The sequence below is a fragment of the Cupriavidus sp. L7L genome, assembly GCF_004353535.1.
In the GTDB taxonomy this organism is placed as follows: domain Bacteria; phylum Pseudomonadota; class Gammaproteobacteria; order Burkholderiales; family Burkholderiaceae; genus Cupriavidus; species Cupriavidus oxalaticus_A.
The window spans coordinates 400,963-457,055 of sequence record NZ_SMNY01000003.1; the positions used below are offsets into that span (position 1 = coordinate 400,963).

General features: G+C 61.6%; 57 protein-coding genes and 3 pseudogenes (2 of these 60 only partly in view). 31 read left to right on the top strand and 29 right to left on the bottom strand.

Going from position 1 to position 56,093, the window contains the following annotated elements:
• The 6 genes from E1J61_RS03860 to E1J61_RS03885 all read left to right on the top strand — a co-directional run.
• On the top strand, positions 1-748 hold the 3' portion of the coding sequence (locus E1J61_RS03860) for a dihydrolipoamide acetyltransferase family protein (protein WP_133092806.1). 368 nt of this gene lie to the left of the window's left edge; the window shows 748 of its 1,116 coding nt (coding positions 369-1,116); its start codon lies off the left edge, out of view; the stop codon is at positions 746-748.
• Complete coding sequence (locus tag E1J61_RS03865) at positions 745-993, top strand: acyl carrier protein (protein WP_133092807.1); 249 nt, start codon at positions 745-747, stop codon at positions 991-993. Before E1J61_RS03860 ends, E1J61_RS03865 begins: the two co-directional genes overlap by 4 nt.
• Before the next feature lie 183 nt (positions 994-1,176).
• Positions 1,177-1,365 (top strand): hypothetical protein, encoded by a 189-nt coding sequence (locus E1J61_RS03870; protein ID WP_133092808.1) that lies wholly within the window; start codon positions 1,177-1,179, stop codon positions 1,363-1,365.
• On the top strand, positions 1,358-4,192 hold the full coding sequence (locus tag E1J61_RS03875; protein ID WP_133092809.1) for an AMP-binding protein: 2,835 nt from the start codon (positions 1,358-1,360) through the stop codon (positions 4,190-4,192). The genes E1J61_RS03870 and E1J61_RS03875 overlap by 8 nt, the downstream gene beginning before the upstream one ends.
• 288 nt (positions 4,193-4,480) lie before the next feature.
• Entirely contained in the window at positions 4,481-4,903 is a 423-nt protein-coding gene (locus tag E1J61_RS03880; RefSeq protein ID WP_133092993.1) for an Hsp20/alpha crystallin family protein, read from the top strand.
• Between the two features lie 283 nt (positions 4,904-5,186).
• Positions 5,187-5,834 (top strand): BON domain-containing protein, encoded by a 648-nt coding sequence (locus E1J61_RS03885; protein ID WP_133092810.1) that lies wholly within the window; start codon positions 5,187-5,189, stop codon positions 5,832-5,834.
• Positions 5,835-6,252: 418 nt separating this feature from the next.
• Here the strand turns inward: E1J61_RS03885 and E1J61_RS03890 are convergent, their stop codons facing one another.
• The 6 genes from E1J61_RS03890 to E1J61_RS03915 form a co-directional block, all read right to left on the bottom strand.
• The gene (locus tag E1J61_RS03890; RefSeq protein ID WP_243736762.1) at positions 6,253-6,480 is read right to left on the bottom strand and encodes a hypothetical protein; all 228 of its coding nucleotides are present in this window, start codon (positions 6,478-6,480) and stop codon (positions 6,253-6,255) included.
• A gap of 301 nt (positions 6,481-6,781) precedes the next feature.
• On the bottom strand, positions 6,782-7,897 hold the full coding sequence (ald, locus tag E1J61_RS03895) for an alanine dehydrogenase (RefSeq protein ID WP_133092811.1): 1,116 nt from the start codon (positions 7,895-7,897) through the stop codon (positions 6,782-6,784).
• Between the two features lie 194 nt (positions 7,898-8,091).
• On the bottom strand, positions 8,092-9,831 hold the full coding sequence (locus E1J61_RS03900; RefSeq protein ID WP_133092812.1) for a PAS domain-containing sensor histidine kinase: 1,740 nt from the start codon (positions 9,829-9,831) through the stop codon (positions 8,092-8,094).
• A 136-nt stretch (positions 9,832-9,967) separates the two neighbouring features.
• Positions 9,968-10,900: a 1-phosphofructokinase family hexose kinase gene (locus E1J61_RS03905; RefSeq protein ID WP_133092813.1), complete on the bottom strand. Its 933-nt coding sequence runs from the start codon at positions 10,898-10,900 to the stop codon at positions 9,968-9,970.
• Positions 10,901-11,028: 128 nt separating this feature from the next.
• On the bottom strand, positions 11,029-11,409 hold the full coding sequence (locus E1J61_RS03910; protein WP_133092814.1) for a hypothetical protein: 381 nt from the start codon (positions 11,407-11,409) through the stop codon (positions 11,029-11,031).
• Positions 11,410-11,496: 87 nt separating this feature from the next.
• On the bottom strand, positions 11,497-11,937 hold the full coding sequence (locus tag E1J61_RS03915) for a universal stress protein (protein WP_133092815.1): 441 nt from the start codon (positions 11,935-11,937) through the stop codon (positions 11,497-11,499).
• A 366-nt stretch (positions 11,938-12,303) separates the two neighbouring features.
• On the opposite strand from E1J61_RS03915, the gene E1J61_RS03920 reads away from it, so the two are divergent.
• Positions 12,304-14,601 (top strand): heavy metal translocating P-type ATPase, encoded by a 2,298-nt coding sequence (locus E1J61_RS03920; protein ID WP_133092816.1) that lies wholly within the window; start codon positions 12,304-12,306, stop codon positions 14,599-14,601.
• Between the two features lie 51 nt (positions 14,602-14,652).
• Here E1J61_RS03920 and E1J61_RS03925 read toward each other — a convergent pair whose 3' ends face one another.
• Positions 14,653-15,174, bottom strand: coding sequence for a carboxypeptidase-like regulatory domain-containing protein (locus E1J61_RS03925; protein ID WP_243736763.1), 522 nt, complete (start codon positions 15,172-15,174; stop codon positions 14,653-14,655).
• Positions 15,175-15,801: 627 nt separating this feature from the next.
• Here E1J61_RS03925 and E1J61_RS03935 point away from each other — a divergent pair.
• Together E1J61_RS03935 and E1J61_RS03940 are read left to right on the top strand one after the other, a co-directional pair.
• Positions 15,802-16,044, top strand: a complete 243-nt coding sequence (locus E1J61_RS03935) for a hypothetical protein (RefSeq protein ID WP_133092817.1) — start codon at positions 15,802-15,804, stop codon at positions 16,042-16,044.
• Positions 16,045-16,239: 195 nt separating this feature from the next.
• Positions 16,240-16,446, top strand: a complete 207-nt coding sequence (locus E1J61_RS03940) for a DUF3606 domain-containing protein (RefSeq protein ID WP_133092818.1) — start codon at positions 16,240-16,242, stop codon at positions 16,444-16,446.
• A gap of 123 nt (positions 16,447-16,569) precedes the next feature.
• On the opposite strand, the gene E1J61_RS03945 is transcribed toward E1J61_RS03940, so the two are convergent.
• Complete coding sequence (locus E1J61_RS03945) at positions 16,570-16,857, bottom strand: hypothetical protein (protein ID WP_133092819.1); 288 nt, start codon at positions 16,855-16,857, stop codon at positions 16,570-16,572.
• A gap of 4 nt (positions 16,858-16,861) precedes the next feature.
• A complete protein-coding gene (locus E1J61_RS03950; protein ID WP_133092820.1) occupies positions 16,862-17,701 on the bottom strand; it encodes a universal stress protein in 840 nt (279 codons plus the stop codon).
• A gap of 256 nt (positions 17,702-17,957) precedes the next feature.
• Here E1J61_RS03950 and E1J61_RS03955 point away from each other — a divergent pair, with 256 nt between their 5' ends.
• Entirely contained in the window at positions 17,958-18,125 is a 168-nt protein-coding gene (locus E1J61_RS03955) for a hypothetical protein (protein WP_240746046.1), read from the top strand.
• A gap of 208 nt (positions 18,126-18,333) precedes the next feature.
• On the opposite strand, the gene E1J61_RS03960 is transcribed toward E1J61_RS03955, so the two are convergent.
• The 3 genes from E1J61_RS03960 to E1J61_RS03970 all read right to left on the bottom strand — a co-directional run bounded on the left by E1J61_RS03960 (position 18,334) and on the right by E1J61_RS03970 (position 19,997).
• Positions 18,334-18,612 (bottom strand): DUF1488 domain-containing protein, encoded by a 279-nt coding sequence (locus tag E1J61_RS03960; RefSeq protein ID WP_133092822.1) that lies wholly within the window; start codon positions 18,610-18,612, stop codon positions 18,334-18,336.
• A gap of 39 nt (positions 18,613-18,651) precedes the next feature.
• Positions 18,652-19,104, bottom strand: coding sequence for a universal stress protein (locus E1J61_RS03965; RefSeq protein WP_133092823.1), 453 nt, complete (start codon positions 19,102-19,104; stop codon positions 18,652-18,654).
• Between the two features lie 407 nt (positions 19,105-19,511).
• Positions 19,512-19,997, bottom strand: a complete 486-nt coding sequence (locus tag E1J61_RS03970; RefSeq protein ID WP_133092824.1) for a carboxypeptidase regulatory-like domain-containing protein — start codon at positions 19,995-19,997, stop codon at positions 19,512-19,514.
• A 337-nt stretch (positions 19,998-20,334) separates the two neighbouring features.
• On the opposite strand from E1J61_RS03970, the gene E1J61_RS03975 reads away from it, so the two are divergent.
• The gene (locus E1J61_RS03975; RefSeq protein WP_133092825.1) at positions 20,335-20,790 is read left to right on the top strand and encodes a universal stress protein; all 456 of its coding nucleotides are present in this window, start codon (positions 20,335-20,337) and stop codon (positions 20,788-20,790) included.
• Between the two features lie 209 nt (positions 20,791-20,999).
• The gene (locus E1J61_RS38775) at positions 21,000-21,293 is read left to right on the top strand and encodes a hypothetical protein (protein ID WP_165971403.1); all 294 of its coding nucleotides are present in this window, start codon (positions 21,000-21,002) and stop codon (positions 21,291-21,293) included.
• 15 nt (positions 21,294-21,308) lie between these two features.
• Here the strand turns inward: E1J61_RS38775 and E1J61_RS03985 are convergent, their stop codons facing one another.
• Both E1J61_RS03985 and fnr read right to left on the bottom strand, forming a co-directional pair.
• Positions 21,309-22,871, bottom strand: coding sequence for a thymidine phosphorylase family protein (locus E1J61_RS03985; protein ID WP_133092827.1), 1,563 nt, complete (start codon positions 22,869-22,871; stop codon positions 21,309-21,311).
• 24 nt (positions 22,872-22,895) lie between these two features.
• Positions 22,896-23,687 carry a fumarate/nitrate reduction transcriptional regulator Fnr gene (gene fnr / locus E1J61_RS03990; protein WP_133092828.1) on the bottom strand — a complete coding sequence of 264 codons (792 nt, stop codon included), beginning with the start codon at positions 23,685-23,687 and terminating at the stop codon, positions 22,896-22,898.
• Positions 23,688-24,041: 354 nt separating this feature from the next.
• On the opposite strand from fnr, the gene E1J61_RS03995 reads away from it, so the two are divergent.
• The 4 genes from E1J61_RS03995 to E1J61_RS04010 all read left to right on the top strand — a co-directional run bounded on the left by E1J61_RS03995 (position 24,042) and on the right by E1J61_RS04010 (position 28,608).
• Positions 24,042-24,464, top strand: coding sequence for an Hsp20/alpha crystallin family protein (locus tag E1J61_RS03995; protein ID WP_133092829.1), 423 nt, complete (start codon positions 24,042-24,044; stop codon positions 24,462-24,464).
• 25 nt (positions 24,465-24,489) lie between these two features.
• Positions 24,490-24,954, top strand: coding sequence for a cyclic nucleotide-binding/CBS domain-containing protein (locus E1J61_RS04000; RefSeq protein WP_133092830.1), 465 nt, complete (start codon positions 24,490-24,492; stop codon positions 24,952-24,954).
• A gap of 225 nt (positions 24,955-25,179) precedes the next feature.
• On the top strand, positions 25,180-25,833 hold the full coding sequence (locus E1J61_RS04005; RefSeq protein ID WP_133092831.1) for a BON domain-containing protein: 654 nt from the start codon (positions 25,180-25,182) through the stop codon (positions 25,831-25,833).
• 96 nt (positions 25,834-25,929) lie between these two features.
• Positions 25,930-28,608 carry a bifunctional acetate--CoA ligase family protein/GNAT family N-acetyltransferase gene (locus E1J61_RS04010; RefSeq protein ID WP_133092832.1) on the top strand — a complete coding sequence of 893 codons (2,679 nt, stop codon included), beginning with the start codon at positions 25,930-25,932 and terminating at the stop codon, positions 28,606-28,608.
• Between the two features lie 270 nt (positions 28,609-28,878).
• Here the strand turns inward: E1J61_RS04010 and E1J61_RS04015 are convergent, their stop codons facing one another.
• The 3 genes from E1J61_RS04015 to E1J61_RS38090 all read right to left on the bottom strand — a co-directional run bounded on the left by E1J61_RS04015 (position 28,879) and on the right by E1J61_RS38090 (position 29,799).
• On the bottom strand, positions 28,879-29,100 hold the full coding sequence (locus E1J61_RS04015; protein ID WP_133092833.1) for a hypothetical protein: 222 nt from the start codon (positions 29,098-29,100) through the stop codon (positions 28,879-28,881).
• A gap of 48 nt (positions 29,101-29,148) precedes the next feature.
• A complete protein-coding gene (locus E1J61_RS38085; protein ID WP_243736764.1) occupies positions 29,149-29,325 on the bottom strand; it encodes a hypothetical protein in 177 nt (58 codons plus the stop codon).
• A gap of 66 nt (positions 29,326-29,391) precedes the next feature.
• Positions 29,392-29,799, bottom strand: coding sequence for a hypothetical protein (locus tag E1J61_RS38090; RefSeq protein ID WP_243736765.1), 408 nt, complete (start codon positions 29,797-29,799; stop codon positions 29,392-29,394).
• Positions 29,800-30,195: 396 nt separating this feature from the next.
• Between E1J61_RS38090 and E1J61_RS04025 the strand changes: the two genes are divergently transcribed.
• Complete coding sequence (locus E1J61_RS04025) at positions 30,196-30,507, top strand: response regulator transcription factor (RefSeq protein ID WP_133092834.1); 312 nt, start codon at positions 30,196-30,198, stop codon at positions 30,505-30,507.
• A gap of 25 nt (positions 30,508-30,532) precedes the next feature.
• Here E1J61_RS04025 and E1J61_RS04030 read toward each other — a convergent pair whose 3' ends face one another.
• The 4 genes from E1J61_RS04030 to E1J61_RS04045 all read right to left on the bottom strand — a co-directional run bounded on the left by E1J61_RS04030 (position 30,533) and on the right by E1J61_RS04045 (position 34,648).
• The gene (locus E1J61_RS04030; protein ID WP_133092835.1) at positions 30,533-31,180 is read right to left on the bottom strand and encodes a response regulator transcription factor; all 648 of its coding nucleotides are present in this window, start codon (positions 31,178-31,180) and stop codon (positions 30,533-30,535) included.
• A gap of 329 nt (positions 31,181-31,509) precedes the next feature.
• Positions 31,510-32,370, bottom strand: a complete 861-nt coding sequence (locus tag E1J61_RS04035; RefSeq protein WP_133092836.1) for a universal stress protein — start codon at positions 32,368-32,370, stop codon at positions 31,510-31,512.
• 39 nt (positions 32,371-32,409) lie between these two features.
• Entirely contained in the window at positions 32,410-33,768 is a 1,359-nt protein-coding gene (locus E1J61_RS04040; protein WP_133092837.1) for an MBL fold metallo-hydrolase RNA specificity domain-containing protein, read from the bottom strand.
• A 43-nt stretch (positions 33,769-33,811) separates the two neighbouring features.
• Positions 33,812-34,648, bottom strand: a complete 837-nt coding sequence (locus tag E1J61_RS04045) for a universal stress protein (RefSeq protein ID WP_133092838.1) — start codon at positions 34,646-34,648, stop codon at positions 33,812-33,814.
• Between the two features lie 255 nt (positions 34,649-34,903).
• Here E1J61_RS04045 and E1J61_RS38095 point away from each other — a divergent pair.
• Positions 34,904-35,032: pseudogene (locus tag E1J61_RS38095) on the top strand (alcohol dehydrogenase); the annotation flags it as partial.
• Here the strand turns inward: E1J61_RS38095 and E1J61_RS04055 are convergent.
• Complete coding sequence (locus tag E1J61_RS04055; protein ID WP_133092839.1) at positions 35,030-35,467, bottom strand: universal stress protein; 438 nt, start codon at positions 35,465-35,467, stop codon at positions 35,030-35,032. The pseudogene E1J61_RS38095 and the gene E1J61_RS04055 sit on opposite strands and share 3 nt — an antisense overlap.
• A 492-nt stretch (positions 35,468-35,959) precedes the next feature.
• Here E1J61_RS04055 and E1J61_RS04060 point away from each other — a divergent pair, with 492 nt between their 5' ends.
• Positions 35,960-36,397 carry a hypothetical protein gene (locus E1J61_RS04060; RefSeq protein WP_133092840.1) on the top strand — a complete coding sequence of 146 codons (438 nt, stop codon included), beginning with the start codon at positions 35,960-35,962 and terminating at the stop codon, positions 36,395-36,397.
• Positions 36,398-36,796: 399 nt separating this feature from the next.
• Here the strand turns inward: E1J61_RS04060 and E1J61_RS04065 are convergent, their stop codons facing one another.
• The 6 genes from E1J61_RS04065 to E1J61_RS04090 form a co-directional block, all read right to left on the bottom strand.
• Positions 36,797-38,038, bottom strand: coding sequence for a hypothetical protein (locus E1J61_RS04065; protein ID WP_133092841.1), 1,242 nt, complete (start codon positions 38,036-38,038; stop codon positions 36,797-36,799).
• Positions 38,039-38,221: 183 nt separating this feature from the next.
• Complete coding sequence (locus E1J61_RS04070; RefSeq protein ID WP_133092842.1) at positions 38,222-38,797, bottom strand: hypothetical protein; 576 nt, start codon at positions 38,795-38,797, stop codon at positions 38,222-38,224.
• 778 nt (positions 38,798-39,575) lie between these two features.
• Complete coding sequence (locus tag E1J61_RS04075; protein WP_133092843.1) at positions 39,576-40,868, bottom strand: MgtC/SapB family protein; 1,293 nt, start codon at positions 40,866-40,868, stop codon at positions 39,576-39,578.
• Between the two features lie 40 nt (positions 40,869-40,908).
• The gene (locus E1J61_RS04080) at positions 40,909-41,409 is read right to left on the bottom strand and encodes a TPM domain-containing protein (protein WP_133092844.1); all 501 of its coding nucleotides are present in this window, start codon (positions 41,407-41,409) and stop codon (positions 40,909-40,911) included.
• Positions 41,409-42,260: a YgcG family protein gene (locus E1J61_RS04085; RefSeq protein WP_133092845.1), complete on the bottom strand. Its 852-nt coding sequence runs from the start codon at positions 42,258-42,260 to the stop codon at positions 41,409-41,411. Before E1J61_RS04085 ends, E1J61_RS04080 begins: the two co-directional genes overlap by 1 nt.
• Positions 42,257-42,847: a LemA family protein gene (locus tag E1J61_RS04090; RefSeq protein WP_133092996.1), complete on the bottom strand. Its 591-nt coding sequence runs from the start codon at positions 42,845-42,847 to the stop codon at positions 42,257-42,259. Before E1J61_RS04090 ends, E1J61_RS04085 begins: the two co-directional genes overlap by 4 nt.
• 264 nt (positions 42,848-43,111) lie before the next feature.
• Between E1J61_RS04090 and E1J61_RS04095 the strand changes: the two are divergent.
• From E1J61_RS04095 to E1J61_RS38780, 10 genes and pseudogenes are all read left to right on the top strand, one after another.
• Positions 43,112-43,387: pseudogene (locus tag E1J61_RS04095) on the top strand (methionine adenosyltransferase); the annotation flags it as partial.
• Between the two features lie 338 nt (positions 43,388-43,725).
• A complete protein-coding gene (locus E1J61_RS04100) occupies positions 43,726-46,059 on the top strand; it encodes a heavy metal translocating P-type ATPase (protein ID WP_243736766.1) in 2,334 nt (777 codons plus the stop codon).
• On the top strand, positions 46,056-46,277 hold the full coding sequence (locus tag E1J61_RS04105) for a hypothetical protein (RefSeq protein WP_133092847.1): 222 nt from the start codon (positions 46,056-46,058) through the stop codon (positions 46,275-46,277). Before E1J61_RS04100 ends, E1J61_RS04105 begins: the two co-directional genes overlap by 4 nt.
• A gap of 185 nt (positions 46,278-46,462) precedes the next feature.
• Entirely contained in the window at positions 46,463-46,723 is a 261-nt protein-coding gene (locus E1J61_RS04110) for a DUF2933 domain-containing protein (RefSeq protein ID WP_133092848.1), read from the top strand.
• A complete protein-coding gene (locus tag E1J61_RS04115; RefSeq protein WP_133092997.1) occupies positions 46,723-47,388 on the top strand; it encodes an isoprenylcysteine carboxylmethyltransferase family protein in 666 nt (221 codons plus the stop codon). The genes E1J61_RS04110 and E1J61_RS04115 overlap by 1 nt, the downstream gene beginning before the upstream one ends.
• A 36-nt stretch (positions 47,389-47,424) precedes the next feature.
• Positions 47,425-47,691, top strand: a complete 267-nt coding sequence (locus E1J61_RS04120) for a DUF5676 family membrane protein (protein WP_133092849.1) — start codon at positions 47,425-47,427, stop codon at positions 47,689-47,691.
• A gap of 119 nt (positions 47,692-47,810) precedes the next feature.
• Complete coding sequence (ftsH, locus tag E1J61_RS04125) at positions 47,811-49,748, top strand: ATP-dependent zinc metalloprotease FtsH (protein ID WP_133092850.1); 1,938 nt, start codon at positions 47,811-47,813, stop codon at positions 49,746-49,748.
• On the top strand, positions 49,729-50,532 hold the full coding sequence (gene ppk2 / locus E1J61_RS04130) for a polyphosphate kinase 2 (protein ID WP_371702724.1): 804 nt from the start codon (positions 49,729-49,731) through the stop codon (positions 50,530-50,532). Before ftsH ends, ppk2 begins: the two co-directional genes overlap by 20 nt.
• A 41-nt stretch (positions 50,533-50,573) precedes the next feature.
• Positions 50,574-52,985: a cation-translocating P-type ATPase gene (locus tag E1J61_RS04135; protein WP_133092851.1), complete on the top strand. Its 2,412-nt coding sequence runs from the start codon at positions 50,574-50,576 to the stop codon at positions 52,983-52,985.
• Positions 52,986-52,992: 7 nt separating this feature from the next.
• A pseudogene (locus tag E1J61_RS38780) lies at positions 52,993-53,079 on the top strand (DUF3141 domain-containing protein); the annotation flags it as partial.
• Positions 53,080-53,450: 371 nt separating this feature from the next.
• Here E1J61_RS38780 and E1J61_RS04145 read toward each other — a convergent pair.
• Positions 53,451-53,993 (bottom strand): hypothetical protein, encoded by a 543-nt coding sequence (locus E1J61_RS04145; RefSeq protein WP_133092852.1) that lies wholly within the window; start codon positions 53,991-53,993, stop codon positions 53,451-53,453.
• 851 nt (positions 53,994-54,844) lie between these two features.
• Here E1J61_RS04145 and E1J61_RS04150 point away from each other — a divergent pair.
• Positions 54,845-55,609 carry a GntR family transcriptional regulator gene (locus E1J61_RS04150; protein WP_133092853.1) on the top strand — a complete coding sequence of 255 codons (765 nt, stop codon included), beginning with the start codon at positions 54,845-54,847 and terminating at the stop codon, positions 55,607-55,609.
• A gap of 11 nt (positions 55,610-55,620) precedes the next feature.
• Positions 55,621-56,093, top strand: the 5' portion of a protein-coding gene (locus E1J61_RS04155; RefSeq protein WP_133092854.1) for a transporter substrate-binding domain-containing protein. It continues 334 nt past the right edge of the window; 473 of the gene's 807 nt are visible here — the first part of the coding sequence; the start codon lies at positions 55,621-55,623; its stop codon lies beyond the right edge, outside the window.

A 56,093-nucleotide genomic window follows, 5' to 3' on the forward strand; every position in this document is an offset into this window, starting at 1 on the left:
CACCGGGCCGGGAGGCGCGGTAACGCTGGCCGATGTCGAGCAAGCGGCGCGCAAGCCCTCCGCCACGCCAGGCGACCGATCGGCCGAGATCCGCAAGACAATTGGCGCCGCGATGGCGCGAGCCAAGCGCGAGATTCCTCATTACTACGTCGCAGAGACGATTCCGTTGCGGACTGCGCTCGCCTGGCTCACCCGGGAAAATGCTGGCCGATCCATGAGCGAGCGCGTCCTCCCAGCCGTCTTGCTGATCAAAGCCGTCGCAGTCGCGCTCAAGCGCTTCCCCGAGTTGAATGGATTCTTCCGCAACGGTGCCTTCAGCGCCGCAACGGCGGTGCACGTCGGGATCGCGATATCCCTCCGCCAGGGCGGCCTGGTGGCGCCGGCGCTGCTGCATGCCGACAGCAAGCCAGTTGCACAACTGATGCAGGAACTGGCCGACCTGGTCAGGCGCTGTCGCGCTGGTTCCCTCAGGCGTGCCGAATTGTCCGAGCCTACCATTACCATTACCAATCTCGGGGATCAGGGCGCGGAACAGGTGTTCGGGGTCATCTATCCTCCCCAGGTGGCCCTGGTGGGTTTTGGTCGCATCATTGAGCAGCCATGGGTGGAAGACGGTGCGGTGACAGTGATGCCAGCCCTGACAGCCACCCTCTCGGCCGACCATCGTGTCTCGGACGGTCATCGCGGCGCACTCTTTCTCACCGAACTACGAGAACTGCTACGACATCCTGAGGAGTTTGACCGATGAACAACGCCAGTATCCGCGCCATCGTCGTATCCACGTTGCGCGAGATCGCCCCTGAAATCGAGCCGCAGGCCCTGCGCCCGGATCGTCCTCTGCGCAGGGAGGTCGATCTTGATTCCATGGACTGGCTCCGCTTCCTGCTCGCCCTGCACGAGACATTGAAAGTGGAAATCCCGGAGTCCGACTACAGCCGGCTCGTCACGCTTGACGATGTCGTTTCCTACCTGGAAGCCGCAGCAGCACGTTGAGCCTGCTTCGGGCCGAAGCCGAGAGAACGCCGTGTCCTGCACGCCCGGCACACATGGCACGGGAGGGAAGCCCTTCGCGGAACAGTGGTGGTACGTGTGCCGGCAGGCAAGCCAAAAGCATCGGGGGCAATCATGCCAGACTACTATGTGAACAGGCCGTCTCCCGGACCGAGACCCATCTGGGTGGAACGTTATCCCCCAGGCGCGCCTGCGGAGGTCGACGTCCATCGCTCTGCTTCGCTTGCCGACATGCTCGTGGGGATGAATACCCTGTTCAGGCTATTGCTCGACGCACCGGGTTTTGCGGAAGCCTGCCGGGCAAACGCCCGCAACCTCAAGGTGGCAGTTGCCGGCGGAAGACGCAATGAATGACAGGCGCGATCCTACTATCCCTTGTGCCCCCCAACCGGGGCTTGCCGATGCGCAACGCCTGCTTGGCATCGTACGCGCGCTGGCGGCTGAGCTGCGGCCCGGTGCGCAGGACGTCAGCACGTTGGGGATAGATCATTCGCTCGAGCGCGATTTCGGCCTGGACAGCTTGGCGCGGGCGGAGCTGCTGACACGTATCGAGCACGAATATGGCAGCAGGATCAATGAAGAAGCACTCATGGCCGCCGATACACCTCGTGACCTGCTCAGTCTCGCAGCGCATGGGGCAGCAGCGGCCATTCCCGCCACGATGCCCGCGGTTCCCGTGGTGCAAGGTGCGGCCAGGACGGCAGCAGCCAACCGGCCGCCAGGCAGTGCCGCCACGCTAATGGATCTGATTGACTGGCATGCGGCGTCGCATGGCGATGAGCTATACGCCACCCTCCAGGGGAGCGGCGACATTAGCTATGGGTCAATGCGGGCGGGCGCGCTTGCCGTAGCCACTGGCCTGGCGCGGCAGGGCCTGGCTGCAGGTGACCGGGTGGCCCTTATGCTGCCGACCGGACGCGACTTCTTCGACGTATTCTTCGGCGCGCTTTATGCGGGTTGCATCCCCGTCCCGCTTTATCCGCCCGCGCGCCTTTCCCAGATCGAGGACCACATGCGGCGCAGCGCCGGGATCCTTGCCAATGCCGAGGCTGCCATCCTCGTGACTGCGCCACCGGCCAAGCCCCTGCTACGCCTGCTGCGCCCACAGTGCGCGGCGCTGCGCCAGATCCTGGCGCCTGCCGATCTCAGCGCCGCTGGTGACGCACCGAGCGACGCATGGCGCCGGCAAGCGGATGACATTGCCTTTCTGCAATACACTTCCGGCAGCACGGGCAACCCAAAAGGGGTCGTGCTGACGCATGCCAATCTACTGGCCAACTTGCGGGCGATGGAGCGTGCCGCGCATGTTACTGCGGCCGATGTCTTTGTGTCGTGGCTGCCGCTGTACCACGACATGGGCCTGATCGGCGCCTGCATGGGGAGCCTGCAGGTCGGATTCCGCCTGGTGCTGCTGTCGCCCACTGATTTCCTGACGCGCCCTGCCTCTTGGCTGTGGGCCATTCACCAGCATCGCGGCTCGTTGTCCGCGGCGCCGAACTTCGCCTACGAGCTCTGCGCGAGCAAGATTGATGAAAAGGATCTTGCCGGCCTGGACCTAAGTTCGTGGCGCCTGGCATACAACGGTGCTGAGCCGGTCAGCTCCGAAACCATTGACAGCTTTACCGCACGCTTTGCCAGGTATGGCTTCGATCGCGCCGCCATGACCCCTGTATACGGCCTCGCCGAGTGCTCGGTCGGACTCGCGTTCCCGCCGGCAGGACGTGGGCCGTGCGTCGACCAGGTCGATCGGGAGACGCTCGCGCGCCAGGGTATCGCCCGTGCGCCGGACCGGTCGGAGCGCAAGGCGCTCAGGCTGGTCTCCAGCGGCCTGCCGTTGCCGGGACATCAGATCCGCATCGCCGATCTAGCCGGCCACGAGTTGCCCGAACGCTCCCTGGGGCATGTCCAGTTCCAGGGCCCGTCCGCGACCACGGGCTACTTCCGCAACCCCGACGCCACGGCGGGCCTGTTCGATGGCCCATGGCTGAAGACCGGCGACATGGGCTATATCGCAGCCGGCGAGCTTTATCTGGCAGGGCGCCTCAAGGACATCATCATTCGCGCCGGCCAGCACCTGTTTCCGCAGGAACTCGAGGAGGCGATCAGCCGGGTAAGCGGTGTGCGCAAGGGCGGTGTCGCGGTCTTCCCCGCCACCGATGCGCGCTCCGGTACCGAGCGCCTGGTCGTTCTGGCCGAGACCCTTGAAGAGAACGACGATGCCCGCAGCCAGATACGCACGGAAATCAGCCATCTGGCGGTCGATTTGATGGGCATGCCTGTCGACGAAGTGCTGCTGGCGCCGCCGCGCACGGTACTGAAGACGTCCAGCGGAAAGCTGCGCCGTGCCGCCTGCCGCGAGTTGTATGAACGGGGCGAGATCCATGGCACGCCGCGCGCGCCCTGGCGTCAATTGCTACGGATTGCCATCTCCGGCGCAAGCATCCAGTTCGCGCGCTTCCTGCATCAAGCTTCAGCGTGGCTCTGGGCTGCCTGGGTATGGACGGTTTGCGTTTTGTTTGCCCTGCCGGCTTGTCTGATGGTGGTGCTTTTGCCGGGGCGCCCACTGCGTCGGCGGAGCGCGCGAGCCAGCGCCCGGCTGGGCCTCGCGCTGACGGGGTTGTCTCCGAAGATCGAAGGCCTACCCGAGCTCGGCCGGTCGGCACCGGTCGTCATCGTGGCCAACCACGCCAGCTACACCGATGTGATTTTGCTCACGGCAGTGCTGCCTCCCCACTTCACCTTTGTGGCGAAGCAGGAGTTGCAGCGGAGCCAGCCGCTGGCGCTGCTGCTGGGCAGGCTTGGCTGCGCCTTCGTTGAGCGCTTCGACCCCGCACGTGGGGTCGAAGATACCAGTGCGCTGGAGAAGCGAATCATCGGGGGCGAATCCCTCGTCTTCTTTCCGGAGGGCACGTTCCGGCGAGAGCCCGGACTGATGCCTTTTAGACTGGGGGCGTTCCGGTGCGCCGCCCGCGCGCGGGCACCGGTTATTCCCATCGCCCTGCTCGGCACTCGCTCATTGCTGCGGGACGGGCGCTGGTGGCCGAGTCGTGCATCGTTGGCGTTCATTGCGAGTGAAGCGGTCTTCGCATCAGGCGATGACTGGCAAGCAGTATTGCGGCTGCGCGACGTGGCTCGCGACAAGATCCGCGCGAGGCTTCAGGAGCCAGACGCGGCAGCTTGATCCGCCATCTTGGGCGACTACCGCGCCCGCTTGAGTTGCTGGCCATCTTCGTGGCGGGCGTCGTGTAAGCAGATGACCATCGGCCCCCGGTACGGCGGAATCCTTGGGCGCTGAGTACCGGGAAGCGTTGCCTGCCCGACACAAGTGACGCGCTCGGCTTTCCGGATCGCGCGGTCGGGTTGGGGAGGCAATGCATGGCTCTTTGATGCAGAGCAAATCGAAACCGCCATCGCTTGCCAAAGTAGAAAGCACCCGGCGTGCACCGCGCCGTCATTCCAGGAGATCATGATGAGCAACCTAAGACGCTATGACCCCTTCTCGATCGAACCGCTTGGCGATGTGCTGCAGAGCATGTTGCGCAACTGGCGAATTGCGCCGGACACATCCTTGCCCTTCAAGGTCGACGTCGCCGAGTCCGACGCCAGCTACACCATCGCCGCTGATCTGCCGGGGGTGAAGAAGGAAGACATCAACGTCACCGTAGACCGCGGCACTGTGATGATCTCGGCCAAGCTCGAGAGGGCGTCTGAAGAACGGGAAGGTGACCGCGTGATCCGGCAGGAGCGCTACAGCGGATCCATGCAACGCGCCTTCACGCTGGGCGGCAACATCGATTCTGACAAGATCGACGCCAGCTTCCAGAACGGTGTGCTTCGGCTTGTACTTCCAAAGAAGGACGCTTCACCGCAACAGCGCGTCACCATCCGCTGAAGCCGGCGTGGCAACGAGATTGTGATGCGAGTTCAGGATATCTGTCCGACGAAGGCCGTGCGCATTACCATGTCCAACGCAGCGCTGCTACCGGTACGGGTGCGGACCGGTGCCGCACCGACGTCGCCGAAGGGATGACGGGTGGGCTCGTGGCGATCTGCCATTGCCGACGGATCCAGCGCTCCGGCGTGCCGACTCCGTTCCACGCACACTTCGATGGCCGCCCCAATCAATCTGTGGCAGTACTATTGTAACGGCGCCATATCTCATCAAGGTGCAAGAAATGAAATCGGATTACCAGGTTCAGAAGGACGTCAAGGAGGAACTCGACTGGGATCCCGCAATTGACGCGGCGTCCATCGGCGTTGAGGTCCATGATGGGATCGTCACGCTAAATGGACACCTGTCCAGTTTCGCGGAGAAGCTTGCAGCCGAGCGGGCTACGGAACGCGTCTCGGGCGTGCGCGGCGTCGTCGTCAAGCTTGACGTGAGTCCGCCCAGCGCTTTCCCCGACGAAGCCATTGCCCACGCGGCACGCGACGCATTGGAGTGGCACGTCCACGTGCCGTCGGACGCTATCAAGGTGCGCGTGGAGCGCGGCTGGGTCACGCTGTCCGGGAACGTCAACTGGGGCTACCAGAAGAATTTGGCTGAACGCACAGTGGGCCAGCTCCGTGGGGTGGTCGGGATCATCAACAACATCCGGATGAACGAAAGGACTGCGCCGCCAGATGTCGAGAATCGCATCGAGGAGGCACTACGCCGCCATGCCCTTCGCGAGGCACACCATATCAGCGTCAAGGTCAAAGACGGCACTGCCACGTTGACCGGCCGCGTGGATTCGCTGGCGGAGCGTCGCGCTGCCGTCGGAGCCGCGTGGTCTGCGCCGGGCATCTCGGCGGTGATCGATCAGCTGGAAGCCAGGCCGTGACGCCTGAATGGCGATCAAGTACGGAGGGCAATCACCGGGCACCCGGATAGCCACGCGGCCTAGTATGCAGCTGAAGCGGCGGTTAGACGTGTGGCCGGGCTGAGTTCGGCATCGCCGTTCATTAGAACGGCAAGGGACACGGACTGGGAAGACGACTGGTCGAGAAGATGAGGGCGCGCCCGCGTTCTTGCTTAGGGTTGCGTCATCGCAATCGGCGTGCACGGCCGTCAGCGTACGCTGGTAGCAGGCAAGCTGCTCGCCCCGTGCGAGCGACAGACGGCGGCGGCATGGCGGCGTCCCATACCGACGTGCTGAGCGCGAGATATAGCCGGGCTCAAGCTAACGTCCGACCATCGAAGTTGCTGCGGGCGCGGCGCAAGCCGATCGAATAGGGCTTCGGGGTCAAGAATCCGGTCCGTCAACGGCCTCTGCTGATCGCATCGAGGAGTTGGCGGCCTTTCCCAGTCACGCGGATCTGCCTGCGCTCTGGTGTCGCAGCTTCAAGACGAACCAGCTGGCGCTCGACAAGGGTACCAATGTCGGCGGGGTCCAGCTCACGGTTTCCTTCCGCGTCACCGAGAACAATCAGGGCTGCTATCTCGTGCGGGCTCAGCATCTCTGTCTCCGGCAGTGTTTGACGGGTCATGCCTGGTACGCCGCAGCAGCCTCGCCTAGCCGCCGGGCCGGTCGCCGGCACGTGTCTGACACTATAGAAGTCGAGGTCCCATGGGAGTCACCAGATTCCGGTGTGTTTGCGCTCGATCAAATTGAATTGCCGCATTGAGCAGCACCTGCCTGGCTCGAATCACAGTCGCTTAAGCGGCCTAACTGTGAAGGCAAAATGGGTCCAGCTCATGGCAGGGTTGTTGCGGCGCCAGGTAAGCGCGAGACGGTAGCCGATTCTCGCGGGTCCTGGCGCCGGCCTGAGAACTCGGTTTAAACGTGGCTTACACCAGCACCTCTTCCGCAGGCACATACGCACAGCCGTGCGCACGCGCGACTGCCGCATAGGTGACGTTGCCGCGACAGACATTCAAGCCGGCGCGCAGGCAAGGATCTTCTCCGAGCGCGCGCGACCAGCCCTTGTCGGCAATCGACATTGCATAGCCGATGGTGGCATTGTTCAAGGCAAAGGTGGACGTCCTGGCAACGGCCGCCGGCATGTTGGTCACGCAATAGTGCAGCACATCATCGACGACATAGATTGGTGCCGTATGGCTGGTGGGTCGGGATGTCTCAAAGCAACCCCCTTGATCGATCGCCACGTCCACCACCACCGAATTGCCCTTCATGCGGGCAACCATAGCGCGCGTCACTAGCTTGGGTGCTTCGGAGCCGGGCACCAAGACCGCACCAATGACCGCATCAGCCGTGAGGAGCGCGCGCTCGATGGAGTCCGCGCTGGAAAAGAGCGTGACAAGTCGATTGCCGTAGACAAGCCCCAGATGCCGCAGGCGATCGATGTTCCGGTCCAGTACTGTGACACGCGCGCCCATGCCCACGGCAATATGAATCGCATTGGTGCCCACCACGCCAGCGCCAATCACCACCACATGGGCCGGTGCAACCCCCGGCACGCCGCCTAGTAGCAGGCCCATGCCACCCTGCGGCTTCTCGAGATAGGCGGCAGCCACCTGCACGGACATGCGGCCGGCCACCTCGCTCATGGGCGCCAGCAAGGGAAGGCTGCCGTCCGGCGCCGCCACGGTCTCGTACGCAATGCAGATGGCGCCGGAGTTCAGCAAGTCCATGGTCTGCTCGCGATCCGCCGCCAGATGCAAGTACGCATACAGGATCTGCCCGGGCCTAAGCAGCGCCCGCTCGCCCGGTTGCGGCTCCTTCACTTTCACGATCATCTCCGCCGAGCCGTATACCTCCGCTGCATCTCCGGCCAGCTTGGCACCGGCCAGCACGTAGGAATGATCGGTAAGGCCGATTGCGGTGCCGGCGCCGGCCTGCACTACCACCTTGTGACCGCGGCTGACCAGTTCGCGTACGCTGGCCGGGGTGAGACCGACCCGGTACTCCTGATCCTTGATTTCCTTTGGTACGCCGATTCGCATAGCACTGGCTCACACTGGTGGCAATTACGGTTCCGCATAAGGTGCTTGAACCCGTCCACGGCGACCGTGGTTCTCGCCATTTCAAAAACACGCACGAGCACCTACATGCGCATGGCCGATGTGGTTCCCTTCGCGTTCAATAGCGCAAAATGCTTGCTGATATGTGAACGGCCGTTTCTCTACAAGGAGCAGGCTCATTCAAATGCCTTCCTTTCATAGGGAATCTTCACTTCCAGACAAAAGCCCTCTCCGGGCGCACTATCGACGGAGACTGTGCCGCCGAGTAAGCGTGCACGCTCCCGGATACCGAGCAGTCCGAGAGATTTCCGGGGCTCATCGTTGGCCGGCTTTTTGTCCCAACCAATACCATTGTCTTGCACCTGCAACTCCAATTGCCCTTGAGCACGCGTAACGTGAATATGCACGGCCGTCGCGTTGGCATGCCGGACGACATTGCTCAACGCCTCCTGGGCGATACGGAACATTGCAATTGCCACTTGCTCGGACACGTCGGCATCCGCGCCGTCGACAGTCACGGATAGCCCATAGCGTTTGGCGCAGTCATTGGCAAGCCACTCAATAGCCGGCAGCATCCCCAGCTCATCAAGCAAAGCGGGCCGCAGGTCGCTTGCTATTCGCCGCACCGAGGCCACGGTTTCGTCGATGACGACGTTCATGGCCGCAACCTCCTCCAGCAGGCATTCAATACTCCTTCCCTCTTTCAGGTCGGCGCCAAGCATGGCGAGATCCATTTTCATGGCACTCAGGCGCTGACCAAGATCGTCGTGTAATTCGCGTGCGATCCGACGCTTTTCCTCCTCGCGAGTGACGAGGATACTATCCGACAGGTGTTGCAATTCCTCGCGCGAATGCCGCATTGCCTCCTCGGCTCGTACGCGTTCGGTGATATCGCGCAGCATCACTGTGTACAGCTTGGTACCTCGATCGGCAACCTGTGAGATTGATGCTTCTATGGGAAACTCGCTGCCGTCACGCCGTAAGGCGTATAGCGCACGCTGGCGTCCCATTTCGCGGTCCGAAACACCGGTAACACCGAAGCGGCGAACATGCTCTTCGTGAGCGGGCCTGAAGCGTTCTGGAATAAAGTCGGCCAACGAACGACCGATCGCCTGGCCGGCAGGCCATGCAAACAGTTTCTCTGCCATGGGATTGAACTGGATGACCCTCTGGTCGCTATCGACGCTAATGATCGCTTCCATGGACGACCGAATGATGCCCGCCAAGCGCGCTTCGCTTTCCTTCACGCGTTGCAAATTCGTGTGAAGCGCCTCGTCGGCACGCGCACGTTCGGTAATGTCTCGCAGCATGACGGTGAACAGCCTGGTCCCGCCCTCAACCGTCTGCGAAATGGACGCCTCGATCGGGAACTCGCTGCCATCCCGGCGCAAAGCAAAGAGCGCGCGTTGACGCCCCATTTGCCGCTCCGACACTCCCGTGATACCAAATCGGCGCACATGCTCTTCATGAGCAGCCCGAAAGCGCTCGGGGATGAAGTCCCCAAGCGGCCGGCCGATAGCCAGTTCGGCTGGCCACGCGAACAGGGTTTCCGCCATGGGGTTGAAGAGCACCACGCGCTGTTCGCTGTCCACGGTGATAATCGCCTCCACGGATGAACGGATGATCGCCGACAAGCGTGCTTCATTTTCCACCACGTTGCGGCTTTCCCCACCCGACAGATAGCGGGATCGCCGCCGGTGAATCAGGAACAGGCCAACGGCAAATCCGATTCCGGCGCCCAGCGATGCGAACAGCGCAGACGAGACCTCCCAATACTGCTGGACTCTGGCTTGTAGCAGATACGACAGCACCGCAAATAGCACGACTGTGCCACTGCCGATCGCGATGTCGATAGCATTAGGAGGCAATCCTTTTAGCGACAGAGGCTTGCCCTCGGGGGCGAAAGGGCTAGTCATGCGGGGCAGAATCCGATCGATACGGTGCCTTTTAGGGCTATTCTGCACACCAATATAGCTTGCCTATTACCAATCGCAACCACAGAATGTGTCCTGCGCGACATATTTCTTGGCGGCGGTTGTTAGCAAGGAACGTCTAAGCCTGGAAATGTTGTTGGTATAGGCGATGAACATCTGGCTGCCGGCAAAGCCCGGTTCCTGTGCTGACCAACGTTGCTGATGCCGCCGCCAATCCATAATGGAAAGCCTCGGAGACTGAAGTGTTACGGTTGAGGGCCCAAACCATTGCCCCGACGAAACTGTCCCCTGCCCCGATCGCGCTGCTTACAAGCGCAGGAAGCGCTTGTGCACGTAACGTAACATCCCGAGTGACCAACAGCGCGCCGAGCGGGCCGAGAGTGAGAACAACCATTTCGGCCTGGCCGCGCTCGACAATCCCGCAGGCGGCATCGTGCCATTCGCATTCGTGCAGCAACGGCAAGCCGGTCAATTCCCTGAGTTCCGCCAGGCTCGGTTTCACGAGAGTGACGCCCTCCTCCAGTACGGAAACGAGTGCGGGCCCAGAGGTATCGACGATGATCCGAATGCCGCGCGCGCGAGCTTCGCGTGCGAGTATCGCGTAGAAGTCCGCAGGAACGCCGGAAGGCAGGCTGCCGCTCATGACGAGGTAACGCGGCGGCGTCGGAAGGGCCTGGATGTACGCGATGCATCTCTCCCATTCGTTCTTTGCAACAAATGGTCCTGGCAAAATGAAGCGGAACTGGCGACCGGTCGAGGACTCGCTGACGGAGAAGTTTTCGCGAGTATCACCGGCAATCCCGAGGCAGACCGCTGGCACGTGCTCAGCCTCCAGCAACTGCTGCAACAACTGGCCGGTAGCTCCCCCGGCAAGAAACACCGCAAGGCAGTCTCCGCCAAGACGGTGGATTACCCGGGCAACATTGATGCCTCCGCCACCAGGATCTCTTCTCGCGTCACTACACCTTAGCTTGCAGGTGTCGTTCATGCGGTCGACAGCAGTCGCGACATCCACCGCCGGATTTGGTGAAATCGTCAAGATGTCAGTCATTGGCTATAGCAAGCTGGTTCATGGTGCCCCCGCGCAACGTCGTAAAGCGTTTTGCAAGCGCCGTTTCTAACGAGCGTCCCGAGCGACCACACGCTGCCCTTCCGCTAGGTCGTTGGACGGATACCGAATCAGTGGAAGCTCATTGGGAAGACTGCGCTGTCCGGCTGCGTGTCGGCAAAGACGAGCGCCACGTCGTCGTGCTGGACTCTCCCGAACTGCAATGCGAGTATCTCGCCCACCCCGTCCAAACCGAACCTGCCAACGATCATGAGGCCCACGGCCAGAGCAATCCCAGTCATGGAGAGCAGGGCACGTCTCGACGCCTCACCTGGTAGCGCCCGGATCTGGTCGGCGACCAGCAGTGGCGCCCGCTTGACGCTCGCGAACACATCGGCAAACCGGTGTGCGGTGTAGTAGCGTTCCTGCGCCCGCATCAGCGAATGCCAGGCGCCCTGCATGCCAATCAATACAGCAACGCCGCAGCTCACCACCAGCGCGGTGGCAGCCATGAGTTGCGCTCTTTAAGCGAAACAGCAGTCTGCGACCTTTCGTGCCAGATCGGTCAGCAGCCGCGCACATGCCGGCGTCCATGTTGCCTATGCTGGGCGGGCTTCAGGCTTGACCAGTACCACAGGGCATGGCGTGTGTGCGATGACGCGGCTCGCAACCGAGCCCACGATCGCATCAAGGAATGCGCCGCGCCCGTGCGCCCCCATGACGATGGCCAAGGCATTGATAGACCTCGCGTACGCGACAATACGCTCGGGAGCAAAGCCAACCAGGCCCTGCCATACCGTCGGCACGCCCGCATTTTGCAGGATGTCGATCACGGATTTCATAACGCGCGCGCTTTCCTCGGTATGCCAGGCCTCAAGGTCGCCCTTGCCAATGTAGGACTTTACCTCAGCGGAAACGTCTGGCATACAGTGCACCACGTGCACGTGGAGGTCTTCCCTGAATAGTCTCCCCTTCGCGAGCCATTCCGCAGCGGCATCACTGTAGACTGAGCCGTCTGTTGCAAGGACAACATTTGCCATTTCACCCTCCGCTTCAGCATGGGCATGTCGAGCTTTGTCCAGCTCCGGTTGCCCTGAGTCGATTTCGATAACCGCCGCCTATGCATTGCCGACTGCACTCCTTCTTAACGTATATCCGCAGGAGGACTGGTACTTGACATACATCAACAGCGGCGCACCGACCGGACGGCACCAATCCACACACTAGATTCCGCGTCGGTTGGCACCTCCCAGGAGATGACCGACCGGGCGCATAATGATCACTCTCCGCCGCTCGCCATTGCTGCGCCATGATTGGCGACCCAGAGGGATGGGTCATCAGGCGAATGGCAACGCCACAAGCCCGCAGCAGGCGCTCGGGCGCTCCACCAGGGCCCTCAATGCCGTATGCGTACTGGATATCGCGACATTGACCTCGGTCTGCTGCCAGTCGCAGTTGGCACACTGAGTGGCGGCATGCTGCTGCTCGCCTTGGGCCATGATGGCGCCGCGGGCATGTCCTGGGCAGTGGGCGCATTGGCCACCACGGCAGCCTTGCTGGTTGCCATGGTGCGATCACTGCGGCGCAAGCAAGCTGGTGTCGATATCCTCGCGCTTCTGGCGATCGGGCTGGCGCTTACGCTTGGCGAGTTTCTCGCCGCCGCCGTGCTCGCCTTGATGATTGAAAGCGGCAAGGCACTGGAGGCTTATGCGCAGGCGCGTTCCCAGCGTGAGATGAGCGCTCTGCTCAGTCGTGCCCCGCAGTTTGCCAACCGGTTCGAGGATGGTGAATGGCGTACCGTCTCGCTGGAGGCCGTCCGACCGGGCGATCGCCTCCTGGTCCGACAGGGAGAATTGGTGCCGGTCGATGGCGCGCTGGTGGGACAGGCGCTGCTGGACGAATCTGCACTGACCGGAGAATCGCTGCCGGTAAGACGTGAACCTGGTGAGACCGCGCGCAGCAGTGTGCTGAATGCCGGCGCTCCATTTGAGATGGTGGCGGCCACGACCGCATCGGACAGCACCTTCGCCGGCATTGCCAGGCTGGTGCAAACCGCCCGCGCTGAACGCCCGCCCGCGGCTCGGCTGGCTGACCGTTACGCTCTGTGGTTCGTGCCAGTCACCCTGCTGGTTGCCGGGATCGCCTGGTACGCCAGCGGAGATCTCCGCCGGGCGCTGGCAGTGCTGGTGGTCGCTACACCGTGTCCGCTGATATTGGCGGTGCCAGTGGCAATTGTTGCCGGCATGTCGCGTTGTGCCCGGCACGGCGTGCTGGTAAAGGGTGGTGGTGCGCTGGAGCGACTGGCACAGGCCAGCATGCTGTTCTTCGACAAGACTGGGACGCTTACGCGGGGCAAGACGCGGCTGGCTGGCGTCGATTGCGCACCCGGCTGGGTGGCAGCGGACTTGCTGCGCCTTGCCGGCTCGCTGGCGCAGGCTTCCGGCCATGCCGCCGCGGAAGCGATTGCGACTGCGGCACGCGATCGGGGACTGCCTCTGGATCTGCCGTCGGAGGTGACTGAGACCGCCGGTGCTGGCGTTTCGGGGCGCGTCGGCCGGCATGCCGTTGCAGTAGGCGTGCCTGCATTCGCCGGCGGATCAGAAAGCTGGCCGCCTTGGTGCAAGGCCGCGCTGCAGCGCGCGGCCTATGAAGGCGCATCAGTCTCGCTCGCGACGGTCGACGGCGTACTGGTCGGAGCACTGCAGTTCGAAGACCAGATACGGATGGAGACACCCCGCGCGCTGCGCTTGCTGCGCAAGGCCGGCATTCGCCGCCTGGCCATGCTGACGGGAGACAGGCGCGACGTCGCGGAGACGGTTGGCGCGATTCTCGGTGTCACGGAAGTCCATGCAGGCGTCAGCCCCGCCGAGAAACTGGCGAAGATCGAAGCGGCGCGCCATGATGGCATCGTCGTGATGGTGGGAGACGGCGTCAATGATGCGCCGGCGCTGGCGGCAGCGGATGTCGGCGTCGCCATGGGGGCGCGGGGCACTGCGGCGTCTTCGGAAGCCGCGGACGTCGTACTGCTCGTCGACCGCCTGGACCGGCTGGCAGATGCGATACGCATTGCCCGGCACTCGCGCACACTTGCCGCTCAAAGCGCCTTGGCCGGCATGGCCCTGTCTTTTGTCGCGATGGCGGCGGCTGCGCTCGGCTATCTTCCGCCGCTGGCGGGCGCAGTGTTGCAGGAGATCATCGATGTGTTGGTCATCGCCAACGCGCTGCGAGCGCTCCGCGCCGGCGAGCCGGTAGAGCAACAAGGGTTGCCCGCTGCCAAGGCCGCAAGCCTGGACCGAGAGCATATGGCGCTCGGTCCTCTGATGGAGGATATTCGCGGACTTGCGGACAGGTTGCCCCATCTGCCCGGACCGTCGGCCGCCACCGAATTGCGCCGTCTGTGCACTGCCCTCTGCACGACGCTCCTGCCCCACGAACAGCGCGATGACGCCGAACTTTACCCGCAACTGGCGAGACTCATAGGAGGGGATGACCCTCTGGCAGCGATGAGCGGCATGCATCGCGAACTCTTCCGACTGATTCATGTCCTCCAACGGATGGCGGACGATCTGCCGCCGGAGGGACCTGACGACAGCCGGACCAGGGAGTGCCAGCGGTTGCTCTACGGGCTCGAGGCGGTATTGCGTCTGCACTGCGCGCAGGAAGACGAACTGTTCCACACACTACGCGAAGATGCGCGCGGATGACGTGGGTGTGTTCCCCGGGGGCGACTGGCCATCGTTGCGCCGTGCACAAGCTCAAAGGACCGCCGCAGCTGCGTGGTTTCCGTTTGCCAAGCGGCAGAACAGCCAGTTTTCTGCCGGCGTGTCTGCTGGCAAGCGAAACGTTAGATCGAGCGGCTGTCCGTCCACCACGATATCCGTCAGCTGAAGCCAATCTTGATAGCCGATGGCAAGCCGATAATCTCCCGCTGGAAGCTGCAGATAGAACATCGGTCCCGCTTCCGTAACATGCAATGCCGAACCTCCGCTCCTGCCCACCAGAAAGACGGCAGTACCGTGTAGCGGCTCGCCGCGCGCGGCGTCCACAATGGTCAGCCGTACATTGAACCGGTCGGCAATGGCCAGCATGGCCTTCACATCGGCCTCGTCGTTCCCCCCGGACGCGTATACGACCTCGTGCCGCGCCATCGTGGGCATGCCGGCGTTCCATCGATTATCATAGAAAGCACACCCCGTGAGCGCTGCGGCCAACAGAGAAATTGTCACGACGCGCAGCTTGCCAGCGCCATTTATCATTACCGCCACCCATTCAGCCATCGCACCATTGCGCAGATTGCCGCCTTGTGGGAGCAAGCTACCGCAAGTCAGGCCCCTCTGCCTCTGGCACCAGTAGCACCGGACGAAGTGTAGTATGCGCCGGTACATTGGCTACTCGAGTTCTGTTCTGTCATACAGATCAAGGTAGTGGCCAGACTGGTAATGGCGTTGATCCGCATCAACCTGCCAGAGGGATTCAAAAGTCGTCCCAGCAGTACGAGGCCCAGTAACTGCGACACTGTGCCCGAATTGATGTAGCGCAACCCCGGCCCGGCCGCAACATCTAGATTGATCCATAGAGGCGTCGGGCACTGGGCACTGCCCCCTACATCGGAATGAATGTGAGCCATCCATGGAAGAACTGAAACCCTATGCGAGTCTTTCGCTGCTGCCACGGCGGGCGCCATGGCGCAAATATTTACCTCGATTGTGCTTCAGCGGCGCTAGCCGCCGTATTGCGTGGCTGGCTTAACCGGCGCCAATTGGCAGAGCATATGTCGCGAACGAAGACGAGGAACCGATTCTGTCCCAGACGATCGGCCGTCCGGCCTCCCATGCCAGTGCAGTCGCGTGAGCACGGCGTTCCCACATCAAATCAAGGGCATCCGAAATCAAGGAGACTCTGCCATGATCAAACACCTCGGCAGCGCGGAGCAGATCCGCGATGAAATTTCACGACGCGTGCAGGAAAACACTGACCTTGGTGAGGCTTTCCGCGATTGCAGCATCCCGTTGCCACGGCATGTCGACGCGGCGACCAATGGTGGCTGTAACTGGATCATCGATGCCTTTCCCGCAGTGCCGGCGAGTTGCCTTACGACTGTGAAAGCGGTGACAGCTGAAATGATGCGCGAGTACGACTTACGTTAGAAGCCCTTGCCCGCTTAACCGAACGACGTCGGCAAAGACAGGCCTGTTCATGGCACTTTGGCTTCCGGTTCTCCTGCCTCTTCGCGTTGCCGCTCATGGTGGCGCGGGAGGCTTCGCTTTGCGAACGGGTATGCCTGATGCGCTTTGCCGCCCTGACATCCTCGTCCGCCGAAAAAAGAAGCATAGGAGCTAAGTATGATCGACGAAACGAGCGAACTCGGACCTCTGGATCCCGGGCGCGTCAACATGATGGATCCGCTTGAAGTGCAATACTGGTGCCGCGAACTGCGTTGCAGTGAGCGGCAGTTGGAGGAAGCCGTTAGGGCCGCGGGAGACCATATCGCAGCGGTGAGGGAAACACTGGAGGCCGGTCACGGAAGAATCCAAGGCGGCCGCGCCTGATCTTGATAGCGCATTCAGGAACCGCGACGCCGCTCGCGGCACGCTCGGACGCTCGTTGCGTGCGTGAAGCTGGGACCATCCAGGATTGGCGAAGCGTAGCCCATCGCGGCAAGACGATCCAGATTAATACATCGCCGCTCGCACACGAATGCAGGCATCGAAGAAGTCCGAGGCACTGAAGCCGGCCGCTACGGCACGTGCTCGCCAGGCAGTGTACGTACGGCCTTGCACTTCGATATACCGCGAGCGAAGAAGCGGGTCGAAAGGAAACATGCCGTCGGCCGCCGGAAATAGCGGACGGCGGCACAGGAAATCACTCCAGAACGCTTGAGACATCGTGCGTAACGAGACTGCCGCTTTCGCCGTCGATTGCGACAGGCTTTCCGTAGCGTTCGCTTCTTCTATAGGCATGTTGTCAATGCGACATTAGAACCGGCACTGTCATCGACTGAAGCAGCGTTCTGGTGACGCCGCCCAGCGCCAGTTCACGGACCCGGCTATGGCCGTACGCGCCCATGACAATTAGGTCGGCATTCCGGTCGGCGGCGTGCGAAAGCAGTCGTTGCCCGATGTCATTCCCATCCTCGTCCGGATAGCTGCGCAGTTGCGCGTTCACGCCATGACGGGCCAGCCACTCCACCGCATACTGCGGCGGTGACAGCCACGGTCCCTTTAGCGCGCTCGACGGCGTCCATGACACCACGTCGACGGTTTCGGCACGCTTGAGAAGTGGCAACGCGTCGTGGAGAGCGCGGGCGGCCTCTCGGCTGCCGTTCCACGCCACCAGAATAGTCTTGCCGGTGCTGGAGAACCACCCGGCGTAAGGTACGACCAGAACCGGGCGCCCGCATTCCAGGACGATGGATTCGACAAAGGCTGGTTCGGCGTACGCTTCTTCGTCGCTCGGGTCATGCTGTCCGAGGATAACGAGGTCGGCCAGATGCGCCTCTGCCTGGACGGTCGCCGCCGTGGCCCAGTCGGGTGCGAGCCATTGCGTTGTGATGACCGCCTCGTCGGTGGCATCCATTAGAGCATGACGTGCCCTTTCGCCTACCTGGTGCTGCCATTCATTGTACGAAGCGAGATAGCGGTCGCCATCGACGAGATAGCGAACGGAGGTGGGATCAGGCTTGCCAACCGCGAGCAAGCCCACCAGCCTCGACTGGAACTGCACTGCCAGTTGCGTAGCAAGGTGCAGACGCTGATACACGCGTTGGCTGGCGTCCAGGTGAACCAGGATCGTAGCGTAGTCCATAATTGTCTCCATCTGACAAGGCCGTGACAGAAGGCGCCAGACGCCGCTCGCAATCAGCGGAGGGCAACCAGCACGCTGGCGTCTTGCTCCGATCCCACGATTATGATTGTCTCCTAAGGGTCTACAGGACCCAGCCCCTGCTGGCGTCCGCTTCTCCTGGAGGATCCATGTGACTGAAACAAGGCGATCGTACAAAGGATTTCACATTGTTCTATGCGTGCCAGACCGCATCGAACCTGGCAAGCCTTGCGGTCGCGTGGATCTCACCGCGCCCGACGGTGGTCTCGGCATTCGTTTCACGCCAGACTGGCCCAGCCCACCCGCCAGCCCGCAACAGGCCCGGGAATGGCTCTTTGCCTATGCGGCCGGCATCGTAGACTGCGAGCTCGCCGGCGGCTTTGGCATCGACCTGCACCATGACTAGGGTGGTGCCGTGGCAGAAAAGCTCGCGTGCCGGTGCGGGACGGCTTGGCGCAGGCGCCGCTGCGCGCGGTTTCGGTGGCCGCCAAAGATCCGGTATCGACGTACAGGCCGCGCAAAACGCAACCAGCGCGGTGGCTGCAAGGATGCACCGTCCAAGGCGGAAGGCCGTACAAGGGCTTGAAATGCGCAATGTCATGGCAACGCCTTGATCAGACCGCAAAGCGGAAATGACCGCTGTGCAGCACGATATGCTTTGCCCCAGTCATCTCGAACAGAGCCCCAGCCACCCGTTCTATGTCTTGGCGGTTGCGGAGGAATGCTGGTACCAGGTCTTCGCTGCGGTACGACCGCGCGCCAAAATGGTCTTCAAGCGCCTCCGCGGTAATCTCATAGGTTGCCGGTACTCCGTCTACCTTCACGGGACACTGCAAGCTGGGCCCGCTCGGGCAATATTCCGGCACATCGCCGGTGAAGTCGATCGTATGCATGGCTGAGTCGGGTAAATCCCCTCCGAGATTGCAGTCAGGCTAGGCGTCTTGGGCACGGATAAGCAGGACAGGCGCGAGTGCCTCGGCGACGACCCCGCGCGCAACGCTGCCCATGACCAGGCGGCGCACGCCCCGGCGACCATGTGTGCCCATGACGATCAGGTCTGCGCCCCAGCTGTTGGCTTCGGTGGCGATTGTGACGGCAATATCGCCTTGAAGCATCGGCTTGCCGAGCAGCCGGGTGGCATGGCGGATGTGGCCCGCCGCCAGCCGGCTGCGCGCAGCGGCAAGTACGCTTTCGCCCGCGGTCGTGAGATCCTCCACCAGTCTCACCGGATCCAGGCCCGTCACATCCATGAACGGACTGCGGTCGTCGACGACGTAGACGACTTCTACTTCGGCGTCGGCGGCGCGGGCAATGACCATGGCCTGCTCCAGCGCCAGCTCCGACGCTGGGCCTCCATCCATGGCGACAAGGATGCGGTGATACATGGCGGCGACTCCGGGAGTTTCAGGCATTGGCCCTCGTGTCCAGCCGGGGGTTGACTTCAGCGTAGGACAGCCCACACTCTCGCAATTGATGCACATCAAGGCCCCTGCTGCGTGTTCTCTGCCAATGAGCACGTCCTTTCGGTTGACCGCGCCAGGGCCTGGTGCTGCTTGAGCGCGACGTGCTCAGTGGCGCGGCTGCGGCCGAGATCGATGCCTTCGCGCAGGCATTGGCCACAGCCGACGCCGTGTCTCCCCACGCTTTGGAACGTCCCATTTGGCTGTCTCCGAACCAGGCTTGACGCCGCAGCTACTTGGCTGCGCAGACTGCACGGGACGGTCTGCGTCAGGCGCGTGACGGCGGGCCTGCGCTGTGAGTGCGACGGTTATTTGCGCAGGGATAATTCTCTTCAACGACACAGACAAACCTGGCTGGAGCAGAGTAGCCAGTCCTCTTCCAGCGTATTCACCTGGAAGCGGAACGTCATGTCCTGCGATTGGTCCGCCACGACGATGTCGCGCACCTGGTCGCGGCCTTGGTACCCCACCGTGAGCCGGTACGCGCCTTGTTTGAGGCGCATGTATAACAGCGGACCACCGGCGACAACGCGCAGCACCGGCTTGCCCTCGGCGCTGGCCACGACCACGGTAGCCCCGCTTAGCGGCTTGGCGCTCGCCGCATCGATCATGCTAAGGCGGACATTGAAGCGGGCGGCAACATCCCTCATGGCCTGCCTGCCGGCTTCGTCGCCCCTGGCGCAAGCGTAGGGGATACCCCGCTGCTCCATGATCTGCACGCGGTCTTCCGCTAGTTCCGTCGGCATCGCGCAACCCGCTGCTATCAACGCAACCAACAGTGATGAAATCGCGATGCCCACACCTTTTGAAGTCTGCATTTGCCTGCCTCCCATTGGATTTCGATCGTCGCATGCCGGTCAGGACGGGTTCCGACGGTCGGGGTGCATCACTATTGGGCCGATCGCGCACCAGCAGCATCGGCCGAACCGTTCCCGCAATGACATGCTCTGATACGAACCCGAGCATGGCACCCAAGTTAGCGCTCGGCGGGCGAACCGAGTTGATGCCTGTCAACGAAGCCACGCGTCGGCGTCTAATCCGGCTCAGCAATAGTCTGATGCACATCAACTTCCTGTGGTCAGGCGTACCTAAGCTGACACCATCCGCGGAACCTATCTCTGAAGCCGCCGGATAACTCTGCCAGGAGAGATTCCCATGTACCAGACCATCCTCGTTGCGATTGATGGTAGCAACTGTGGCAACCGGGCCCTTGAAGAGGCGATCCGTCTCGCGTCGCTGTGCAAGGCCAGACTTGAAATCGTCCACGTCGTCGACAACGGCTATCTGATGTACGACGTTGGCTTCTCCACGATGGCCGATCTCCGCCCTGCCCTGGTCAATGCTGGAACTGCATTGCTCTCCGAGGCCGAGGCACGAGCCCGCGGCAACGGCCTCGTGTGCAGCACACACTTAGTCAACGACATCCTTGTTGCCGGCGACATCGCCTCTGCCATCCACGCCGAAGCGCAGCGCACCCATGCGGAATTAGTGGTGGTCGGCACCCATGGCCGGCGCGGTGTGCGCCGCCTTGTCATGGGCAGCGTAGCGGAGGGCCTGGTACGCGACGCAAAGGTGCCTGTGCTGCTGGTGCGGGCGCCTCAGGCGGATTAGCCTGCAGCGCGGTCCGCCGCGATTGCCTGGGCCGCGACGCACCAGGTCATCGATGTCCTCGAGTCCCTCGGGTCGGACCTCGCCGGGCTTACCGAGCCCGACGCCACTGCGTCCGGCCGGCCGAATGCGGCCCCAATCGTATTGCCGCTCCCACCGCTCCGCACTGGCTCGTCAGCCTGGTACGCCGGCTGCTGAGCCCAGTCAATGTCATGTTGATCCTGCTCGCTTTCCTGTCCTTGCTCTCGCAAACGCTGATTGTCCACATCATCCGTACGCGCCAGCTGCCTTTCATCAAGAGCCTCCCGAGCCAGACACTGCTGGTCACCACGATCGCCGTCTGCATTGTCGGCGCCTGGCTACCCTACTCGCCGTTGGCAACCGCCCTTGGCATGCAGCCACTTCCCTGGGCCTACCGGCCGCTGCTTGGCGTGATCCTGCTTGGTTATGCCGCCGCAGCGTTCGCCGCGCGGCACCTGCTGGCAAGATGGATCCCTGTTGACTAAGCGTTGGCGGCGAAGCTACTCGATGAGAAACGGCACGTGCGCCAGCGCATAGCTGAAAGCGTAGTCTAGTTCTCCCAACGCCTGAGCATGCAGCGTGCAGAGCGGCGCGCCGGCGTCTACTGCTTCGCCGACCCGGACATGCAGTTCCAGGCCGGCTACCTGACGACGTGGTGCGCCAGCAAGCTTGGCCACGCGTGATACATGCCGGTTGTCGATCGCCGTCACCACGCCACTACGGCTCGCGACCAGGTCGCGGCGGAATACTGCTTGCCCTGGCCGTCGAAGTCCGCCTTGCGCTTCACAAATTGCCTGGAAACGCCCCCACGCACTACCGTTCTCCAGCAAATGGCCTGCCCGTAGCAGGCCCTGCCCGGCCGGCACCCCACCACAAAACTCAAGGAGTTCGCCTGCCAGCAACAATGAGCGCTCGCGCAGCGCGGCGGGGGCCTCGGGCTGGCACTGCAGGACCGCCAGCACGTCGAGCGCCTCCAGGGCTGGCCCCACGCCGCGTCCAACGGGCTGCGACCCGTCGGTTGGCACGATCCTGAGGTTCAGTCCAAACGCCTCGGCGACCTTCGTCATGGCGGTGTGCAGGCGCGCTAGCTTGCCGTCCTCGCGGATCTTCGCGGTCTTTCCGACCGGCACATCGATCAGCACATGAGTCGACCCCGCTGCAACCTTCTTTGACAGGATCGAGGCGACCAGCTGCGCGTCGCTGTCAATGTCGAGCGCTCGCTCGACGCGAATCAACACGTCGTCTGCAGGACTGAGGCTGAGCGCCCCGCCCCAGACTATCGCCGCCCCGACCTGCTCGACCACGCGCCGCATTTCCGTCGCATCGAGGGTCACGCATGTGAGTGCCTCCATGACGTCGGCAGTGCCAGCTGGCGAGGTGATCGCTCGCGAAGACGTCTTCGGCATCAGCAAGCCCGCCGCCGCCGCGATGGCGACGACAATGGGCGTGGTGCGGTTTCCGGGCAGTCCGCCGACACAGTGCTTGTCCGCAACCACATCGCGGTCCCAGCGCAGCCGCTGTCCGAATTTCACCATGGCGCGCGTCAGGTCGACGGTCTCGCGCAAGGTCATCCGCTCGTTGGCGCATGCGGCGAGGAAAGCCGCGATATGCACATCGGCATACCTGCCGGCACTGATATCGTCGATGATGCCGTCAAGCTGCGCGCCATCCAGGTGCGAACCATAGATCTTCGCGCGCAGTGATCGCACTGACTCCAGAGCCGGCGCATGGGTGACACGGACGACATCGCCGGCGCGGGCCTTCAGTATCCGTGACGCGCTGAGCGACAGGCTTGCCTCGCCCGCGGCGAGCAATGGCGCACCCAACAGCGTCAGAGTAGCGATCAGCGCATTATCGCCGATCTGTACATGCACACGCGTCTGGGCAGAGAATCCCTCCGCCCTGCAGACCGCGCAATCCGGATGCATGTAGATGACATGTTCCTGCCAGGTATCGATGTCGAGGGGCCTGAACAGCAGTGTCCCGACCTCGCGCTGCGGGTCACCGCCCGCTGCATTAGCTTGCGGGACCGGCACAGCGGAGCGCGCAGCAGGCGCATTCATCTCACAGCTGGCTCGATGCTGAGGCTAGCGCGCGTCCAGCGCATCGAGGTTCAGCAGCTCGACGGACTTGCCGCGCACGGCTAAAAGGCCTTCCTGCTGGAACTTGGAAAGCGTCCGGCTGACCGTTTCAAGCGTAACCCCGAGGTAGCTGCCAATGTCCTCGCGGGTCATGCGCAGGACAAACGACGTCGCCGAATAGCCGCGCTCACGATGCCGGGCAGAAATGCTCAGCAAGAAGTTAGCAACGCGCTGCTCGGCGGACATGTTGCCCAACAGCATCATCTGGCTCGCTTCCCTGACAATTTCGGCACTAAGCATTCTGTGAAGCTGCCGCTGCAAAGGCTTGATCTCCCGGCAAAGGGCTTCAAGCAGGTGATAGGGGATTACACAGACCACGCTGTCCTCCAGGGCAATGGCATCGGAAGTGTGAGTCTCCTCGCAAATGCCATCCATGCCGATAGCGTCGCCGGCCATGTAAAAGCCTGAGATTTGTTCCTTGCCACGCTCCGGCGTCACCACGGTCTTGAAGGAGCCGGCCCGCACTGCGTACAGGCTGCGGAACGGATCGCCGGCGCGGAACAGCCTTTCGCCCTGCCGGATCGTACGCCAACCCTGCATCACACGGTCAAGCCGCTCTACGTCATCCGCTTCTAGGCTTGCGGCCATGCAGATATGCCGCATCATGCAGTTGGCGCAGCGCGCCCCGGCGTTTGTTGCGGCAGGCCGGGACGCCGCCACGGGCCGCGCCGGCTCGAACGAGGCAAACGTGTCGGCCGCATCGCTAGCCGGATCGGCCTTGCCAAGCATTTCATACATAGTTGTCTCCAGCCCGATGACCACCTTCGTCCCGACCCCTGCTCCCATATGGCGATGGCTGCGTCTGCGTGCGCTCCCCTCTTCTGACAGGAAGTATCGGCGGCCACCGTTTCCCCTCCTAGAAGGCTTCCCTGAGTTGCTTGTCAGAATTGGGGGCCATGCTGTCAGGCTTCCCTGACAGGAGCCTGACCGCATTTCCGGAGCTTTACAGGGCGAAGGCAATCGCGTTGGCATTTGCGCACGAGTACGGCGGCAAACCGGGTCCGACTTGATGCAAAACAAATCGAAGCGCCCCCCGCTTGCCAAAGTGAAAGCACCCGGCCCGCACCGCGGCCGCTTCTTCAGGAGACTACGATGAGCAACATCCGGCGCTATGACCCGTTCTCGATCGAACCGCTTGGCGACATGCTGCAAGGCGTGTTTCGCAACCTTCGGCTTGGCCCCGACTCGGAACTGCCCTTCAAGGTCGACGTAACTGAATCTGATGTGAGCTATGCCATCACCGCCGACTTGCCGGGGGTGAAGAAGGAAGATATCAGCGTCAGTGTGGATCGCGGCACGGTCATGATCACCGCCAAGCTGGAGAAGGCCTCCGAGGTCAAGGAAGGAGATCGGGTGATCCGGCAGGAGCGCTACAGCGGTTCCATGCAGCGAGCCTTCACACTGGACGGCAACATCGATACAGATAAGATCGATGCCAGCTTCCAGGACGGCGTGCTGCGTGTCGTGCTGCCCAAGAAGGACGCGTCGCCGCAGCAGCGCGTGACGATCCGCTGAACCGACGCGAAATCAGGAGAGAGCCATGCGGGTTCAGGATATTTGCTCGGCCAAGGCCGTTCACGTGCCACTGTCTTGCACGCTGCAGGAAGCTGCGGTGCAGATGCGGGACCGGCATGTGGGTGCGCTGATCGTCACGGAGAACTCCCCGTCCGGTACGCGAGCGATTGGCATGGTCACCGACCGGGACATGGTCATCGATGCAACGGCCAGTGGTGCGGATCCGTGCCGCACCGAGGTGATTGACGTGATGACACGCGGCCTGGTGGCCATCTCCCGGGAAGCCGCCGTTGCAGAGGCAATCGAGCTGATGCTGTCGCACGGCGTCAGGCGCCTGGCCGTGCTCGACGGCGAAGCAGTGAGCGGCGTGATCTCGCTCGATGATCTGCTCGGCGCGTTGGCCGCCGACTGGGGCATGATCGCTTCGCTCATTCGCAACGAGCAACAACGGGAATGTTCAGACAGCATCCAATCAGCGTTGCACGCCTAGTGCGGCATACACCATGACTTGACCAAAAGGCGCCGCTTGCGGCGCCCGTGTCTTGCGGACCATGATGAAAACGGACCATCAGATTCAGTCGCCAGCGGAGCGCCGCGCGGCTGACGGTGCGGTGTGGGCCGCCCCGGGATTTCGGCAGTGATTGACCACATCGAAACCAGGCCCTGACCGACCTCCAGGCGGCAGGCGCACGGCGAAAAACAAGGATGAAGCAATATGAAAGGCGATATCCAGCTCAAGGAGCAAGTCATGGAAGAGCTGTCCTGGGATCCGGCCGTAGAGGCCGCCGAGGTCGGCGTTCAGGTCAGCGACGGCGTGGTCACGCTGACCGGGCATCTCGGCAGCCATGCCGCCAAGTATGCCGCCGAGGAAGCCGTCAGGCGCGTCCGGGGCGTCAAGGGGATTGCCGTCGAGATCGATGTGCGCTTGCCCAACGAAGTCCGGCGCACCGACGCTGACATTGCCAGAGCCGCCAGCAACATCCTGGCCTGGACCTCGGTGCTGCCGGCGGATCGCATTAACGTGATGGTCGAGGACGGCTCTGTCATCTTGACCGGCACGGTTGACTGGCACTACCAGCGCCTGGCGGCAGAACGCGTGGTGGCCGGCCTCTATGGCGTGGTGGGTGTGACGAACGCTATCGTGGTCCAGCCGTCGATCTTGCCTCAGGACGTGAAGGACAGGATCGCGAGAGCCATTGAGCGCCAGGCGACGGATGACGCAACCCATGTCGCGGTCAGTGTCAAGGATGGCGTGGTGACGCTTAGCGGCAGCCTGCGAACCTGGGCGGAACGCGAGGCCGCGCTGGAGGCAGCGTGGGCTGCGCCAGGGGTCAGTGCAGTGCAGAACAACATCCGGGTCAATTTGTAAACGGCAAGGCGGCGATATGGAGACGGAAGCCGCCACTTCAGCGCCAGCACCGGGCTAAAACCAAGTTCGACATGCGCCCCTGGATGATCACCCGCCATGACAATCCGTAACCTCGATGCGCTGTTTCGTCCCCGCTCGGTGGCTTTGATCGGCGCGACAATGCGGCCACTCAGCGTTGGGGCCACTGTACTGGCCAACCTGACCGCCGGCAGCTTTGCCGGCCCTGTGTACCTGGTCAATCCCAAGTACGCCACGCTTGCCGGCAGGCACTGCTACGCGTCTGTCGAGGCCCTGCCCGCGCCGCCCGACCTTGCGGTGCTCTGTACGCCCGCTGCCACGATACCCAGGCTCATCGCCGAACTTGGTATCGCGGGCACGCGCGCGGCCATCGTGCTGAGTGCCGGCTTCGAGGGCCCCTCGGAGAGCGCCGCCGGCACCATGCGTCAGGCCGTTTTAGAAGCGGCGCGGCCCCATCTGCTTAGGATCCTGGGACCAAACTGCGTAGGATTGATTGCTTCGGGCATCGGCCTCAATGCGAACTTCGCCCCCGGCACTGCCATCCCTGGCAACCTGGCATTCGCTACGCAGTCCGGCGCACTGGCGACGACGGTACTGGACTGGGCACGATCGCGCCAGATCGGCTTTTCTCACTTCATCTCTCTCGGTGACAGTGCTGATGTGGACGTGGCCGATGTGCTCGACTACCTGGCCAGCGACGGTGCGACGCGCGCCATCCTCCTCTATGTCGAGGCGATCCGGCATGGCGCGAAGTTCATGTCGGCGGCGCGCGCTGCGGCGCGCAGCAAGCCGGTACTGATAATCAAGGGCGGGCGCTCGGCGCAGTCAGCACGCGCTGCCGCTTCTCATACCGGCGCGCTGGCCGGCGCCGACGGGGTCTATGATGCCGCCATCCGGCGAGCCGGCATGTTGCGGATCGATAATACCGAGTCGCTGTTCGACGCGGTCGAGATGCTGGCCCGGCTGCACGGCCTGCGTGGCCCGCGGCTGGCCATCCTGACCAACGGTGGCGGCGCCGGTGTGATGGCGACTGACGCCATCGCGGACGGAGGCGGAACCCTTGCCAGCCTGTCGGACCGGACCTTGGCCAGGCTGGACGACGTGCTTCCGGTCACGTGGCCGCGCGCCAATCCGGTCGACATCATCGGCGACGCACCCGTCGATCGTTACGAGAAAGCGTACGCCATCCTGTGCGACGCCCCGGAGGTCGATGCCGTGCTGATGATCCACGCCCCAACGGCCATCGTTCCCGCCACGAAGATTGCCGCCGCGCTTGTCAGTGCGCCGCCTGGCGGCAAGCCCCTCCTGACCGCGTGGCTCGGCGGGGAGTCGGTACGACACGCGCGCCACTTGTGCCAGCATGCCGGCCTGCCGACCTTCGAGACGCCGGAACAAGCGGTACGCGCATTCCTGCAGGCCTGCCAGTACCGCGACAATCAGCAACTGTTGATGCGCACGCCGCCGGCCGAGGACACATCGACCCCAATCGACAAGGCAGCGGCGCAGGCGATTGTCGCGGACGCGCTGCGCAGCGGCAGACGGATGTTGACAGAACCCGAAGCAAAGGACGCGTTGGCGGCCTACGGCATCCCCGTTGTCCCGACCTGCACGGCACAGAACGTCGACGACGCGGTGCGGCAGGCTGCACGGCTGGGCTATCCCGTTGCGCTGAAGATCCTTTCCGGCGACATCACACACAAGTCCTCCGCCGGTGGCGTGGCGCTGGGGCTGGCTGACGCTGCCGCCGTGCGAAGCGCCGGCAACGCCATGCTCGCGCGCATCCGGCAGGATTCCCCGGATGCGCGGCTGGATGGATTCACCGTCCAGCCTATGGTCAGCTTCAGTGACAGCTTCGAACTGATCGCCGGTGCTACGACGGATGCCGTGTTCGGACCGGTCCTGCTGTTTGGCCACGGCGGCGTCAACACCGAGCATATCGGGGACACCGCCATCGCGCTGCCGCCGCTCGATGCATTACTCGCGCAGGACCTGGTATCGCGTACCCGCGTTGGCCGCCTGCTGCACGGCTGGCGGGGACATCCGGGCATCGACCAGGAGCGCCTCCTCCATGTACTGGTGCAACTGTCCCGCATGGTGTGCGACATCCCCGAGATTACTGAACTCGACGTCAATCCCCTGCTGGCAAGCCCCCATGGCGTGATCGCGCTTGACGCACGCATCGCCGTGGCCGTGCCGTCCCGAGGAGGACCGCGGCTGTCCATCCAGCCCTATCCGGAGGCGCTGGAGGAGCGCATTATGTGTAATGGACACAATTACCTGATACGGCCTGTGCGGCCGACAGACGAGGCAGCTTACCAGGCCTATTTCCGTCAGCTCACGCCGGAGGATATCCACGCACGTTACTTCTGTGCGTTCCGCGAGCCCGACCACGATCGACTCGCTCGGCTCACGCAGATCGACTACGCGCGCGAAATGGTCTTTATCGCGACGATCACCGATGCTTCGGGTCGGTGCGAGATCCTCGGGGAGGTGCGCGCGGTTGCGGACCCAGACAATGTCCAGGCGGAATTCGGCATCGCCGTGCGCTCGGATTGCCACGGACAAGGGCTGGGAAAACTGTTGCTTGAAAAGATGGTGCGCTATGCGCGTGCAAGAGGCATCGGCGCGCTGGTGGGCACTACGTTGCCCCACAACGCTGCCATGCTTGGGCTGGCGCGCACCTGCGGTTTCACCGTCAAAGCTGCGCCAGGCCTCGAAGGCATCAGCCTGTATCTTCCCCTGACGGAGGGTGGCTGAGTGGCAAAGCATTGAGGCATCGCAACTGCCTCACGGCCGGTTCGCCTACGCTGGTAGCCATGGAGCCAGCGCGATCTGCTTACCGGTGCCGAGCGTGCCGACATCTGCGCAAGGCTGCGCAGCACCACGTCTGCGCAGGAGCCACCAAGAGCAATCATGCGGCGTGCCCAGGACCAGGTCCTGACGCGTGCCGGCGAGCGCGGTGTCGTGCTACGACCGGGCCAGCATGGGTATCCGCGCATGGGCACGCGCGGCGACTTCGGCAGTCCCTCATAGGCGGCTACCATGCTTGGGCACCGAGGGATACACTTCCCCGGAGCAATCCGGGTGTCGGCGAGCCCATCGCCGTGCCGCGGAAATCGCGACGCGGATGGCCATGCCCTCGTCATGGCCACTTGCCAGCAGGGCATTGGCAATCTCGACCGCCTTGCCGCGCACTGGCGGGGCTAAGCGCTTCATCGCAGCCGGAAAGCGATCATAGGTCCACGGCATCTCAGTCTCCGGTTCAAATGTTCTGGCGTCCAGGAAGCACTGTTCGCTCTACCGTTTCCACCCGCTCCATAACCGGATCTCAGTGACTACAAGCTCGTTCATCGTCAGCGTGCCGGTCTTGTCGGTCGCAATCATCGTGCAAGAAGCCAGCGACTCGACGGCTGGCATCTTGCGCACGATCACCCCCGCCTTGGCCATGCGCCGCATCCCGATGGCCAGCGCCACGGATATTGCGATGGCAGGCCCTCTGGAATTGCGCTCACTGCCAGGCCGACCGACATCATGAACAGCTCAGCGCAGCAGTCCAAAGAGCATCAACAATGCGACAGCGCCACCGACTGCCAGGCCGATCATCCGCGAGAAGTGCTCCAGCCGGACGATGAGGGGTGGCTTAAAGTCGGCCGTTCGCGCCAGATCGCTGGCAATTTGCCTCATCCGCGTCGCCGTACCGGTCGCCTCCACGACGCCGCGGCCTCGGCCCCGCAGGGTCACGGTGCCGGCAAACGCCCGGTCCCGGAACCCGGCTTCCAGGTCGCGCTCGGTGCCGGACAGCTCCGTATTGTTTACCGCCAGCGATTCGCCGGTCAGCAATGATTCGTCGCACCGCAGGTCCGTGGCTTCGATCAGCCTCAGGTCAGCCGGGACGCGGCCGCCCGCTTCCAGCAGCACCAGGTCGCCCGGCACCAATTCGGTGCCCACCGTGGCTCGAGTGAGCGCCTTCCAACGGATCTGCGGAATGCTGCATGGCCACCTGTGTCACCCATTCGCCTCAACCCGTCTTACCATCGCCTGGTCGTTCCCTCCAGCGTAGGGAGTTTCGCCTTGATACGGTTGATGTGTATCAATCAGCAAGGCACGAAGCCTGCTTCTTGCGTGACTTTCCTCTCTGCTGCGGTTCCACGCTAGTGTGCCCCGGTCCTTGTCGGGAAACGCTGACACGACCTTCCCCGGCCCTGACTCCATATTCAGCCGTTACCTATTTGCCGCGGCCGGGATAGGGCGGACACTGGCCTCATGCCAAATTCCGGTCGAACTCACATCCCTACGCTGTATCTCGTCGAGCCGTCGAATTCGCTCCGCTGTCGGCAGTTGAGCATGTTCGCGCGCATTGCAGGTATCCGCGTGATTGCGGCGGGCCCGAGTGCCAGCAGCGAGCTGGCTTGCCTCTCGCACTACCAGCCCGACATCGTGGTCATCGGCTTGCGTACCGCCAGCACGCGCTCGCTGCACGACGTCAGGGCGATCCGCTCTGCATTGCCTGACTGCATTCTCCTGGTGCTGGTCGACGCCCTGGCGCAACCGCTTCGGCGTGCTTGCCTGGAGGCAGGTGGCGACTATTGCTTCGACCGAACCTTGGAACTGGATGCGATAGGTTCAACGCTGGGCCGCCTGGCGGTCGGTGCCTGATCGCATGCCCTTGGCCGGCATCCTGCTACAGATCCGCGTCTTCATCGAACAAATGGTTCCGCATCGCGTAGCGCAGCAGCATGGCCTCGTTGGGCATCTGCATTTTCTCCATCAGGCGCATCTTGTATGTGCTGACCGTCTTCGCGCTGACGCACAGCGCCGAGGCAATGGCTGTGATGGGCTCGCCCATCACGAGCCGCCGATACACTTCCAGTTCGCGGTCCGATAGCCGAAGATGAGGCAGGTCGTCGGTCTGGTCCTTGATGCCACTCGCCAGCTTGGCTGCCATGCCCTGGCTGACGTAAGTGCCGCCGCGGGCGACCTGCTCGATGGCCACGACCAATTCGGTCGCGGCGCTCTCCTTGGTCAGGTAGCCTGCCGCGCCTGCCTGGAAGGCACGCACGATGTATTGCTCCTCGGCGTGCATGGTCAAGACCAGGATACGCAGCGCCGGCTCTTCAGCGCGCAACAGCCTGATGAGCTCAAGACCGCTGCGTCCCGGCATCGACAGGTCCAGCAACAGCACCTGCGGCCTACAGTCCCTTACCATTTTCGGCACCTGGGAGCCGTCGGCGGCCTCGCCCACAACCTCGAACGCGCCGGCACGTTCCAGAATATGCCGCAATCCGTCGCGGACCACCGCGTGGTCGTCCGCAATCATCACGCGTGTCATACGTCGTCTCCCACCTGCAATGCCAGCGCAAACGCGGCCGCGCCAGACACGGCAGCGATGTATCGACGCACCGTCGCGGCATTGCCCGGCTGTTAATGTGTGTGCCAAATCGACTATAGATTTTGCGTCGGCAAGGCAAAAGCCATCGTGACACACATGCAGTCAACGCCACATAGCAAGATGCAAAGTGGATGTCCCTCGCATGCTGTCGGAGCAAATCACAGCATCATGGCCAGAGGGTAGCGGCCGGTACATCACGACGCTGTGGGCTGGACCACATTTGGCAGTTCGTGCGACATGCGAATGCCCGCCGGATTCGAGTTTCGGCTTCAGTGCGACATGAAGACCGGGAAGGCAGTCTGGCGCAGGAGGCTGCGGGTCGATCCTCCAAGTACGAGCTCGCGCAGCCGCGAGTGGCCATAGCCGCCTGCAACGAGCAGGCCGGCCTGCACGTCGCCGACAAGTCGCGGCAGTAGCTCATCCGGCTCACCATGCGCTACGTGCAGGTCGGCCTCGACGCCGTGGCTTGCCAGCCACGCCACGAGGCGCTGGCCGCTCTCGTGGCTCGCGTCGCTCTCATGGGATTCCTGATCCTGCGGCTCGGGACTTTCGCTCGCCGACGCAACTACAAGGACAGACACCGCGCCGGCACGGGTGAGCCACGGCATTGCATCCGCGACCACCCGGGCCGCCGCCCGAGACCCATTCCACGCTATCGCAACATGACCTTCCAAGGTAGGGCCGGCAAGACCCGGCAGTAGCAGGATGGGCCGCCCGGATTCGAGCATCACATACTCGGCAACGCCTGGCATTCCAGCGGGAACGTCGGTATGTACCGAAGGCGGACCAGGCAAGATAAGATCGGCGAAGCGGCCATGCGTAGCCAGCGCCCAGCCGGCTTCAGCCTCGACGACAACATGCCGCGTTGGAATCGTCGGCGAGACGCGCCCGACCCACTCCCGCAACGCTTCATGGTGCCTCGCAGCCAGGTGCTGGAGCTTGCCCCGCGCAAGGGCGTCATATCGTCCAGCCTCTTCCCCCGCACCGCGAAACGGCTCCAGGTGCGTGCCGGTTGCCGTAAGGCCCACCACGCTGCCGGCGAATGCCGCGGCAACCTGCGCCGCGCACTCGACGCGCGCCGCACACGCCGGGCCATCGGTCAGGTCGACAAGGATCGTTCTGAAATTCATGGTGTAGCCTCAGGTAGTGAAGGCACCGCGTGTGTTGAGTCACTTGAGTTGATACGCCTGACGGTACTCGGGCATAGTGACTTCCCAGTGCAACTCTCGCTCAATTCGCTGCCGCAGCGCATCGCTGGCCTGTGGCTCGCCATGCACGACGAACGTCTGTCTGGGCGCTTGTCCAAAACCGCGGAGCCAGGTCATCAGCTCCGCTGCGTCGGCGTGTGCCGACAGGTTTTCCACCTGCTCCACTGCCGCCCGCACGACGACATCCTTGCCGTGTACGCGGATATCACGCCGACCTGCCGCCAGCGCCGCGCCGCGAGTGCCGGTGGCCTGGAAGCCAGACAAGAGGATAGTGTTGCGCGCATCCGGTCCGTAGGTCGCAAGGTGGTGGACCACGCGCCCGCCCGTGGCCATGCCGCTGCCGGCAAGGATGATCTTGGGACTGCGGTCCTGGTTCAGCCAGATCGATTGCTCCATGCTCTGCACTGGCGTCGCCAGACTGCAGGCTGCGGCACATTCGGCACGATCGATGTGAAGCTCTTCCGGATGCAGAGCAAAGATGCTGGTCGCATCAATCGCCATGGGGCTGTTGAGGTACACCGGCACATCCGGAATTCTCTTCTGCTCCTGCAAGCGGTGCAGGCAATAGAGCAGACTCTGGGTGCGCCCAACGGCGAAGGCGGGAATGATCAGGCTGCCACCCCGCCCGATGGTCCTGCTCACGATCTCGCCCAGCACATCGATCGGATCGGCAGTCGGGTGAATCCGATCGCCGTAGGTAGATTCCACCAGGAGGATATCCGCCTGCCGGATGACATCCGGTGGGCGCATAACAATATCGTGCTGCCGCCCGAGGTCGCCGGAAAAGACGATGCGCTTGCCCTGCGCGTGCAGCGTGACGATGGCCGAGCCGATGATATGCCCCGCCCGGCTGAATTCTGCCTCTACGCCGGGCACCACCGGAAATCGCTTGTCGTAAGGAATTGGCTGTAGCCGCCGCAAGGCGCGCGCGGCGTCTGCGCCTGTGTATAGCGGCATTGCAGGGTGGTGGCGCGAATAGCCTTTGCGATTGGCGTAGCCGGCATCCTCTTCTGCCAGATGCGCACTGTCTGGCAGCAGGATGCAGCACAATTGCGCCGTGCCCATGGTGCAGTAGACCTTACCCTGGAAGCCGTTGCGAACAAGCAGCGGCAGGTAGCCACTGTGGTCAATGTGGGCGTGTGTGAGTACGACGGCATCAAGCGTAGCAGGATCGACGGGAAGCGGATCCCAGTTACGCAACCGTAGCGTCTTGTACCCCTGAAACAGGCCGCAATCAACCATGACGCGATGATGACCGGTGTCGAGGACATACTTGGACCCGGTGACGGTGTCGGTCGCGCCGAGAAACTGGAGGTGCATAAGTCACGTCCTTTGCAAGCTGCGGGGATGGCGCTACGCTCGCTCAGTGCGAGAACAGGACCGGCACCGTCATGGATTCAAGCAGCGTCCGGGTAACGCCGCCGAGGACCAGTTCCCGCATCCGGCCATGCCCATAGGCGCCCATCACGATCAGGTCAGCACCAAAGTCGGAAGCACGAGTCAGGAGCAGTTCACCAATCGTCATGTCCGCGCCGCCGGGCCCATGTTCAATCTCGACAGCCACGCCGTGGCGCTCCAGGACGCGGGCCGCATGTGCGACCGGCGTCGCGTCGAGCCTGGTCTCCTTGGCTGCTGTATGCGCGCAGACGATACGCGCCTGCGCGCCGGCGATCAACGGTACCGCATCGTGTAGCGCGCGAGTCGCTTCCCGGCTGCCGTTCCAGGCGACTACCACGCGGGTGCCCAGCGTGTGGAATGTGCCGGCTGACGGCACCACGAGTGTAGGTCGCCCGCTCTCCAGCAGCAGCGCCTCCAACAACTGCCTGCCGACTACGCCGTCGGCGTTATCGATGTCATACTGCCCGGCAACGACTAGCCCCGCCTCGCGCGCCTCGCGTAACGCCGACGCCACAGAATCGCGCTCCGTCAAGCGCCATTCGGCCTGCACGGGAAATCCCTGCGTCCTGGCCAGGAAATGGCCTCGCACCTCCTCGCGGATCTTCGCGCGCCTGGCCATCTCCTCTTCGAAATAGCGCTGCGCGTTCTCCATCCGGTAGAACCACGCCGGTTCGGGGACGAAGCCCACGTACAGGCCGATCAACGGACACGCATTGATCGCGGCGAGGCGCACGGCCAGTTCCAGCCGCTGCGTTGCTTGCCGGCTATTGTCCACGTGTACCACGATGCTATCGCAGGCCATGATCGGTTCCTTCTGAACAGCGATTCAAGGGCAGTTTAGGCAGGCCCACGGGCATCGACTTGACTCAAATCAATGATGCCGAAAGCGCTTTCGTGGCTTCAATTGGAAAACGGACCGCTGAACCTTGCGCATTGCCCTTGTGGTAGCGCAATCTGGTGCGACTGTCTGCGTCTACGCTTAGTGCAAGGCGTTGTACCGGAATCTATCGGAACCCTTCCCCCAAGGAGACAGCCATGTATCGCCGCCTTCTGCTTGCCGTGGACCGCGCTGGTGCCGCGAGCGCGGCGCAGCCTCGATAAGGGCGGAACTGTGGTTTGCGGCGGCATTCATATGAGTGATATCCCGGCCATGCCATACGCGCTTCTCTGGGAGGGTCCGCGCTTAAAGGCTTGAACGGCGAGGCACGAGCACGACGGGTACGGGTGCCGCAGCCACCACTCTTACTGCGATGGATCCCATAACCGCCGACAAGAAGGCGCCATGTCCGTGCGTCCCCATCACGATCACATCGGCACGGCAGTTCCGAGCCACGGCAACAATCTCGTTCGCCGGCTCGCCAATGCAATGGTGTTCGGTCACTGCGCAGTGATCTGCCTGAAGCAACGGCAATATCGACGTAAAGGCATCCTGAGCTGCTGCGCTTGCCCATTGTTCCATTTGTTCCCTTGTAAGGTAGGCCCTTGGTCGTCCTGTGATCTCAGGAAGCACGTGCACCAAGTGCACATTTAGCGGCCGCTGGAAAAGTCCTGAGGCCAAGAGCGCTCTCGCTGCCGCGACGCTGTAATCAGATCCATCGCAGGGAAGTACGACATTAGTCATGGCATGCGTCCTTAGCAGTGGGTTCTTGTCAGAGCCGGATAATTGCAAGACTATGTATGACGAGTTCTTTCGGATTGATTTGCATCAATGATGCGAAGAGTTTAAAGATTCGAATATGACCTGGACCAGTGCGCGTGTCGAAGTCGCTTCCGGTGAAGTGTCAGCTTTCTGTAGACGGGCAACCTCGATAGAACGCATTTCCTGGCGCACAATTGCTGGACTAGGCTACCGCCGCTCGAACCCATCGTCCCATTCTTGTGACCGCGTTCTGCGATGAACAGTTGCGCTTGAGGTGTGTCAACCCGTCATCGCACATGTCGTCTATCGTTCAATGGACGCGAGTCAACGGCAAGGCTTTTTCCGCCTTCCAGGTCCTTCTTTCCAAGAACGCGCTGCCATAATGGCTATCCCTCGGCATTTGCTTCATAAGGTTGGACTCGCAACGACCAAGGTTGGAGGATGGACAGCAAAAGGACTTATCGGAGGAAGAACATGCCTGCGAGCTGGATTCGAAGGGTGATGCTACTGGCGTTGCCTGTAACCGTTCTGAACTTGGCCAGTGCGGACAACCTGACTCTTCCGGAACTTCCCGACATGCGAGAGTCAACCGGAATTGTCTATATTTCGGGGGGAATCGGGACGGAAGAAGTCGACCGCATGCGGGAACTGGCGCCAATCTTTAACGTGAGAATCCGCTTTCAACAGGAGTCGACTGGCGCCTCGCTTTCAGACGTTAAGGTCGTGGTCCTAAACGAGAGAAACGAGCGGCTTTTGCGACTTGAAACGGAAGGTCCACTTCTCTACATGAAGATGCCACCAGGCAAATATCTCCTGGCCATGGCCTACCAAGACACCGTTAAGAAGCAATTCATCACCGTCCGGCGTGCGGCTCGCAGCATGACATTCACCTTCCCAGAGCACGGAATTTGAATGACGATAGCTCTCAAGATAACTCGGCTCGTGACTTGATAGCGCACTTTTCCGGTGCTCCAGTGGCTCAACCGTTCCGGCGTCAGATATTCGACCCGCTTATTACTCAAGGACGAAACTCAGGAAGACTTCGCGGATGAAATTGCCTCCGAGGCAAACGGGTGGCCTGCAGATCTGATTGTTTTATGTCACCACGTAATATTGCTCTGCCCGAGGCCTTCGATCGTTCGAATCTTCTTTCCCTCGACTTCCGAGATGGGAGTGATGCACGAACGCACTGGCTTCCCATTAACCGTGATGAAGTCTCCCGGACGAAAATCGTCATTCACGTAGAGGCCCATCACCGACTCGAGTGAAGGCTGAAGACGATCATCGAATCCTCTAAGCGAGGCCGGAGCTCTAGAACAGGAGTCCGAATAAGTGCTTCAGCAAATCCTCAAGGGGCATGATGGTTAATGCCAACGGCGCAACCGGAATCAGTACAGCCGCCGCAAGTTGCACGATGGCATCTTTCGTGATGGGCGCAAGGCGCATGCCGCGCACCACTTCGAAACTATTGCTGAGATCAGCAAGCGACTGAATGTCGCCGCTCCCAACCAGGGGCTCGTCGGCCGATACGCCACCGCGCAACCATTTTGCATCGAACTCGCGCACATATCGTTCCGCCAGCGTTCCATATTCGTTCAGGCCTCTCCGCTTGGCCTGGGCGAGTTGAGGAGAAAATACCAGCAGCGGTCCGAAAACGACAGTCAGCAGAAACATTACCATCACGCCAATTTCCATCTTGAAATCCGGCAAGGCGGCGTCGAGAAAGATAATGCGATTAGCGAGATTTGCGGCCAGCATTACGCCGTGCGCAGCCAAAAGAAGGGAGAAGGCATGAGCTGTATTGGCAAGAAAACCCAAGCCACCAACGCAATCCGGGTGTGTCGGAATGAGACTCAGCTTGATTCTCGAGGTCTGCCACAGAAACCGCATCCAGATGAACAGGCGAAAATACCAGCGAATTAGCAGGAACTGGAAAATCGGCAAGCTTACGTATCCGTACCAGATGCCAGCCAGTGAGAGTTTGGAGTGGCCGTCGGCATCGGTCGCATACCATGTTGTCGCCTGGAGAGCAGTGTAGTGACGCCAGATGACGAGGACGCCGACGCCATATACGATCGCTACCAACAGCGCCTCGCCAACGACCGAATTGCGCAGCCGGAGTGCCGCGTTAATAGCGGCATTAAACTGATCCATCGCGGCCTCGGGAACCAGATTCCGATCCAGGTACGCCTGGGCGATACCACGGAGGCGTTGATGCACTACGAGTTCTGCGGCAATCAGCAAAGGCACAGCCACAAGAAAGCGGAGGTGAACCTCTATATCCGTCAGGAACGGAACCGTCAGGTCCTTGCTCAACAAGCTGCCTTCCAAGGCGGAAAGCAAAAGGAGCGGAAGCCAAGCAAAAAGTGAAATGGTCACAATGCGTTGACGCACGAGGAGCAACGCATCGTCGGACAAATGGGCTCGCAGCAAAAGCTGATAAAGAGGGCCGCCCAGAACCAGCGAAAAATTCCGCCGATTTTGCGAATCATCGTCGCTGGATTCGGGGGCGAGATGCGCTCGTTTGGGTCCCAAGTTCCAGATGATCCTCATATCAGTTCACCATAAATTTCGACCCAGCACACTGCTTAGTTGCGCCTTCCCCGCCGTGGGAGTGTGCCGAGTCATGGGTACGTAGCTGTAGCCCGCCCTCAGCATCGAAGACAACAGTGGGCTTTGAGGTTGTCTCACAACCAGTGGTCACGCTGGGATTTCCGCGCGCAGGCGTGGCAGTGCTTACGATGGCCAGTTGAACGAACGGGTAACCCCACCACGCTTGGGAACCGTCACCGAAGCCTTCCTTTCGACGCCGTTGGCGGTCACAACAACCCGGTATGTGCCGGGGGGCATCTTCACATACAGAAGAGGCCCGTCCGATACGGCGGCGAAAACTTCCTGCCCCTTAGCGCTGAGTATGCTCGTGTTCACGCCGGCCAAAGCCTCGCCCGCATGTCCAGTAAAGGTCAGCCTCAGATTGAATTCCGAGGCGGTGCGCCTCATCGCCGCCACCTCGTCCACGCCGACGCCGCCGGTCTGGTAGTCGATATCGCCCGCACGGCGGACCGGTGGTACGCCGTCCGTGCTCGCCGCAGTGCCACTGGCCGTGGGGGCGGCCCGGACCGGTGCCGTTGCGTGTGGCTGGCAATCCATGACCGCGCTGTGGTGGCCGGACAGCGACACACCGCGTTCTTGCGCGCGGGCGTGCATCAGCTCACGCATCTGAGTGCCGATCTGTTGGCGTTCCGCAGGCGTCTGGCTGGCGTGCATCCGCCTGCAAAAGTCGGCGCGTTCGTCCGGAGTCAGCATGTCCATGCCAGCATAGTGCCCATGCTGCCGCCCCCCCGGTCCCATGTGCATGACAGAAGGCCCGCTCGCACCCGCAGCGGGACCCATACCCGTACCCGGGCCTGGGCCCATACCGGGCGCCGTGCCGCCTGCCGGACCGGGGCCCTGTGCCAGGGCGACAGGTAGGGCAGCACAGAACGCTAGAGCGACCACGGTAAATCTGAAAGCGGGAGCCATTGATCACCTCCTTGATGATCTCTTGTCTTATGGAAAGGATCTCCACAGCGACGATGCCTGCTTGTATTCAAGGGCAGCACCAAATTGAACACTTGATTCATATCAACCCAAGCGCGTGTGCCGCCGGCGGCACCGCTTACCGCTGCGTGCTTCCGTCGCGTGGTTTCGGTGCAAAAAAAGCTGAGCGCGGGCCATGAGAAAGTCAGCATCCCGACGTCCCGGCGAAGTCGCCGAGTCGATGCGCGCCCTGTGGCAGGCTGCGGTCGCGGTGCAACTCGACGTGGTGGCGCGCCTCAAGCGGGAGGCGCATGCCCCCCGCCGACACAGACAAGGCCGTCGGCCCCGGCGCCGCTGCTGCGCGCCGAACTGACCGAGGTGTGCGGCTCGCTGCCCGCGATGCCACGCTGGCCGAAGCGCGCGTCGCGCTTGCTTAAGGCGACGGCCAGGGCGGAACAGGTGGCCAGCCAGGTGGGCCAGCCGATGCAACCCTGTGCGCTAGCGACACGTCTGCGTGTGAGCCACAGTTCGTACCTTCCCGAGATGGTTTGCGGATTTCTTGGGGGACGGCTCAGATTTCTCCGATTTGAGGCAGCATAGTCAGTGCCAGTGTCGCGGCGCCAACTGCCATGGCTACCGCGTATGCTTTACCTACTGTTTTGCCTACGATGGTGCCGCCTGTAACCCAGGCAATCAACGCCTTGGTGACCAAGTTCGCCAAGACGGCCGCGCTCATGGCAACAACAACCGTACCGGTTCCCAGTCCGCCAGCGACGTGGATTCTCGCCAGAGAAATCACGATGGCATCAACGTCTGCCAGGCCTGACACCACCGAGACGGCATAGATGCCAGCTGCGCCCCACCAATCCTTGGCAGCAGGAACCAGGATTGCCATGACCGCTAGGAAGACCCCGAATCCGAGCGCTGAACCCAGGTCGAATGGCGCCATGGGAGCAATTTCGACGTCGTCCGAGGTGGTTCCAGGTAGGCGCCGCCAGAGCAACAAGCTAATCCCGAGCAGGACGATGCCTGTTACAACAAGGGCGGCGCCAAACGTGACGAGAAGCGTGGGCTGGATAACGCCGAGCAGGACAACCATCCGAAAGAACATCACACCGCATGCCCCGACGGCCCCGGCCGCGCATGCACGCTCCAGTGAAGGTTGCTGTCTCGCAAAGCGTGCCAGCGTTAATGTTGCCGCTGTCGAAGACGCAAGGCCGCCCAGCAAGCCGGTCAAGAGAATGCCCCGCTGTGAGCCAGTGAGGCGCATCGCCACATGTCCGACCATGGACAGGCTGGCAATCAGTATCACCGCCCACCATAGTTGGAACGGGTTCAATGCCTTGTAGGGCCCCAGCCCGATGCTCGGGAGATTAGGCAGAATGACGACGGAGAGCACCAGAAGTTGCAGCGCCGCCGTTAATTCGCGATGCTCAATCAAACGAAGCCAGCCATGCAATGTCGGCTTCATATCCAAGAGCACCGCCGCAATCACGGCTGCCCCAAGAGACAGAGCGATGGAACCGCGTGCTGCGTAGGCGCCTAGCACTAACGTCAACAACATCGCCACAGCACTCGTTGCGCTAAGGTTGCCGGACGATTTGGCGATATGTGTATACGACACCGCGAGCAGCATCGAAATGCCCAACAGTCCCCCGAGCAACGGCCACGCGCCAAATTCCGGAAACAGGTTGCCAAGGACTCCGCCCAAGAGCCCCGTCAAGGCAAATGTGCGCAGGCCCGCGACACGCCCTCCTTCTGGCAGTTCGCGCTCATGCCATCCACGCTCCAAGCCAATCAGAAGACCGACCGTCAGTGCTGCCGCCAAGCCCGTGGCCTCGTGGGGTATTCCGAGTGGCGTCAAGTCTGTTCTCCTCTGAGAACTTCGAGCGGACTATCGCGACCTACAGAATTACTGGCGTATTGAGTAATTCGTCCGTGCCGCCAACACCAGCAGGAAAGTGTGTTGCCAGAAGGGTTCCAACGGCCGTTATGCCTCGAAGCACTCCCAGCCGGAATTCATTCCGGCGAAAGGCGTCCTCCATCTCTCGGCAAATGGTGTCCCACTCTCCTTGCCGCACCCGCCCATGGATTCCACGGTCAGCAACAATCTCAACGCTGCGGTCTGCCAGCAACAGGTAAATCAAGACGCCATTGTTGTGTTCCGTATCCCAAACATGCAGTTGCGAAAAGACCTCGATGGCACGCTCACGTGCCGTGAGACCCTTGCTTAGCGCTGCAAGGCTCAGCGCTCCCTCTACAGCGAATCGAAGCTGACCAATATGCGTAGACTCACCGGTCGCAATGGCCTGCTCGATTGCGAGTAAGGTTTCGCGCGGGAAGGTTCGCCTGACTCGCCAGTGCGTCATCAGCAGATGTCGCGCCATGCGCTGGAGATTCGCCATCACCATTTCCCCGAGGCGCCGCCGCCGCCAAAGCCACCACCGCCGCCACCAAATCCACCTCGTCCAGAGCCGCCTCCAAAGCCGCCACGACCGCCGATACCCCGCAAGCCCATGTGGGAGCCACCAAACATCGTAAAGAAGAGCGCGATAGCGCCAGCCAGTACGCCGACAGCGATTGCTCCGGACAGTACCCATCCGATAATGCCGACCACGCCTCCGGTGGCAACGGCGCCTGGACCTCGGCCCAGGAGGGAGCGCAGCACTCCGCCCACCACGAGCGTCAGCACCAGGATGACTGGCAGAAACTGCCGCACCGGGTCATCGCCGCGCTCGCCTCTTGTTCGCCTCGGTGGTGGCAACGGCTCGCCGTTGATAACAGTAATGATGCGTTCGACGCCAGCCGTGACGCCGCCATAGAAGTCCCCCTGTTTGAAGCGGGGAACGATGTCATCGCTGATGATGCGCTTGCTCATGGCGTCGGTGAGTACGCCTTCCAGGCCATAGCCAACCTCGATGCGGACTGTCCGGTCATCCATGGCGATGATGAGCAGTGCTCCGTCATCCGTTCCCTTCCGCCCGAGCTTCCATTGCTCGACCACGCGAATGGAGTATTGTGCAATGTCCTCGGGTTGCGTGGTGGGGACCATCAGCACCCCTATCTGACTTCCCGTCTCGCTCTCGAAGGCTTGCAGCCTTTGTTCGAGGGCCGCCCGTTGTTCGCTTGTCAGCGCGCCGGTCAGGTCGGTCACCCGCGCCGTCAGGCCGGGAATGGCAACTTCCGCCGCCGCGCCCAGAGACACACAAGCCAGAAAGACCAGGAACAGGCCTTTGGCAGCCAAAAGCCATTTCACTTGACACCTCCAGGGGCACTGGCAGGACCCGCACCAAAGCCAACTTGTGGTGGCTTGGCTATCGCCGTTTCGTTTGCCACCGTGAAGTTGGGCTTCTCCTTGTAGCCCAAAACCATTGCCGTCAGATTTGAAGGCAACGAACGCACGGTCACGTTGTACGCTTGAACGGACTGGATATACCGGTTTCGCGCGACGGCAATCCGATTCTCGGTACCCTCGAGTTGGGACTGCAAATCCCTGAAGCCAGCGTCGGCCTTCAATTGCGGATAGTTCTCGGAAACTGCCAAAAGCCTGGACAAGGTCCCCGACAACTGCTGCTGCGCGGCCTGGAATTGGGCGAATGCCTTCGAGTCGTTCAGGGTCTCGGGCGTGACCTGGATGGTGCCAACGCGTGCTCGGGCCTCTGTCACCGCTGTCAGGACCTCGCGCTCATGGCTGGCGTAGCCTTTCACGGTGTTCACCAGATTCGGCACTAAGTCGGCCCGGCGTTGGTACTGGTTCACAACCTCCGACCAGCTTGCCTTGACCTGTTCATCCTGCGACTGAATTGTGTTGTAGCCGCAGCCTGCCAGACCAATCAGGAGCATTGCCGCCAGTACCAACCCTATCTTGCGCACGAGACACCTCCGTTCTTTCGCTGCCGTCGCCTGCCGAGCCAACAATTCGAACCGTGAGCATGCAGGATACAGCCTGCCCTATCGAAAATGGGGTTTTCATCACTCATCCTAGGTTGTGCGGCAGACCGATTGCTTGATTTGCCTCAACAGCGACTAGCAGTGGGCCGACCGCGCGTCCGCGCACTTGGTCCGGCTACATAAAATGACTCTATCTGGTACCTATTGAGGTAGGTTATGCCGGCCGCCGAGAACATTGCGATTTCCGTCTCAACAACACCTTCGTGGTGGATTGAACAGACCGAGACGTGCGAGCACAAAGGCATCGGACCCAGACAGCCTTTGCGACGGCGCCGTCGAGGCTGCGGCCCAGGCCCTGTGCCGCGCGTACCTTGAGGCGTACGGCGCTATCCAACACTTCAACTCGACAAGGCACTCCTCGTTGGCGGCATGAGTGCGCCGAAATTCGGTGGCGGACAGCTACTGCGACCGATTCGATTGCTAGGAGTTGGCGACAGGGACGATTCCTGTGATCTAAGGCCTTCTCGCCTGCCGGCATCCATACACTAAGGCACCATTTTCGAGCATCGCCATCGTTCGCGAAGGCGCGGGCAATTCGCATTCCTTGATTGACATCAATAAGCAAGTTCCCCGAAGGACGAGACTATTAAGGCAAATCCTGCCTTGCAGCCGCCAATCGCCCCCAGGAGGATGGCATGTCGACCAGGTCCGCTACCCCTACAACCCCTACAGTTGGAGAAGAATCCACCGTTACGGGTGGGCGCGCGCCCCAACCGACAAGTCGCCTGGAAACTGCTCGCCAGCAATACGTGCGCGACCCTGTTTGTGGCATGGAAGTTTCTCCCGGGGAAGCGGCCGCCAGTGCGGAGGCCGACCACAAGCGCTATTGGTTCTGCTCCCGCCACTGCCACCAGGCGTTCCTCGCCAACCCGGCCCAATACATTGCTCCGCCGTCAGCCGAGGATACCCCGGCGGGCGCTAGCATTTCGCCGCCCGCCACGGCCGCCATCCCACCCGGCACCGGCGGTGCCAAGCAACTCGCAAAGGACCCTATCTGCGGGATGATGGTCGACAAGGCCACAGCCCTGTCCACCGAACGCGGCAATCGCAAGTACTATTTCTGCAGCGAAAGCTGTCTGCGGACTTTCGAGTCGCCAGAGAGCGAACTGAAAGCCATGAAGACGCGCGTGACGATTGCCCTTACGGGTGTCCTCGCGCTGGCGGTGCTGCGGGCAGGTGCCTTCCTGGCGTTGGCGGCAGGCGCGACCTTGCTCACCTGGGCGCCCATTCCGGGCTTGCCCTGGCTCACATGGGGGATGTGGCTGTTCCTGCTCGTCACGCCCGTGCAGTTCATTGGCGGCTGGAGCTTCTACAAGGGTGCGTGGAACGCCATCAGAACACGCAATATCAACATGGACTTCCTCATTGCCCTAGGGACGTCCGTGGCGTATTTCTATAGCGTAGTGGTGCTGTTCTTCCCCTCCTGGCTGCCGGTGAAGGTCGCAGAGCGGGATGTCTATTTTGAAGTCTCGGCGGTGATTATCGCCTTCGTGCTGCTGGGCAAGTACATGGAGGAAATCATCAAGAAGAAGTCCTCCGCCGCCGTTCGACGCCTGCTCGACTTACGTCCCGCCGTCGCGCATGTACTGCGTGATGGGAAGGAAGTGGAAATTCCGGCGGAGAGCATCATGGTGGGCGAAGCGGTCATCGTACGCCCGGGTGAAAAGATTCCGACGGACGGCAAGGTCGTTGAGGGCGAGTCCAGCGTCGATGAGTCCATGCTGACCGGCGAGTCGATGCCTGTGGAGAAAAAGCCTGGCGCCGCAGTCATTGGCGGCACGCTCAACCGCAGCGGCGCCTTCACTCTCCAAGCCACGAAAATCGGTGCCGATACCGCGCTCGCACAGATTATCAAGATGGTCGAGGACGCCCAGGCCAGCACCGCGCAGATTCAACGGCTGGCCGACCAGGTCACCGGCTACTTCGTGCCGGCGGTTGTGTCCATTGCCCTGCTGGCCCTGGTGGGGTGGACCGTGGCGGGCCATTTCCCGCACGGGCTACTTGCGTTTGTGGCCGTCCTGATTATCTCTTGCCCATGCGCACTCGGCGTGGCGACGCCTGCTGCACTGATGGTTGGCGTGGGCAAGGGGGCCGACAACGGCATCCTGATACGCGGTGGTGAAGTGCTGGAGCGCGCCGAGAAGCTGACGGCGGTGGTCTTTGACAAGACCGGTACGATTACGCGCGGAGAGCCGACCGTCACCGATGTCATCTCGTTCTCGAATCACGAGGAATCAACCCTGTTGACCCTTGCGGCAGCCGTCGAAAGTGGGTCTGAGCATCCTCTGGGCGAAGCCATCGTGCGTGCGGCAGAACATCGCGGCCTTGCCATTCCCAAGGCCACCGCCATTACTGCCCTGTCTGGCATGGGCATTCGGGGACAAGTCGAAGGCCAACAGGCCTGGCTCGGGAATCGGCGTCTGTTTGGGAGCCAGGGAATTCCAACTGGTAACGCTGAGTCGGTGCTTCGAAGGCTCGAGGCAGACGGGAAGACCGCCATGCTGGTCGGTGCCGGTAATACGCTGCTTGGTGTAGTCGCAGTGGCCGACACGGTGAAGCCTGAGGCAGCCGAGGCTGTCGCAGCCCTGAAGGCTCGCAACACCAAGGTCGTGCTGCTAAGTGGAGACAACCGTCGGACGGCGGAGGCCATTGGCCGGCAGGTTGGCATCGACCACGTGATTGCCGAAGTCATGCCGGAAGACAAGGTCGAGACCATTCAGACACTGCAGAAACAGGGCGAAGTCGTGGCGATGGTAGGTGACGGTGTGAACGACGCCCCCGCCCTTGCGGCAGCCGACATCGGCATTGCAATCGGCTCTGGCTCGGACGTCGCCAAGGAGACGGGAAGCATCATCCTCATTCGCGACGACGTTCGTGACGTCGTGGCGTCCATCCAACTGTCGCGCGCCACGATGCGCAAAATTAAGCAGAACCTCTTCTGGGCGTTCATCTACAACACTATTGGCATCCCGGTCGCAGCCTTCGGACTGTTGAACCCCATTATTGCGGCGGCAGCCATGGCGCTGTCCTCATTGAGCGTCGTGGCCAACTCCGCGCTGCTTAAGCGTGTGAGGCTCGGCCAGGCCAGTACGGAGGCAACATGAAGCACGCCGTCGCATGGGTATGCGCCGTCATTGCGACGCTGCTAGCCTTTGCTGTTTTGTATTGGTTTGGCATTTCAATACTCTCCGTTCTGCTCGCAATCCTTTTGCTTTCCTGCCCAATCGTCGTGGTGTGGGTTAGCTGGCGGCTTTCCCGTCAGTGCGAGCGCGATATTCATCAGGCCGTGGAGCGTGAGCGTAAGGCCCGAGGCAGTCATTGATGAGGAGGTCTGTCAAGGTCGATACTGCTCAGGCCTTCACAGCTGGTGCCGGCGGTAAGACGTTGTACTTTGAATCCGAGGCACCGCGAGCCGCGTTTCGGCGAGACCCCGCACGATACATGCCTCGGCATCACCACGGCTACTGCTAAGAGACAACCCGGGGCTTTTCTTCGTTGGAGGAAGGTATGAATCACGACCACAGCAGTCACGAGCACCCGGAGGATACAGAGCGAAAGATTTCCCGCTCCAAGCTTGTCACGATTGGCTTTCTATTGGTAATTGGCTACTTCCTCTGGACGGAACACAGGGCGCACGTCATTCAGTTCCTGCCGTTCCTGCTCCTGGCGGCATGTCCGTTGATGCATCTCTTCATGCATCACGGCCATGGCAACGGTCACGGAGGGCGCGATGACTCCAGCGACACAGGCAAAAAGGGAGAGAGATGATGGAGCACAACGCGCAAAGCGGCTACGGCCTTTGGTCGCTGGTGATTATTAACTCGGCGGTCTTCCTCATCTTTGCCTTCAGCTTTACCAAGCCGAAGACCCCTCGGGACTGGCGCTCCTTTGGAGCCTTCTCGGCGTTCATTGTGGCGCTCTTCACCGAGATGTATGGGATTCCCCTGACCATCTATCTCCTGTTGCCATGGCTGTCGACAAAGTTTCCCGGTATCGACTTCCTGTCCCATGACGCCGGTCATCTTCCTGAGATGATTTACGGCTGGCGGGGCAATCCCCACCTGGGCCCCTTCCACATCGCCAGCGACATTCTGATTTTCGGCGGATTCCTCATGCTGTCAGCGGCGTGGCGAGTCTTGTACAAGGCTCAGCAAGAACACACCCTGGCCACCACTGGGCTCTACGCACGTATGCGGCATCCGCAGTATGTAGCGTTCATCGTGATTATGTTGGGATTCCTGCTGCAATGGCCGACGATACTCACGTTGGTGATGTTCCCCATCCTGGCCTGGATGTACGTTCGCCTTGCTAAGGCAGAGGAGCAGGACGCACTGGCGGAATTCGGGCAGGAATATGAGGATTACCGCCGAAAGACGCCAGCGTTCATCCCGCATATCCCGGGAGGCGATGCCCCCCGGACTCGCCCTCGTTGAATGCAGTCGTTTTCTTCCCCACACGTGGAGGCTGCCATGAAACCCTTCAAAACTGGTGTGACGCTATCTGCGACAGTCGTGCTGTTCTATGCCTTATGCACGTTGGTCTGGCTGGCACTCCCTGAGTCTTTCATGAACTTCATGAACGTGCTCTTTCACGGACTCGACTTCCGACGCCTGCAGACCGGCGAACAGTTGTCCTGGTGGTCCGTCATCTACCCGGCCTTTGTGTTTGCAGTGTGGTTCTTTGCTGCCGGTGCATTCTTTGCATGGTTGCACAACAGCCTACGCGGAGAGAAATGACCCTGGGACGCGGGCTGTATGACTGCAAGGTCTAGCACCACGTCCCAACCGGCGGCCGACTGCAAACAGCAGCGACCGCCGATTCTTCTTGCTCTTACCCGACATGTTGAAAGGCCCTCATGGAACCGCGTCAACAATTTTCCCTTTGGTACATACTCGCGGCGGTCACGGCGATACTCGTCCTTCAGAGCTTCTTCACTCCTTCTCACGTCCAAACGCTGCCGTACAGCGACTTCAAGGTCCTATTGAAGGCCGGCAAGCTCAAGAACGTCACCCTCGGGGAAGGCATCATCACGGGAACGCTTAACACCGATGGCGTTGAGAGTCTGCTTCCCAAGCAACAGGTCGACGAGATGCTGCAGCAGGGGAAAGGAGACCACGCCTTCTCGACAGTCCGCGTCAACGACCCCATTCTGGTGCAAGAGCTCGAAACTGCAAAAGTTCGCTTTGTCGGGCAGGCCGATAACAAATGGATTGGGATGCTGCTGTCCTGGGTGGTCCCTGCATTGCTCTTCTTTGCCGTCTGGAGCTTCCTCATCAAGCGGGTAGGCGGAGCCGCCAGCGGCATGATGGAGATTGGCAAGAGCAAGGCCAAGGTCTACATGCAAAAAGAAACCGGCGTGACGTTTGCTGACGTCGCCGGCATCGACGAGGCTAAGGAAGAGCTCGCCGAAATCGTCAACTTCCTGAAGGACCCGCAGCGCTACCGGCGCCTGGGCGGCAAGATTCCCAAAGGCGTGTTGCTTCTCGGTGCGCCGGGAACTGGCAAGACGCTGCTGGCGAAGGCTGTCGCTGGCGAGGCTGGCGTTCCATTCTTCAGCATGAGTGGCTCGGAGTTCGTTGAGATGTTTGTAGGTGTTGGGGCTGCGCGCGTTCGCGACCTCTTCAACCAGGCCGAGACTAAGGCGCCTTGCATCATCTTTATTGACGAACTCGATGCGCTCGGCAAGACCCGTGCGCTCAACGCGATGTCCGGAAACGACGAACGCGAACAGACACTGAATCAGTTGCTGGTCCAGATGGACGGCTTTGATACCAACAAAGGCGTCATCATCATGGCCGCGACCAACCGCCCGGAGATTCTCGACCCTGCGCTACTTCGCCCGGGCCGATTTGACCGTCACATCGCTCTGGACCGCCCGGACCTGAAGGGCCGGGAGCAAATCCTGAAGGTGCATAGCAAAAATGTCACACTGGCACCGGGGGTGGAGCTGACCAAGCTAGCTGCCAGAACCCCGGGATTCGCGGGAGCTGACCTTGCCAATCTAGTCAATGAGGCCGCCCTGCTGGCGGCACGCAAGGGCAAGGACGCGGTCGACATGGCCGACTTCGACGAGGCGTTAGACCGCATCATTGGCGGCCTGGAAAAAAAGAATCGCGTGATGAATGCGCAGGAAAAGGAAACCATCGCCTACCACGAGGCAGGTCACGCCATCGTGGCGGAGTTGCGGCCCCGTGCCGACCGGGTATCGAAGGTTTCCATCATTCCACGTGGCGTGGCCGCGCTCGGCTATACCCAGCAGACACCCACAGAGGACCGCTATCTGCTAAAGCAGAGTGAACTGCTTGACCGGCTCGATGTGCTGCTCGGCGGGCGCATGGCCGAGCAACTTGTCTTCGGCGACGTTTCGACAGGCGCACAGAATGACCTGCAACGCGCAACAGACATGGCTCGCCGGATGATTACGCAGTTCGGCATGAGCGAGCAGCTCGGTCTTGCCACGTACGAGGACTTGCCGAACCCACTCCTTAATGGGGCAGGACTGATGCCTCGGGAACGCAAGGAATACAGCGAGAATACCGCGCAAATCATTGACGCGGAAGTCCGGAAGATTCTGGGTGACGCAAGCCAGCGGGTGAAGCAGACACTGCTGGCACACCGGCACAAGCTGGACGCGCTGGCAAAGCTGCTGCTCGAACAGGAGGTTGTCGACCGACCTGCCCTGGAACTGCTCCTCTCCGAGAAAGTTACCCCGCTCACGCCTGGGAAGCCCCACCCAGCCAAGCCCGATGGGCACGATTCGCGGAAGGTGAACCATGAAAATGAAGGCAAGTAGGAAGAGCGTTACGTCCGAGGTAAGCGCCATCTCCCATGAGGACTATGAGGAGAGTCTCCACCTGCTTCAAATCGAACTGGTCAAGCTACAGAAGCACTTCATTTCCTGCAGCGACCGGATTCTGGTGATATTTGAAGGCAGGGACGCCGCTGGGAAGGACGGCACCATCAAGCGCATTGTCGAACATCTCAGCCCGCGTGAAACCCGCGTCGTCGCGCTTGGAAAGCCTTCTGACCGTGACCGAGGCTCATGGTACTTCCGGCGCTATACGGCCGAACTCCCGGCCGCCGGCGAGTTCACGCTTTTCAATCGGAGTTGGTACAACCGAGCGGGCGTGGAACGCGTGATGGGCTTCTGCACCGACGCCGAGGTTGAGGAGTTCATGGCAAGCGTCCCAGAGTTCGAAGGGATGCTTGTGCGCTCAGGGATTCGTCTTATCAAGTACTACCTGGACATCAGCAAGGGCGAACAGAAAAAGCGCATCGAAGAGCGCCGCCGAGACCCGCTAAAGCAGTGGAAAGTCAGCCCCATTGACGAGCAGGCGGTGTCACTTTGGAAGAAGTACAGCAAGGCTCGCAACGAGATTTTTGCTCGGACCAGCGACATCGTGCCATGGAATGTGGTACGCGCCGACGACAAGCGGGTCGCGCGCCTCAGCGTCATCAAGGATTTGCTGACGCGCCTGCACTATGCGGACAAGGACGATGAGCTGATTCGCCCTAATCCGGAAGTTGTGTTTCCTTATGCTGAGGAACATCTGCTGAGCGGGGCGATTGCGAAGTAAAGGTAGCTCGGCAAGACCTGCGAACTGCGAGGATGGGTGAGATGAAGACCAGCATCATTGAAGTTGGAGGCCTGCTTTCCGTTCTTAGCGCTCACGGGGTGGAGAAGCGCCTCACCAGATTGCCCGGTGTCGTCAAGGCAGCGGTCAACTGTGTCTCGGGCAGCACGACTGTCGAGTACGACGACGCTGTAACTAGCCTGAGTGAAATCAAGGCAAGGCTGGATGAGTGCGGCCATCATTGCCATGGCGAACTGGTGCCACGGCACATTTGCATCCCGGAAGACCCACCAGCAGCAGCTTCGACCGGAGTTGATAGCGGGCAAGCGAGTACAGCAGCCCGGCTGGCAGCGCTCGGCAGACACGAGGACCATTCCCACGCAGCGAAAGCGCAGGCCCACGCGACACATGGCCAGATGGCCCATGACATGGGACACGGCGCCGGCATGGACATGGCGGCGATGGTTCGCGACATGCGAAACCGCTTCTGGATTTGCCTGGTGTTCACGATTCCCATCTTTCTCTACGCGCCGATGGGAATGCAAATTCCCATGCCGGCTCCGCCGTTCGGTCTGGGCATGAACCAGTGGCTGTTCTTGTTAGCGAGCGCGGCCATCCTATATCCCAGTTGGCCCTTCTTCGTATCCGCGTGGCGCGCCCTCCAGGACGGCACGCTCAACATGGCCACGCTGGTTGTCCTCTCTGTCGGTACGGGCTATCTGTTCAGCGTCGGAGCAACCTTCTTCTTTCCTGGAGAGCAGTTTTACGAGGCGTCGGCCGTGTTGCTGGTATTCATCCTGCTGGGACACTGGCTGGAGATGCGCGCTCGCGCTGGCGCGTCGGACGCGATTCGCTCGCTGATGAACCTGGCTCCGCCCAAGGCGATGGTACTGCGTGATGGCCGCGAGGTGGAAATACCAACTGCCGACGTCAAGCTGGGTGACATCGTCATCATCCGTCCCGGCAACAAGATTCCCGCTGACGGTGAGGTCATCGACGGAAGCTCTCAAGTGGACGAATCGATGCTGACTGGCGAGTCGCTACCCGTGAGGAAGGGACCGGGCGACAGCGTCATCGGCGCAACAATTAACAAGAGCGGGAGCTTCCATTATCGAGCAACCCGGGTCGGCAGTGACACCGCCCTGGCGCAAATCGTCAAGCTGGTGCAAGAGGCTCAGAACTCGAAAGCGCCAGCGCAATTGCTGGCGGACCGCGCATCCCAGTGGTTGGTGCTTGCCGCCGTGGGGATTGGCATCCTCACATTCGTCATTTGGTATTGGTGGTTGGGCCAGTCCCTGCTGTTCGCCTTGACGCTCACCATTACCGTCTTCGTGATTGCCTGTCCCGATGCGCTTGGACTCGCGACTCCGATGGCGGTGATGGTTGGTACAGGCCTCGGCGCGATGAACGGGATTTTGTTCAAGAACGCTTCGGCTTTGGAGGAAGCCACCAAGTTGAATGTCGTCGTGTTCGACAAGACGGGCACCCTGACCATGGGGGAACCTGAGGTCGTGGAAATTTTCGCTCCGCAGGGCGTGGACGAAGACGCGATGCTTGGTCTTGCCGCCGCCGTCGAGCAGGCTTCAGAACACCCACTGGCCCAAGCCATCCTCAAACGCGCTGGGGCATTGACGAGGCCAAGCGCCACCGGCTTTACAAATATCGACGGTATGGGAGCCCAAGCGGATGTCGACGGGAGGCCGGCGCTGCTTGGTAATCGCAAGCTGATGGCATCACAACGCGTGGATATGACCGGCCTGACGGAGAAGGCCGACATGATGCAAGGCGCGGGGCGAACGGTCATTCATGTTGCACACGGTGGCAAACTGATTGGCCTGATTGCCATCGCCGACGCCCCCCGACCGACTTCGGCAGCAGCAGTCAAGAAGCTGCGAGAGCGAGGCGTGCAGGTGGCGATGCTGACCGGGGACAACAAGGCCACGGCGGAACGTATCGCTGTAGGCCTGGGAATCGAGCTGGTCCTCGCAGACGTGTTGCCTGGGCAAAAAGCCGAAAAGGTCAAAGAACTGCAGGCACAAGGCAAGAAGGTTGGCATGGTAGGCGACGGCATCAACGACGCGCCTGCGCTGACGCAGGCGGACGTAGGCTTTGCCATTGGCGCCGGCACGGATGTGGCGATGGAAAGCGCTGACATTGTGCTGATGAAGAGTGACCCGTTTGACGTGGTGGGGGCAATTGAGTTGTCGCGTGCCACCCTGCGAAAGATGCACCAGAATCTCTGGTGGGCGGTAGCCTACAACCTGGTGGCGTTCCCCTTGGCAGCCGGTCTGCTCTACCCCTTCACGTTAAGTCCTGAGATTGCAGCGCTATCCATGTCGGGTAGCTCCGCCTTGGTGGCAATTAACGCTCTGTTACTCAAGCGCACGAAGCTACCCGGCATACGCGCCCCATCGCCGCCCGTATCGGACAGCGTGGCCGCGCCCATTGCCGGCTGACTTTCTGCCATGGGTTATTGTCATTGACCCGCGAGCTGATCACGGACCTGGCATCGGAGGCTTCAAGCGTGATTCCGAAGTCGGCATGGCGCTCTGTATCCGCGAGCGTGGCGCGCCACGAACATCGTGCCATCTTGCAAAGCCTAGAGGCGATAGAGGCATTGCGACGTTTACGCCTGGTCCGAGCGATTCCAGCCATGGCTATCACTCGTAGCAGGCATTGCCAACGACGTCAGGACCGCTCGGGAAGAAGGCACAGCAGACAACATGTGGCGTTCTTTCGAACAGGCCGTAAGCATCGCCATGGCGGCTACAAAGCGAGCCAATCCGCGCATCTCAACGAGCTTCAGCGAGCTACTGGCGCCAGCCATCGGAGGGGAATGTACACCGAATGTCGCGCGCAGCTTCAGGTGGAGCATGAGGCCCACTGCAAGTTGATTGGCAAGGCGTTGGAGTGGCAGCAAGTTACTTGCTCATCATGCCAGGGCCCATCCCAGACCCCATGCCGCCGCCCATCATGCCTTTGTTGTCCATCATCATCTGCATCATTTCCTGCATGAAGGCCATGTGCTGGCCCATCATGTCCTGACACATCTGCATTTGGGCAGGCGCTGCGCTGCCCTTACCCTTGGGCGCAGGCATCCCGCCTGCGCCGGCCATTCCCATTCCCATTCCCATTCCCATCATGTCCTTGTGCATAATGGCCGCGGCGTCTTGCATAACCTTGTTGCGTTCGGCCATCAGTGCCTGGACCTCTTCTGGTGATTTGGCCCGCGACAGCCGCTCACGGATTGCGCGCAAATGTGCAATCTGAGCGTCGAGGTCAGTATTTCCCTTGGCTTGGGGCGCTACAGGCGGTGCAACTGCTGGTGCCGCTTTCTTAGGCGGGTCCGCAGGGTGGTGCTGCTCATGCTGAGCCTCCGTCGACGGTGAAGCCGAGAAGGCGACAGGCGCCCACACGAGGGTGGCGGCTGCCAAGAGTATGGGAACGTGGCGAAGGTGGACCATGGGAAGGCTCCTCATATCTAAGGAAGACAATCTAATATGGACCATATGCCGCGTGTATGCCACCAAGTTGATAAGAATCAACAGAACTCCCGAATTTCGACCTCCGGGTGCGGGCTTTCTCTCCAGTAACCAGCGAGCCCGGGAGTCATAAAGGGTCATCCAAATGGCCAACGCCGGCTTAAAAGCGACCCACTTTCCCAAGAATCGCCGAAGTAAAATTGCCCCCCGGCCTACAGCAGTTCGGCTGCTAGTTCTCGCCTGCAAATTTGCACGGCGAGGGCATGATGCAGCAATCAGTCGGGCATCGCTGTCATCAGCGTCTTGTCATCGTCGAACGTATTTACTCAACGCGCGAACACCAGGTCTCGCGTCACGGAGCGCTGCGCAAGCGTGCGAAGGCCGCCCCGAGCCACCTTATTCGCCGAACAGAAGAACTATCTGCACAAGGGCAGGGGCCCGGCAGGGCAAACATATGTCGCCGGCACTTCTATATGCGGCGGGGGTTCCAGGCAGATTCCGGAGTGACGGAATTGCTTCGTTCTACGGCGAGGGCGCGCGATTACTACACTTCACGACAGTCGTACTCGCGGACGAATTTCGCTTAGAAATCAAAGCCTTTGGGCAATGTGACCGGTCTTACACAGCTGTGCATGGCTCGCACGAACCATGTACCTCAACAATCAAGACGCGAGCAGCCTCATTAAGCCCCGCATCGCGCACCATCGCAGCGCGACATGCCCCGTTTCGGGGAGTCGCTCAGCGCAGTTGCCACTGTCGACTAGCGTTCCCGCCCCTTTTTGGCGACAAATCTTGCATACAAGTATGGCATACCACTTGCTCATGTGGTTGCCGTGAACGCAACGACCGAAAACTCCCCTGCTGACATCGCCAATCGCATCACCGAGGCAATGCTTGGCCAGAAGCTGCTCCCCGGCTCCCGCCTGGGCGAGCAGGAACTTGCCACATTGTTCGGCGTGAGCCGCACGCTGGTGCGTGAAGCATTGTCGCGGCTGGCGGCGCGGGGCATGGTAACCGTCAGCGCGCGACGCGGCTGGTTTCTGGTGGAACCCGGCACTGACGACATCCGCTCAGCGTTCGACGCCCGCCGCATTATCGAAACCGGGTTGCTACGTGAAGTCAGCCCGGATCGGCCGGCGCATGCGCAGGCCATTCATTCGCTCAAAGTTCATATCGCACGCGAAAAGGCCGCGCTCCAAGGCGACGACGCCAGCATGCGCAGTTTCCTGCTGGGCGATTTTCACGTTTGCCTGTGCGCATCATTGGGGTATGGCCTGTTGGTGGATACGCTGCGCGACCTGACCGCGCGCACGACACTGGTCGCTAGTCGAAATCAGTCCGCAGCCGATGCTGGTCGCTCGTGCGGCCAGCACGAAGGTATCGTCAACGCGCTTGCGGAAGGCGATGGCGTGTTAGCCGCGCGCCTGATGGCCGAACACCTTAGCGCGGTGCATACGAGTCTTGATGCCGTTGGCCCCGCCGACCCGCTCTCACACCTTCGCCAGGCGCTGGCACCGGTAAGTCCGGCACGCGTTCCGCATTCCGCATCACCCGCCGCGGAGATTTCCGCGGATCAACCATTCCCATCCCGAACCTGAGGAAACACGCGATGTTCCATGCCCTGTCCAAATCCAAGTTGTCCCGCCGCGGCCTGATGTGTGCACTGCTGGCCGGCTTATATGCGGCCGTGCTGCCGGCGCAGGCCGACACACTTGCCGATATCACCAAGGCCGGCGTACTGCGCGTGGCCGTGCCACAGGATTTCCCGCCGTTTGGCTCGGTAGGGGCAGATATGGCTCCTCAGGGCCTCGATATCGACGTGGCAGCGCTGATGGCCAAAAAGATGGGTGTAAAGCTGCAGTTGGTACCAGTGACCAGCACCAACCGAGTGCCGTATCTGCAGACGCGCAAGGTAGACCTGGTGATCTCGAGCATGGGCAAGAATCCCGAGCGCGAAAAGGTGCTCGACTTCTCCGATGCCTATGCGCCGTTCTTCAATGGCGTGTTCGGGCCGGCGGATCTTGCCGTAAAAAGCGCGGCCGATCTGGCGGGCAAAACTGTTGGCGTCACGCGCGGTGCCGT

Coding starts and splice junctions, on each gene's coding strand:
- E1J61_RS03865 (WP_133092807.1), top strand. CDS start 745: ATGAACAACGCCAGTATCCGCGCCATCGTCGTATCCACGTTGCGCGAG.
- E1J61_RS03875 (WP_133092809.1), top strand. CDS start 1,358: ATGAATGACAGGCGCGATCCTACTATCCCTTGTGCCCCCCAACCGGGG.
- E1J61_RS03880 (WP_133092993.1), top strand. CDS start 4,481: ATGAGCAACCTAAGACGCTATGACCCCTTCTCGATCGAACCGCTTGGC.
- E1J61_RS03885 (WP_133092810.1), top strand. CDS start 5,187: ATGAAATCGGATTACCAGGTTCAGAAGGACGTCAAGGAGGAACTCGAC.
- E1J61_RS03890 (WP_243736762.1), bottom strand. CDS start 6,480: ATGACCCGTCAAACACTGCCGGAGACAGAGATGCTGAGCCCGCACGAG.
- ald (WP_133092811.1), bottom strand. CDS start 7,897: ATGCGAATCGGCGTACCAAAGGAAATCAAGGATCAGGAGTACCGGGTC.
- E1J61_RS03900 (WP_133092812.1), bottom strand. CDS start 9,831: ATGACTAGCCCTTTCGCCCCCGAGGGCAAGCCTCTGTCGCTAAAAGGA.
- E1J61_RS03905 (WP_133092813.1), bottom strand. CDS start 10,900: ATGACTGACATCTTGACGATTTCACCAAATCCGGCGGTGGATGTCGCG.
- E1J61_RS03910 (WP_133092814.1), bottom strand. CDS start 11,409: ATGGCTGCCACCGCGCTGGTGGTGAGCTGCGGCGTTGCTGTATTGATT.
- E1J61_RS03915 (WP_133092815.1), bottom strand. CDS start 11,937: ATGGCAAATGTTGTCCTTGCAACAGACGGCTCAGTCTACAGTGATGCC.
- E1J61_RS03920 (WP_133092816.1), top strand. CDS start 12,304: ATGCGTACTGGATATCGCGACATTGACCTCGGTCTGCTGCCAGTCGCA.
- E1J61_RS03925 (WP_243736763.1), bottom strand. CDS start 15,174: ATGGCTGAATGGGTGGCGGTAATGATAAATGGCGCTGGCAAGCTGCGC.
- E1J61_RS03935 (WP_133092817.1), top strand. CDS start 15,802: ATGATCAAACACCTCGGCAGCGCGGAGCAGATCCGCGATGAAATTTCA.
- E1J61_RS03940 (WP_133092818.1), top strand. CDS start 16,240: ATGATCGACGAAACGAGCGAACTCGGACCTCTGGATCCCGGGCGCGTC.
- E1J61_RS03945 (WP_133092819.1), bottom strand. CDS start 16,857: ATGCCTATAGAAGAAGCGAACGCTACGGAAAGCCTGTCGCAATCGACG.
- E1J61_RS03950 (WP_133092820.1), bottom strand. CDS start 17,701: ATGGACTACGCTACGATCCTGGTTCACCTGGACGCCAGCCAACGCGTG.
- E1J61_RS03960 (WP_133092822.1), bottom strand. CDS start 18,612: ATGCATACGATCGACTTCACCGGCGATGTGCCGGAATATTGCCCGAGC.
- E1J61_RS03965 (WP_133092823.1), bottom strand. CDS start 19,104: ATGTATCACCGCATCCTTGTCGCCATGGATGGAGGCCCAGCGTCGGAG.
- E1J61_RS03970 (WP_133092824.1), bottom strand. CDS start 19,997: ATGCAGACTTCAAAAGGTGTGGGCATCGCGATTTCATCACTGTTGGTT.
- E1J61_RS03975 (WP_133092825.1), top strand. CDS start 20,335: ATGTACCAGACCATCCTCGTTGCGATTGATGGTAGCAACTGTGGCAAC.
- E1J61_RS38775 (WP_165971403.1), top strand. CDS start 21,000: ATGTTGATCCTGCTCGCTTTCCTGTCCTTGCTCTCGCAAACGCTGATT.
- E1J61_RS03985 (WP_133092827.1), bottom strand. CDS start 22,871: ATGAATGCGCCTGCTGCGCGCTCCGCTGTGCCGGTCCCGCAAGCTAAT.
- fnr (WP_133092828.1), bottom strand. CDS start 23,687: ATGTATGAAATGCTTGGCAAGGCCGATCCGGCTAGCGATGCGGCCGAC.
- E1J61_RS03995 (WP_133092829.1), top strand. CDS start 24,042: ATGAGCAACATCCGGCGCTATGACCCGTTCTCGATCGAACCGCTTGGC.
- E1J61_RS04000 (WP_133092830.1), top strand. CDS start 24,490: ATGCGGGTTCAGGATATTTGCTCGGCCAAGGCCGTTCACGTGCCACTG.
- E1J61_RS04005 (WP_133092831.1), top strand. CDS start 25,180: ATGAAAGGCGATATCCAGCTCAAGGAGCAAGTCATGGAAGAGCTGTCC.
- E1J61_RS04010 (WP_133092832.1), top strand. CDS start 25,930: ATGACAATCCGTAACCTCGATGCGCTGTTTCGTCCCCGCTCGGTGGCT.
- E1J61_RS04015 (WP_133092833.1), bottom strand. CDS start 29,100: ATGCCGTGGACCTATGATCGCTTTCCGGCTGCGATGAAGCGCTTAGCC.
- E1J61_RS04025 (WP_133092834.1), top strand. CDS start 30,196: ATGTTCGCGCGCATTGCAGGTATCCGCGTGATTGCGGCGGGCCCGAGT.
- E1J61_RS04030 (WP_133092835.1), bottom strand. CDS start 31,180: ATGACACGCGTGATGATTGCGGACGACCACGCGGTGGTCCGCGACGGA.
- E1J61_RS04035 (WP_133092836.1), bottom strand. CDS start 32,370: ATGAATTTCAGAACGATCCTTGTCGACCTGACCGATGGCCCGGCGTGT.
- E1J61_RS04040 (WP_133092837.1), bottom strand. CDS start 33,768: ATGCACCTCCAGTTTCTCGGCGCGACCGACACCGTCACCGGGTCCAAG.
- E1J61_RS04045 (WP_133092838.1), bottom strand. CDS start 34,648: ATGGCCTGCGATAGCATCGTGGTACACGTGGACAATAGCCGGCAAGCA.
- E1J61_RS04055 (WP_133092839.1), bottom strand. CDS start 35,467: ATGACTAATGTCGTACTTCCCTGCGATGGATCTGATTACAGCGTCGCG.
- E1J61_RS04060 (WP_133092840.1), top strand. CDS start 35,960: ATGCCTGCGAGCTGGATTCGAAGGGTGATGCTACTGGCGTTGCCTGTA.
- E1J61_RS04065 (WP_133092841.1), bottom strand. CDS start 38,038: ATGAGGATCATCTGGAACTTGGGACCCAAACGAGCGCATCTCGCCCCC.
- E1J61_RS04070 (WP_133092842.1), bottom strand. CDS start 38,797: ATGGACATGCTGACTCCGGACGAACGCGCCGACTTTTGCAGGCGGATG.
- E1J61_RS04080 (WP_133092844.1), bottom strand. CDS start 41,409: ATGGCGAATCTCCAGCGCATGGCGCGACATCTGCTGATGACGCACTGG.
- E1J61_RS04090 (WP_133092996.1), bottom strand. CDS start 42,847: ATGCTCCTGATTGGTCTGGCAGGCTGCGGCTACAACACAATTCAGTCG.
- E1J61_RS04100 (WP_243736766.1), top strand. CDS start 43,726: ATGGAAGTTTCTCCCGGGGAAGCGGCCGCCAGTGCGGAGGCCGACCAC.
- E1J61_RS04105 (WP_133092847.1), top strand. CDS start 46,056: ATGAAGCACGCCGTCGCATGGGTATGCGCCGTCATTGCGACGCTGCTA.
- E1J61_RS04110 (WP_133092848.1), top strand. CDS start 46,463: ATGAATCACGACCACAGCAGTCACGAGCACCCGGAGGATACAGAGCGA.
- E1J61_RS04115 (WP_133092997.1), top strand. CDS start 46,723: ATGGAGCACAACGCGCAAAGCGGCTACGGCCTTTGGTCGCTGGTGATT.
- E1J61_RS04120 (WP_133092849.1), top strand. CDS start 47,425: ATGAAACCCTTCAAAACTGGTGTGACGCTATCTGCGACAGTCGTGCTG.
- ftsH (WP_133092850.1), top strand. CDS start 47,811: ATGGAACCGCGTCAACAATTTTCCCTTTGGTACATACTCGCGGCGGTC.
- ppk2 (WP_371702724.1), top strand. CDS start 49,729: ATGAAAATGAAGGCAAGTAGGAAGAGCGTTACGTCCGAGGTAAGCGCC.
- E1J61_RS04135 (WP_133092851.1), top strand. CDS start 50,574: ATGAAGACCAGCATCATTGAAGTTGGAGGCCTGCTTTCCGTTCTTAGC.
- E1J61_RS04145 (WP_133092852.1), bottom strand. CDS start 53,993: ATGGTCCACCTTCGCCACGTTCCCATACTCTTGGCAGCCGCCACCCTC.